Genomic DNA, 55,697 nt, shown 5'->3' on the forward strand with positions numbered 1-55,697 from the left:
CCGAGACAACCCTGCGACAGATCAACCGAGACAAAACAGTGCGTGACATGCACCCAATGTGGCATTGGGGCGTTTGGCCGAGCCGGGTCGCGGTGCGGAGGCGTTCCGGCGCGCGACTAGGGTCGGCGGGCCGCTCGACGCCGGTGCCGGTGTCGGCCACCCGGCGAATCCGGCCGCGAACGCCGGATGGGGCCCCGGTCACGACCTCGCCGCCTCTCAGCAACGTCGTCCCCGGCCAGTGCTAGCGTCGATACCGTGCCCGCAGATCCCGGCCCGGCCGCGTCCCCGCTCGGGCGCCGGCTCATGATCGTCGCCACGAGCGTCGTGAGCCTGGCGTTGTGCTGCGGGCTGGCCTGGTGGCAGTGGGACCGGTTCACGTCCGCCACCGGCACCTTCCAGAACCTCGGCTACGTGCTGCAATGGCCGCTTTTCGGGCTCTTCCCCGCGTTCATGTTCTGGCGCATCAAGAAGCTGCGCGAACGCGAAGAGCAAGCCGCCGGCCAGCCCGAACCGCCTGCTCCGGCCCCGGTCCGCGTGCCCGCGCCGCGACCGGCCGCGGCTCCCGTCGAAGAAGACGACGAACTCGCCGCCTACAACCGCTACCTGCGCGAGCTCAACGCCCGCGACCAGCAGTCCTGAACGCCCGCGGAAATGAGGACGCTCCCATGACGACCAGCACCGACGGTGCCGCCCCCGCTCGCCAGTCGAAGGTGTCCGGCTCGCTGACCCGGTTCCGGGCCAGCGCGTACGTGACCGGTGTCGGCCTGCTCGCGCTCTGCGCCACCATGATCATCGAGTACGGCTTCGGCAACGCCACGCCCGCGCAGGTGTACTCGCCGATCCACGGCGTGCTCTACATGATCTACCTGGTGCTCACCATCGACCTCGCGATCAAGGCCCGCTGGTCGATCAAGAGCACCGTCCTGGTGCTGCTGGCCGGGTGCGTCCCGTTCGTGTCGTTCGTCGTCGAGCGCCGGGTGACGCACCGGGTGCAGGCCGGGCGCGACGTCTTCTGAGCACCGAAAAAACCGCGGCGCCCGGAAATCCGGACGCCGCGGTTTTTTCGTGCCAGGGGATCAGGAGCCGAAGCCGACGCCGGTCAGGGACCGGACCTCCATCTCCGCGTGCTTGGCCGGATCGCTCTTCGAGCGGCCGACGAACGTGCCGATCGCGCCGCACAGGAACGACACCGGGATCGACACCAGGCCCGGGTTCTTCAGCGGGAACCAGTGGAAGTCGACGCTCGGGAAGATCGAGTCCGAGGCTCCCGACACCACCGGCGAGAACAGCACCAGCACGACGCAGGCGATGAGCCCGCCGTAGATGCTCCACAGCGTCCCGGTGGTGTTGAACCGTTTCCAGAACAGCGAGTACAGCAGGGTCGACAGGTTGGCCGACGCCGCCACCGCGAGCGCGAGCGCCACGAGGAACGCGATGTTCTGGCCGTTGGCGAGGATGCCGCCGAGGATGGCGAGCACGCCGATCACGACCGCGGTCAGCCGGGCGACCCGGACCTCGTCCTCCGGCTCCGCCTTGCCGCGCTTCATGACGTTCGCGTAGACGTCGTGCGCGAAGGAGGCGGACGCGGTCAGCGTCAGCCCGGCCACCACGGCGAGGATCGTCGCGAACGCGACCGCCGAGATGACGCCGAGCAGCACCGTCCCGCCCACGTGCAGGGCCAGCAGCGGCGCGGCCGAGTTCTCGCCGCCGGGCGCGGCCTTGATCTCGTCCGGGCCGACGATCGCCGCCGCGCCGAAGCCGATCACCAGCGTGCACAGGTAGAACACGAACATGCACGCGGTCGCCCACACCACCGAGCGGCGCGCCTCGCGGGCGTTCGGCACGGTGTAGAAGCGCATCAGCACGTGCGGCAGCGAGGCGACGCCGAGCACCAGCGCCAGCGACAGCGACACGAAGTCGAGCTTCGTGGTGCCGTCCTTGCCGTAGGAGCCGCCGGGGGAGAGCAGGTCCTTGCCCATCGGGCTGCGGTCGGCGGCCGCGCGCAGCAGGCTCGAGAAGTTGAAGCCGTACTTGCCCATCAGGAACACCGTGATCAGCGAGGCCGCGGTGAGCAGGATGGTGGCCTTGATGATCTGCACCCAGGTGGTGCCCTTCATGCCGCCGAGCAGCACGTAGGAGATCATCACCAGCCCGACCACGGTGATCACCACCGCCTGGCCCCACTTGGAGTGGACGTCCAGCAGCAGCGCGACCAGGCCGCCCGCGCCCGCCATCTGCGCGAGCATGTAGAAGAAGGAGATCACCAGCGTCGACGTGGCCGACGCGGCGCGCACCGGGCGCTGCTTCATCCGGAAGCTGAGCACGTCGCCCATGGTGAAGCGGCCGGTGTTGCGCAGCAGTTCCGCGAGCAGCAGCAGGTCGACGAGCCACGCGACGAGGAAGCCGATGGAGTAGAGGAAACCGTCGTAGCCGTTCATCGCGATCGCGCCCGCGATGCCGAGGAACGACGCCGCGGACAGGAAGTCGCCGGACAGCGCGACGCCGTTCTGCCTCCCGGTGAAAGCGCTGTCGGCGGTGTAGTAGCCCGACGTCGACGAGCGGCGGTTCCCCGCGCGGTACACCACGTAGAGGGTGATCGCGACGAACAGCGCGAACACCCCGGTGTTGATCAGCGGGTTGCTCTCCGAAGCTCCTTCGGCGAGCGAAACGGTGGTCACTGAGGCGTTCCTTCCGTGACAGGGGCGGCCTGCGCTCGGATCTCGGCGGCACGCGGGTCCATCTCGCGGTCGGCGAAGCGGACGTACAGCGCGGTGATGACCGCGGTGGTGAGGAACTGGCCGAGGCCGAGCAGCATGCCGACGTTGACCAGGCCGAAGACCGGCGTGCTCATGAACTCGCCCGCGTAGGCGGCGAGCACGACGTAGACCAGGTACCAGACGAAGAACCCGATGCTCATCGGGAACACGAACCGGCGGAAGCGGCTGCGCAGCGCGCGGAACTGGGGGCTGCGCTGGATCTGCTCGTAGTCCGGGCCGCGCTTGCGGCGCCTGCCGCGCGGTGCGGCGTCGCCTCCTTCGCGGTCGAACAGCGCGGGCATCTGACCGGTGTCCTCGGCCGCGGAGGCCGGTCCGGTGGTGCGCGCGACGTTGTGCATGGCTGCCTCCGGCAACTTGCGCGGTGGAAGGCGGCGGGCATCGTTCGAGAAAGCGCCCGGATCGCCCTTGCGGACTGGGAGGCGGCCATAGTAACGACGGCGCCGGAACGCGGAAAAAGCCGGTTCGCGAGGGCACCGGAAATTCCTTTTCGCCCGGGAAATAGCGCGGAACGGCGCGTCCGGGCAGATCACAGGCTGATCACTCGGAATAGTGAGCACCGATGTCACGGGGAGTCGCCGGTGCCGGTCCGGGTTGCGGCAGACGGCGGAGTGACGGGCCGGTCAAGATCCATTACGGTGACCGGTCGTAGCCGCCGGGCGGGGCGGCCGCTCCGTTTCGGCGGGCAGGTCGCCGGCCGGGCGGGGATTCCCAGGCAGGGAAGGGAGGCTGGCAAAAATCACCGGGTCGGGCGGCGCGTCGCTGCATCTCCACAACATCGGGTTCAACTTCCGGGTGCACCCACCCGATGGGGGCACGGAGCGTAGTCCCATCGAGGGTGTCGCTTACCCTGTGTGGGCTAATCGGGTGACGGCCGGACGCCGAGGCCGAGAGCGCCGGGTAACCGGAATTCCCGCGCCGGGCGGCCGGGTGCGAATCCGTGGCTCCGAGTTTCCGAGTTTTGACTATTTTCCCAGGTCAGCCCCCCGATGCGGAACGCAATAACGCAGGCGGCGATTGGTGTACGATTCTTTGGCCCCAGCCGCCCGCAGCGATCGATAGGCGCAGACAAGTTGATCTCGACCACCGCCGTGCAGTCCGCAAGTTGCGTCGTGCACGTGCATAGTCCCGGGAAGCCGATCGTCTCCCGGACCGGTGAAGGATCGACCCGGTCGTGCCCGCCCCCGGTCGGACGCGCGGGCAGGCGGACCGCGGGACTCCGCGCCGGGAGCGCGCTGCGCACCGGGAGCACGGAGGACCGAGGGGACCGCCGACGGGCCGCCACGACGCCGGACAGGGAGTCACTTTCGTGACCGTTGCAGGAGAAGGCCAAGTGCCTGTGGAAAAGCTGCTCGGCCGCCCGCCCAAGCGGCCGCGCTGGTCGTCGGGCTGGCGGGCGGCGTTGCGCTGGCGGGACTGGAGCCTGCCGGTCAAGCTGTCGGCGGTCACGATCGTCCCCATCGTGCTCGCGCTCGTCCTCGGCATCACCGCCATCGCGGGCCAGGTCTCGCGCTCGAGCGACTACCAGCGGATCGACCGGCTCGTCGCGCTGAGCACCCAGCTGCGCGCGCTCACCGACGGGCTGCAGCGCGAACGCACCCAGACCGCCGCCCAGCTGATCGCGGGCACCTCGGGCGTCACCCCGGAACTGAAGGCCGCCCGCGCGGCCACCGACGCCGCGGTCGCGCCGTTCACCGAGGCGGCCGCCCGGGTCGGGGCCGACGGTTCGAGCGTGTCCGGCGCGGTGAACTCGGCGAACGCGCAGGTCAACGAGATCGCGGTGATCCGCCAGCAGGTCGGGGCCGGCCTGCTGAACGCGGCCGAGGCGGTCGGCGACTACAACGCCGTCACCAGCGCGCTGATCGGAGCCGACACCGCGGTGTCGGCGGGCGCGAGCGCCGACGCGCTCGGCAGCACCCCGAGCGCGCTGCACGACCTCGAAGCGGCCAAGGAACAGGTGTCGGTCACCCAGTCCCTGGTGGGCTACGGCATCTCCGCGGGCACGCTGACCCCGCAGCAGCTGAGCGACGTGCGCGACGCGGAACTCCGGTTCGACGACCGCGTCGCCGACTTCAACGCCGCCGCCACCGCGCCGCAGCGTCTCGACTTCGAGAGCACGATCAAGCCGGACACCTCTTACGACCGCAAGCGGATGCTCGGCACCGTGCTCGGCGGGCAGGGCGTCTCGTCCGACGACGCGCTCAAGCGGATTTCGGCGCAGGAGTGGAACACCGCCTCGAACGCGGTGACCTCGCAGCTGTCCGAGGTCTCCGGCCGGATGAGCACCGACCTGACCGCCGCGTCGTCCCAGCTGGTCGAGGACGCGGGCAGCAGCGCCGGTCTGCTCGCCGTGCTGCTGTTCGCGGCGCTCGCCGCGGCCGCCGCGGTCGTGTTCGTCATCGCCCGCCAGCTGCTGCGCTCGCTGAAGGTTCTGCGACGGTCCGCATTGGACGTCGCGGAGAAGGACCTGCCGGAGGCGGTCCGCAACATCCAGGAGGGCCGCGCGCAGAGCGTCGAGGTCGAACCGGTGCCGGTCCAGGTGCAGGACGAGGTCGGCGAGGTCGCGCGGGCGTTCGAGAAGGTGCACAGCCAGGCGCTGAAGCTGGCGACCGAACAGGCCGCCATGCGCGCCGGCTACTCCAGCGTGTTCGTCAACCTCTCGCGGCGCAGCCAGAGCCTCGTGCAGCGGCAGCTGCAGCTGATCGAGCGGCTGGAGCGCGACGAGGAGGACGCCGACCAGCTCGCCACGCTGTTCCAGCTCGACCACCTCGCCACCCGGATGCGGCGCAACAACGAGAACCTGATGGTCCTCTCCGGCGCCGAGCCGGGCCGCCGTTCCGGCCAGCCGGTCGCCACGCACGACGTGCTGCGCGCCGCGGTGTCGGAAATCGAGCAGTACCAACGGGTTTCGGTGCAGCACCCGCCCGCGGTGAAGATCGTCGGGTTCGCCGCGAGCGACGTCCAGCGGCTCATCGCGGAGCTGCTGGACAACGCGACCGCGTTCTCCGCGCCGGAAACGCAGGTGACTGTCGCGACGCGGCTCGCCGAGGACGGTTCGCTCAACGTCGACATCCTCGACAAGGGCATCGGCATGAACGAGTACGAGGTGGTGGAGGCCAACGGCCGGCTCACCGACTCGGGCTCGGTCGACCTCGCGACCTCGCGCCGGATGGGCCTGTTCGTGGTCGGCCGCCTCGCCGGCCGCCACCGCATCGGCGTTTCGCTGCACGGCGGCAAGGACATCGTCGGCGTGCGGGCCACCGTGGTGGTGCCGCCGGAGCTGGTGATGACCGGACTGGCCACGGTGCCCGGCGACCGGGGCGAACCCGGCCAGCTGCCCGGTCCCAAGGCGAGCCTCGCCGCCCCGCCCGCCGCTCCCGGCGGACTGCCCCGGCGCCAGCGTCCGGCTTCCAACGGTTCGGCCGTGCCGGGTCTCGTTCCGCAGCAGGGCAGCAACTCCGAGGAAACGCAGCGCTGGCCCTCGGCGGGCGACCTCGCCGGGTTCTCCGGGGACAAGGTCGCGCGTCCGCCGTCCGACCTCGAGGTGTCCGGGACCGCGCTGTTCAGCCCGATCCCGCGCGACGACGACACGCCCGCCCCGCCGCCGCCCGCGCCGAAGCTGCCGCAGACCGTGGACGTCCCGCCGCCGCGTCCGGAGCCCGAACCGGAACCGGCCGCGGAAACCCGCGACGAGCGCGACGGCGAACTGCCCTCGGGCAAGGACCTGTTCTCCGCGGCCAACGCGACGACGCTGAGCGACTGGTGGAATCAGGCCGCGCAGCAGGTGCCGGAGGTCCCGCCGCCGTCCGCGGCGGAGACGACGATCGAGAACACGCCGATCTTCGACGAGATGCTGTCGGCCTGGTTCCGTTCGCCCGCGCAGCCGCCGCCCGCGGCCGCCTCCCCGGCGGCTTCGCCCGCGTCCGGCACAGCCGCCGAGGAGCCGGAGGCGGATTCCGACCAGCAGCAGCGCAATTGGGATTTCGCGAGCGACGAAAACTGGCGGACGGTGCAGGCACTGTCCCAAGTGGAGCCGACCGCGTTCACCAAGTCGGGCCTGCCCCGGCGCCGTCGCGGCGAACAGCTCATGCCGGGCAGCGCCACGCCGGAACCGGCGGCTCCCGCGGCCGAAACGCAGGGCAGCGACCTCCCGGTCCGCGACCCCGCGGACGTGCGGGGACGGCTGAACAGCTTCCAGCGCGGCGTCACGCGCGGCCGTCAGGAAGTCCGCGGGACCGCGCCGGAAACCACTGGCGCCACAGCGGATTCCCCGGCCGCGGACGCTTCGAGCGCCACGACGGCGCCCTCGCCCGAGCGGGCTCGTGCCCACGACGCGGCGGTCCGGCGGCGGCAGACGGTCGCGGGTGCGTTCGGCGTTCCCGCCGAGCAGAACCGGCCCGGCGGGATGCCGCAGCGCACCCCGGGTTCGACCGCCCCGTTCGGCGCGACGGACGCGCCCGCCGGCTTCGGCGCCCGGCCCGCGGACGCGGACTCGCCGGACGAGACGGCTCCCGTCCCGGCCGTGCCCCCGGCGTTCGACCCGGACGGCGGCTGGCCGCGCCAGGAGCCCGCCGCGCGCACGGAACTGCCCGCGCCGCAACCGGATCGGACCGTCCGGCCGGACAAGCCGGACAGCCTGCCGACCCGCCGCAAGGGCGCGAGCAGCCTCCCGCCCCCTCCGCCGACCGCCGACCCGAACCAGGTCCCGGCCGCCGTGGCCGGGCTCGAGGCCGCGGTCTCCGGCACCGGGCAGACTCCTGCTTCGCAGGCGGCGCAGGCTTCGGCCAACGGCCAGACCGCGGCGCCGGAGAAGACGGACAGCCCGGCTTCGGCGAACGGACAGGCTTCCGCGCCTGCCGAGTCCCCGAGCACGGAGCAGACCTCCTTGTGGGGCAAGCCCGCCGAGAACCCGGGCCAGGCTTCGCCGCTGACGACGTGGCGCGCCGCGCAGCCTCCGGCCGCCGCGCCGGGGCAGCAGGCGGAGAAGGCGGAACAGTCCGGCACGACGGCGGACCCGGCTCCGGCGGCTTCGGCTTCGGCGCAGGGACTGGCCGGGGGACTGGGCCAGACCCGGGTGCCCGGGCAGAACGTGCCGGGCCAGTCCTCGGCACCGGGCGAGTCCGCGACGCCGGGGCAGCAGACCGGGTTGTGGGGTCAGCCGCTGGTGCCGGGACAGGCTCCGTCGCGGCAGTCCTCCGCCGGGCAGGACGCCCCGCCGACCCCCGCCGAGCCCGCCGGTTCGGACGGTTCGGCCAGCCCCTCCACGACTCCTGCCGAAGGCGCCGCTGAGTGGAACTTCGGTTCCGACGAAGGGTGGCGGACGGTCCAGTCGGTGTCCCAGTCGACACCCGCTTCCTTCACTTCGGCAGGATTGCCTCGGCGCCGCCGAGGAGAACAGCTTCTTCCCGGCAGCGCACCGCCGCCCGCCGGGTCGGCGAGCCCCCGTCCGTCCCGCGATGCGCACGACGTGCGCGGTCGCCTGAGCAGTTTCCAGCAGGGGATCCAGCGCGGCAGGCACCGCACCGCGCAGGCCGCTGAGAAGAACCACGAAACATTGGAGGGTGAATGACCTCGCCGAATGCGGCCCAGCCGCAGCAGAACCAGTTCGGCTGGCTGGTGAACGACTTCGCCGACCGCGTCCCGGGCGTCGCGCACGCGGTCGTCGTGTCGGCCGACGGTCTCCTGCTGACGGCCTCCAACCGGCTGCCGCTCGACCGCGCCGACCAGCTCGCCGCCGTGGCGTCCGGGCTCGTCAGCCTCACCCAGGGGGCCGCCCGCTGTTTCGAGGCGGGCTCGGTGCGCGAGACCGTGGTCGAGATGGAGCTCGGCATCATGGTGCTGATGTCCATCAGCGACGGCTCCTGCCTGGCGATCCTCGCCGCGCCCAACTGCGACATCGGGCAGGTCGCCTACGAGATGACGATGCTCGTCGACCGCGTCGGCCAGATCCTGACCCCGGAGCTGCGCGCGCAGCTGCAGGGCGCCGGGGGCTCGCTGATCGGCGAACCGGTGGGATGATGGCGCGATGAGCCAGGGGTCCGGATTGTTCGGCGAAGAGCCCGGTACCGGCGGCGAGCCCCCGCGCGGGGACGAGCCCGCCGCCGGGGACGACGGCACGTTCGCCGACGTCCTCAACGGGTTCAGCCTTGATTCGGGCCGCTCGCGCAGAAAACGGAAGAAGAGCGGCAAAGAAAAGAAGGAATCCCAGTCCCCAGTGCCGCCCGCCGCGGGAGCGCACGCGGCAGCGGACCCGCCTGCGGCACCTGCGCCGCAGGCCGACCAAGGAGATGGTGTGACCTCTCTCGTCTCTCCACCGGGCAGTACGGACTCCGACGGCCCCAGACCAGGCGGGCTCTTCGACCCGGGACCGCCGAGCGGCGAGTTCTCGATGCCGTCGGCGATCGTCCGGCCCGAGCGCCACGATCGGGTGGACCCGGCCGAGGAGACGTCGATCGTGCGCCCGTACGCTCTCACCGGCGGGCGCACCCGGGCGAACTACGCGCTCGAACTGGAGACATTGATCTCCACCAAAGACCATGTCGCCGCGGGGGGCTTCCCCCAGGCGGCGGCGGAGCAGATCGAGAGCATCTCGATCATGGAAGCGTGCCGGACCCCGCGTTCGGTGGCGGAGATCGCCGCGGTGCTGTCGGTGCCGCTGGGGGTGGCGCGGGTGCTGATCAGCGACGCGGCCGACGCCGGTCTCGTCACCGTGCACCGGACGATCTCGGGCCAGGACGGCGCCGAAGCACACTTGATGTTGATGGAAAGGGTTTTGAGTGGACTCCGTCGGCTTTAAGGCACCGCGGGAAACCGCGCCCCCGACCATGACATCGGCGAAGATCGTGGTGGCGGGCGGCTTCGGAGCGGGCAAGACGACCTTCGTGGGCTCGGTGTCGGAAATCGTCCCGCTCACCACCGAGGCGATGATGACCGACGCCAGCCGCGGCATCGACAACCTCGACCAGACGCCGTACAAGACGACCACCACGGTCGCCATGGACTTCGGCCGCGTCTCGCTCGACGCGGACCTGATCCTCTACCTGTTCGGCACGCCCGGCCAGCAGCGGTTCTGGTTCATGTGGGACGACCTGGTGCGCGGCGCGATCGGTGCGGTCGTGCTCGCCGACACCCGCCGCCTCGCGGACTCGTTCGCGCCGATCGACTTCTTCGAGGACCGCGGCCTGCCGTACATCGTCGGCGTGAACACGTTCGACGGCGTGCTGGAACACGACATCAATGATGTGCGCGAGGCGCTGTCGATCGATGCGAGCATTCCGATCGTCCGGTGCGACGCCCGCGAGCGGGAATCGACCAAGCAGACGCTGATCACGCTGGTCGAGTACGCGATGCGGCAGTGGATCGCGTTGCGCGCGGCGAAAGCGCACCAGTAAGCGAAAACCGGGTCACGCTTGGGTGACCCGGTTTTTCTCTGCCTTGAGCGCTTGACGTCGAGCACCTGCAGTTCCGCGCGGCCGTCGCGCGGAAAGTTCTCAGTACTCGTCGTGGCGGCGCCACCAGCTGCTGGGGGCGTCGGTGCCGCGAGACTCTTCCTCCCACGCCTCCTGCCGTCCGAACGGGGTGACGTCGAGGTACCGCAGCGTGCTGATGAACTGGTCGCCGCCGCGGCCGTCGGTGAAGTAGGTGCGGTAGACGTCGTCGCCGTCGCGGAGGAACACGCTCACGCCGAAGCCGCCGTCGATGCCGCAGTCCGCCGGGAAATCCGTGCCCGCGGCGGAAACCCACGGGATCGTCCAGCCCATCCTGGCCCAGTACCGCTCGATCTCCGGCGGCGTCGCGGGCGCGGCGACCTTGAGCGTGACGTCGCGGGCGTGCAGATGCGCGAGGTTGCTCATGTTGTCCACGAGCAGGGAGCAGCCGGGGCAGCCCGCTTCGTCGCCGGGGTACAGCATGAAGTGGTAGACGATCAGCTGGCGGCGGCCGTCGAACAGGTCGAGCAGGCTTTGCGTGCCGTCCGGGCCGGTGAATTCGTACTGCTTCGCGAAGCGGACCATGGGCATCCGGCGGCGTTCGGCGGCCAGTCGGTCGCCTGCGCGGGTGTGTTCTTTTTCCTTGCGCAGCAAGGATTCACGGGCGCTGGCCCATTCCTCGGGCGAGACGACGCGGGGGAGTGCGGCGGTCATTTCAGGTCCTCCAGTATGCGGTCGAGATCTTCAAACCCGGACTGCCAGCCGTCGATATGACCGTCGCGCTCGGCAGTGTCCGGGAACGGAGCTTGGCGGAACGTCATCGAGGTTTTGCCTGCCAGCTCGGCGAAATCGATGGTCACGAGCGTTTCGCCGACTTCGTCCTCCGGGTGCTGCCAGCGGAACGTGAACACGAGCCGGGAGGGTGCCGAAACCTCGCGGTAGACGCCGGACACCCGGCGGTCGATGCCGTCATCAGTGCTGGTGATCCGGCTGTGCCAGGCGCCGCCGGGGCGCGGGTCCGTGCTGGTCTCGGACGCGACGAAGCCGTGCGGGCCGAACCAGCTCGCGAAGTGCGCCGGGTCGGTCCAGGTCTGGAACACCAGGTCCCTCGGTGCGTCGAAGACCCGCACGATGGTCAGCTCGTTCATTCCGCCCCCTCTTGCAGCTGCCGCAGGTGCTCGTCCAGGCGGTCGAATCCGGACTCCCAGAACCGCCGATACTCCGCGACCCAGCCGGCGACGTCGGCCAGCGGGCCCGCTTCCAGGCGGCACGGGCGCCACTGCTTGGTGCGGCCCCGGCTGATCAATCCGGCCTGCTCCAGCACTTTCAGGTGCTTCGAGACGGCCTGCAGGCTCACCTCGAACGGCTCGGCCAGCTCGTTGACGGTGGCCTCGCCACGGGTGAGCCGGGCGAGGATCGCGCGCCGGGTCGGGTCCGCCAGGGCGGCGAACGTGGTGCTCAGCTGATCTGTCGGCATCGGCGCTCAATCACTTGGTTAATTAACTACCTGGTTGAATATAGCCCGGATGTCAACCCTTGAGAGCCGGGTCACTTCGGGCTCGGGTTTCCAATAGTAGGAAGTCCTAGTAAATTGGGAGGATGAGCGGCAGCGACCTGTACCGTCCCGCGAACCCGGTCCGGTTCGTCACGGCATCCAGCTTGTTCGACGGCCACGACGCCTCGATCAACATCATGCGCCGGATCCTGCAGTCCCAGGGCGCGGAGGTGGTGCACCTCGGCCACAACCGGTCCGTCGACGAGGTGGCCACGGCCGCGATCGCCGAGGACGTCCAGGGCGTCGCCATCTCCGCCTACCAGGGCGGGCACGTCGAGTACTTCAGCTACCTCGTGGAGCTGCTGAACGAGCGCGGCGCGGGGCACATCAAGGTGTTCGGCGGCGGCGGTGGCGTCATCGTGCGCGAGGAGATCGACCTGCTGCATTCGCGCGGCGTGGCGCGGATCTTCTCGCCGGAAGACGGCTACGAGATGGGCCTGCCGGGCATGATCAACCTGATGATCAAGGAGTGCGACAGCGACCTGTCCGCGCAGCCGCCCGCCTCGGTCGACAAGCTGCTGTCCGGCGACGTTCAGGCGCTTGCCCGGGTGATCACCCAGCTGCAGCGCGAAAACCTGCCGGAGGAATGGCTCACGGCAATCAACGAGGCCGCCGGGAAGAAGCACGTGCCGGTTCTCGGCATCACCGGCACCGGCGGTTCCGGCAAGTCCTCGCTCACCGACGAGCTGATCCGCCGTTTCCGCCTCGACCAGGAAGACAAGCTGCGCATCGCGGTGCTCGCGGTCGACCCGTCGCGGCGCAAGGGCGGCGGGGCGCTGCTCGGCGACCGCATCCGGATGAACTGCCTCGACGGTTCGCCGGTGTACTTCCGTTCGCTCGCCACCCGCACCACCAGCGGCGAGATCCCGACCGGGCTGAGCGAGTCGATCCTCGCCTGCAAGGCGGCCGGATTCGACCTGGTGATCGTGGAGACGCCGGGCATCGGCCAGGGCGACGCGGGCATCGTCGACTACGTGGACGAGTCGCTGTATGTGATGACGCCGGAGTTCGGCGCCGCGTCGCAGCTCGAGAAGATCGACATGCTCGACTTCGCCGACGTGGTCGCGATCAACAAGTTCGAGCGCCGCGGCGCCGAGGACGCGCGTCGTGATGTCGCGCGTCAGCTGGTGCGCAACCGCGAGGCGTTCGGCTCCGCGCCCGAAGAGATGCCGGTGTACGGCACGAGCGCGGCGAAGTTCAACGACGACGGCGTGACCGCGTTGTACCAGCACCTGCGCGACATGCTCGCCGACCGCGGGCTGTCGGTGTCGGCCGGTACGCTGCCGGCGGTTTCGGGCAAGGTCTCGACGGACGCCAGCACGATCATCCCGGGCAACCGGGCGCGCTACCTCGCCGACATTTCCGAGACGGTGCGCGGGTACCACGAGCAGACCGAGAAGCAGGTCGCCGCGGTACGCAAGCGCGAGCACCTCGCCGCGGCCAAGGCCGCGCTGTCCGAAGTGGACGCGAACACCGACGCGCTGGACGGCCTGCTTGCCGCCGCGGAGTCCGATGTGGCCGGCGAGACCACCAAGCTGCTCGAGCGGTTCCAGGCGCTCGCCGCGGAATACCGGCAGGACGAGCTGGTCGTGAAGATCCGCGACAAGGAACTGCACACCCAGCTGTGGCGGGAAACCCTGTCCGGCAACCGGATCCCGCGCGTCGCGCTGCCGCGCTACACCGAGTCCGGCGAGCTGCTTTCCTTCCTGCGCCGGGAAAACCTGCCCGGCTACTTCCCGTACACCGCGGGCGTGTTCCCGTTCAAGCGCGAGGGCGAGGACCCGGCGCGGATGTTCGCCGGCGAGGGCGACGCGTTCCGCACCAACCGCCGGTTCAAGCTGCTGTCGGCCGATTCCGAGGCCAAGCGGCTGTCGACGGCGTTCGACTCGGTCACCCTCTACGGCCACGACCCGGACACCCGCCCGGACATCTACGGCAAGGTCGGCACCTCCGGCGTCTCCATCGCGACGCTGGACGACATGAAGGCGCTCTACGACGGGTTCGACCTGACCGCGCCGAACACCTCGGTGTCGATGACGATCAACGGCCCCGCGCCCACGATCCTCGCGTTCTTCCTCAACACCGCGATCGACCAGAAGTTCGCCGCGTTCCGCGAGGAGCACGGGCGCGAGCCGGCCGCGGACGAGGCGGTGCAGCTGCGCGAATGGGCGTTGCGGAACGTGCGCGGCACCGTGCAGGCGGACATCCTCAAGGAAGACCAGGGCCAGAACACCTGCATCTTCTCCACCGAGTTCAGCCTGCGGATGATGGCCGACATCCAGGAGTGGTTCATCCAGCACGGGGTGCGCAACTTCTACTCGGTGTCGATCTCCGGCTACCACATCGCCGAGGCCGGGGCGAACCCGATCTCGCAGCTGGCCTTCACGCTCGCCAACGGGTTCACCTACGTCGAGTCGTACCTGGCGCGCGGCATGGACATCGACGATTTCGCGCCGAACCTGTCGTTCTTCTTCTCCAACGGGATGGACGCGGAGTACTCGGTGCTCGGCCGGGTCGCACGGCGGATCTGGGCCGTGGCGATGCGCGAGCGGTACGGCGCGAACGACCGGTCGCAGAAGCTCAAGTACCACGTGCAGACGTCCGGCCGGTCGCTGCACGCGCAGGAGATGAGCTTCAACGACATCCGCACCACGCTGCAGGCGCTGTGCGCGCTGTACGACAACGCGAACTCCTTGCACACCAACGCGTTCGACGAGGCGATCACCACGCCTTCGGAGTCGTCGGTGCGGCGTGCGATGGCCATCCAGATGATCATCAACAAGGAGTGGGGCCTGTCGAAGAACGAGAACCCGCTGCAGGGTTCGTTCGTCATCGACGAGCTGACCGACCTGGTCGAGGAGGCCGTGCTCACCGAGTTCGACCGGATCTCCGAACGCGGCGGCGTGCTCGGCGCGATGGAGACCGGCTACCAGCGCGGCCGGATCCAGGACGAATCGCTGCTGTACGAACGCAAGAAGCACGACGGCTCGCTGCCGATCATCGGCGTCAACACGTTCCGCAACCCGAAGGCGGGGGAGGACGACGTCGAGGTGGAGCTGGCCCGCGCGACCGAGGACGAGAAGCAGTCCCAGCTGCGCAGGCTCGCCGAGTTCCAGCAGGGGCACCGCGAGCAGGCCCAGCAGGCGCTCAAGGCGCTGCGCGACGCGGCCACCCGCGGCGGCAACCTGTTCGACGTGCTGATGGATGCCGCGCGGGTGTGCTCGCTCGGTCAGATCACCGAGGCGTTCTTCGAGGTCGGCGGCCAGTACCGGCGCAACGTCTGACCCGTCACGCCCGGTCGGCCGCCAGCCGCCACATCGGGACGAGGACCCGGCCCTGCTCGTCGACGTCCAACGCGTCGAGCGCGGTCGGGTCCGGCTTTTCGTCCTCCGAAACGGCGGCGACCGCGGCGATGAGGCCCTCGCGGCTCATCGCGGTGGTGTAGACGGCTGGTTCGAGCGCGCTGATCGTCCAGCCGTCGCCGACCGTTTCGCGCAGATTCTGCTCGGTAATCCGGTACGGCACCGGGAAGTTCGCCGGCACTGAGTCGGAGAAGCAGAAGATGTTCAGCCGCGCGCCGGGCTTGGTCGCGCGCCCGAGCGCCGCCACGTACGCGTGCCGCTGGTCTTCGTCGAGACAGTGGTAAAGCGCACTGTCGAGGACCGCGTCGAAGCGGCCTTCGTACCCGTCGAGCCGGGTTGCGTCGGCCTGGTCGAAGGTGACCTCCAGGCCGCGCTTCGCGGCGGTTTCGCGGGCCCGTGCGAGCGCGGTCGGCGCGCCGTCGAGACCCGTGACGCGGTGTCCGCGAGACGCGAGGTACAGCGCGTTTTCGCCCAGGCCGCAACCGATGTCGAGCACTTCGCCGCGGAATCCGCCGTCCGCTTCGAGCGCGACCACCGCGGGCTGCGGGCCGGCGATGTCCCACGGGATCTTCTCCCCGATCGGGGTCTTGCCTTGGTACATCTCCTCGAAGTCGACGTCCGTCACGTCCATCCGGAGCCTCCCTATTCAACGGGTGATGATTTAACGCTAGCGGACCGGACCGGTGATCTGTCAACAGCCCGTGGGAATACCTGCCCGATCCGCGGAGTAGAAGGAGGCATGGATTTCGGGATCTCGACGTTCGTGACCGACGAAGGCATCCGGCCCGACGTGCTGGGCGAGGCGGCGGAGGAGCGCGGGTTCGCGTCGCTCTTCCTCGCGGAGCACTCGCACATCCCGGTGAGCCGCGAAACGCCGTACCCCAGCGGGGGCGAGCTGCCGCGCATCTACTACCGCACGCTCGACCCGTTCGTGGCGCTGACCGCGGCCGCGGTGAACACTTCGGAGCTGGTGCTGGGCACCGGCGTCGTGCTGCTGATCCAGCGCGACGTCATCCACACCGCGAAGGAGGTGGCGTCGCTCGACCTGGTGTCGCGCGGACGGTTCGCCTTCGGCGTCGGAGCCGGGTGGAACCGCGAGGAAATGGCCAACCACGGCACCGACCCGAAGACCCGGGGCGCGCTGCTGAACGAGCAGATCGCCGCGTTGAAGGCGATCTGGACCCAGGAGCAGGCGGAGTTCCACGGCAAGCACATCGACTTCGACCCGATCTTCGCGTGGCCGAAGCCGGTGCGGACGCCGCATCCGCCGATCCTGGTCGGCGGCGCGAGCGACGCGGCGCTGAAGCGGCTGATCGAGCACGGCGACGGCTGGATCCCGAACCCCGCGGTGTCGCCGGACGACGTGCGCCGCGTGCGGCAGCAGCTCACCGAAGCGGGCCGCGGGGACATGCCGTCGCAGCTCTTCGGCGGACCGGCCGACGCGGACGCGATCAAGCAGTACGCCGACGCCGGGCTGGACCACTACGGGATCATGCTGCCGACGCTGCCGGAGGCGGAAACGCTGGCGCTGCTGGACGAATACGCCCGACTCGCCGCTGCTTTCCGCGCCGAGTGACGTGCCGTGAAGGACTCCTCGATCGCCTCGAGGAGTCCTTCACGGACGTTCAGCGGGGGAGCCCGAGCACGCGTTCCGCGGCGGCGGAGAGCAGGACCTGCGTGGTGCCGCCCGCGATGGAGAGGCAACGGGTGAGCAGAAACTCTTGCGCCGCTGGGGTTTCCGCGACCAGCTCCGGCGCGAGTTCGAGGGCGAACTCGGCTGTTTCCTGCCGATGCCGCACCCCGAGCAGCTTCGCCACCGACGATTCCGCCCCCGGCCCGAGCCCGTCCAGCCGCCGCAGCGTCGCCCGCAAGTCGAGCACGGAGCATGCGCTGCCTTGTCCGATCAACGCGCCGAGCCGGTCGCGATCCACGTCCTCGGGCGCGGATTCCAGCAGTGCTTCCACGTTCTCACCCACTGCGGATCCGCGGCCCAGCGCGACGCGTTCGTTCGCCAGCGTCGTGCGCGCGAGCTTCCAGCCCGCGCCGGGTTCGCCGACGACATCGGCGTCCGGAACGAAGACGTCGTCCAGGAAAACCTCGTTGAACACGCTCCGCCCGGTGATCTCGCGCAGCGGCCGCGTGGTGATGCCGTCGGCGCGCATGTTGACGAGGAAGTACGTGATTCCCTTGTGCTTCGGCACATCCGGGTCGGTGCGAGCGAGGCAGATCGCCCAATCCGCTTCGTGAGCCAGCGACGTCCACACCTTCTGCCCGGTCAGCAGCCAGCCGCCGTCGGTCCGGCGCGCCACGGTGCGCAACGACGCGAGATCCGAGCCTGCGCCCGGTTCACTGAATAGCTGACACCAGGTCACTTCGCCGCGGAGCGTCGGCTTGGCGAAGCGTTCGCGCTGGTCGTCGGTGCCGTGCGCGAGAATCGTCGGCACTGCCCAGCCGCCGATCACCATGTCCGGCCGCCGGATGTCCGCCGCGGTCAAGGCGGCGTCGATCCGCAGCTGCGTCGCCGCGTCCGCACCCATGCCGTACGGCTGGGGCCAGTGCGGGGCCAGCAACCCCGAGTCCGCGAGCGCGGTGCGGCGGTTTTCTTCCGGCAGGGCAGCGATTTCCGCGACCAGCCGGGTCACCTCGGCATCCTCGCCGACGTTCACCCCGAGCGTCCGCCGCTTCCCGGCCAACGCCAGGTCCGCGGCCCGCTGGCGCCACTTCCGGGAACCGCCGAGCCACTGCCGCAACGCCAACGCGCGCCGCAGGTACAGGTGCGCCTCGTGCTCCCAGGTGAACCCGATCCCGCCGAGCACCTGGATGCAGTCCTTCGCGTTCTCGACGGCAGCGTCCAACGCCACCGCCGCAGCGCTCGCGACGGCCAGCGGGTCGCCGACCGACGAAGCCGCGTCCCATGCCAGCGCCTCGGCCGCTTCGGTGCGGCACAACATCTCCGCGCAGAGGTGTTTCACCGCCTGGAAAGCGCCGATCACCTGGCCGAACTGCTCCCGGACCTTGGCGTACTCGACGGCCGTCGTCAGGCACCAGCGCGCCACGCCCGCCGCTTCCGCGACCGCGAGCGTCGCCGCGAGATCGCGGACGTCCGGCAGGTCCAGCACCTCGCCCGGCACGTCGGCCCTTGCCCGCCCCAGCGACCGGGAAAAGTCGAAGGGCGCCAACGGTTCCACCGCTGTTCCGGGCGGACTCAAGACGTACCGATCACCGCGCGGCACGAGCAACCACGACTTAGCGTCCGCACCCGGTACGGTCGCCGACTCTTCCAACTGCACCGCGACCTGCGCGGTCCCCTCGGCGATCTCGGCGGCGAGTTCCTTCGAATGCTCCGCGAGCAGCAGCCCCGCCAGCGCGGTGCTCAGCAGCGGCCCCGGCACCAGCGCCTCCGCCGCGGCCGCGAGCCCGGCCGCGAGATCCGCGACTGTCCCGTCCGCACCGTTCACCGACGCTGGCAACGCAACGCCGGTAATGCCGAGCGCGGCGAACCCGTCCGGGAGACTGGCCCCCGTGGTTTCGGCCGCGCGCACAGCGGCGACCGGATCGTGTGCCGCCGCCCAATCCCGCACAGCGGCGGCGAGCGCGGTTTGTTCCTCGGTGAGCGCGACCGGCATCGGTCTCCTCCTCGCGGGGTACAGAGCTACTGGCGAGTGTAGAACGTGTTACAGTTTTTCCGCCAGGCGGTCGAGAGTTGAACCTTTCTCCAGGGCAGGTACGCTTAGCCGGAAACTGGAACGAGTTCCGCAAGACGGCTTGCGTGACGACAGAGGGGATTGCGATGCCGGGGAAGGCGAAGACGCCGGCGGCGAAAACGCGGGCGAACGGCCTCGGCGCGATGGGCGAGGAACTGGGCTCCGCGGCCCAGCGGGACCGCCGCCGCCGCATCATCGACGCGACGCTCTCGCTGGCCTCGAAGGGCGGCTACGACGCGGTGCAAATGCGCGCGGTCGCCGAGAAGGCGGACGTCGCGCTGGGCACGCTCTACCGGTACTTCCCGTCGAAGATTCACCTGCTCGTGTCAGGGTTGGCTCAGCAGTTCGAGGCCGCGCACGAGAAGATTCAACGAAGCGCGATCCCCGGCGAAACCCCCGCCGAACGCCTGATGTTCGTCCTGGGCCGCAACACCCGCCTGATGCAGCGCGATCCGCACCTCACCGAGGCGATGGTGCGCGCGTTCATGTTCGCCGACACCTCCGCGGCCGCCGAGGTCGAACTGGTCGGCAGGCTGATGGAAGACATGTTCGCGAGCGCGATGGGCATCGACGACCCCACCGAAGCGGACCGCGACATCTTCCACGTAGTCGCCGATGTGTGGATGGCGAACCTGGTCGCCTGGGTGACCCGCCGCGCCTCCGCCGCCGATGTGGCCAGCCGCCTGGAGCTCTCCGTCCACCTGCTGCTGGACAAATAGCCGCGGGCGTGAGGGCCACCCTGAGGGAATCTGATTCCGTGAGGGTTCCCCTCACGACCCTCGGCTAGCCCGCGACGCCCCGCGACGGCCGTGAGGGACCCCTTCACGGACTTGGATTCCCTCAAGGAGCCCTTCACGGCCCGCTCGCGCCGCCCGCGCCACGCCCGCTTGCCCCGCGCCCACTCGCTTCGCGCCCGCGCACCTCGCGCCTCGCGCCCGCTCGGGATGCCGCCCCAATGCGGCATTGGGTGCATCCCTCGCACCGAACGCCACATTGGGTGCGTCCCACGCACCGAACGCCACATTGGGTGCGTCCCACGCACCGAACGCCACATTGGGTGCATCCCACGCACCGAACGCCACATTGGGTGCATCCCACGCACCCAATGCCACTTTGGGTGCGTCACATGCACCCAATGCCACATTGGGGCGCAAGCCCCCACCTCAAGCAAACCGCCGCCGATGCACTCAACTGTCGGTGCACCCACACCACCCCCGCACCCCGATACGAAGCTCTCCTGCGGTCTGAGGGTGCTTGTCAAGGCATCTTTCCCGCCTTGACAAGCACCCTCAGACCGTCAGCACAATCAAGCTTCGGGGTGCCCCGCGCAACCACAAGCGATGTCGCCGCCAGGCGACGAGCAAAACTGTCAGACCCGAACGTTACGGTGCTGGAGTGGAGTTCGACCAGACCACCCAAGCCACCTACCTCCCCTCGGATCCCCCGCGAGAGGGAGTCCTGGCGCTGTGGGGCGACGAGATCGAGGGAGACACCCCGATCCAGCTAGTCCTGCCCGGCGGCGGAAAATTCTCCCGCACCGAGGTCATGGCGAGACTCGTCCCACTGGAGAAAGCGATCCCCCGCCTCCTCGTAGTACCGGACGAAACCAGCCCCGCGCTGTCAGCCTGGTCAGCAGTAGTCAACGCCGGAGTGAACCTGGTAGCGCGCGGCCGCCTGCGTCCAGCGTCCACCCCGAGCGGCCTGGGCACCTGGCGAGTAGGCCCCCTCGACGCATCCGACGAAGAACTCCTCCGCGGACTAGCCGCCGCATTGCCGCCCGAAGCACACGCCCTCCCCCTATCCGGCGTGAAACGAATCCGCCTGCACTCACCGGAATCCCTGGTCCGCGCGGTATGGGACGCGGCAGCGGACGTCCTCGTGCGGAGCCCGGCCGCAACGATCGGCTCCGGCGGCGCAGCATTCGCGGAATCACAGCCCACCCTGCTGGACCCAGACGGCGCGGCCTGGCTCACCGAACTGGAAGCCCGCAGCCCAGACGGCGCACAACTATTGCTGCGGATCGAAGCGACCGACGAGGAATTCGCCGGAGTCCTCGCCGTCCGCTCGACCCTGGAACCGAGCCTGGTCGTCGAAGCGGCCACCCTCTGGGACGCGCCCGAAGCGGTCCTGCACCGGCTGGGCGACCAGGTCGAAACGCAGCTCCTGCTGGGCCTGAGGCGAGGCGCCCGAGCCTGGCCGCCGCTGGGCCGGATCCTGTCCGAACCCGCACCCACCACGCTCCCGCTCACGGACGACGAGGTAGTCGACCTGCTCGGCACCGGCGCGCGTGACCTGGGCGGCGCGGGCATCGAAGTCCTGTGGCCCAAGGATCTTTTCGCCGGAGAAGTACGGGCGAAGGCGAGCGTCACGCAGGCTCCGGCGAGCGAATCCGGTCCCGCGTTCCCGCTCAACGGCCTGCTGGAGTTCCGCTGGCGGCTCAGTCTCGGCGGCAGCGAGCTCACCGACGAGGAGGTCGCGGCGCTCGCCGAAGCCAAACGTCCGCTGGTCCGGTTGCGCGGGCAGTGGGTGAAGCTCGATCCCGCCTTGCTGGCCCGGATGCGGGCCCGGCGCTCGAGGCTCACCGGTGCGGAAGCGTTGGCCGCCGCGCTCACTGGCGAGCTGGAGGTCGACGGCGAACGAGTCGAGTTCGCCCCGCAACCAGCACTGTCCGGGCTCGCCGAGCGGTTGCGGGAGAGGGAACCCGCGCCGGTCGAGGAACCAGCTGGGCTCACCGCCACCCTGCGGCCGTATCAACGGGCTGGGCTCGGCTGGCTCATCGCGATGACCGAACTCGGCCTCGGCGCCTGCCTCGCCGACGATATGGGGCTGGGCAAGACAATCCAGCTCATCGCCCTGCACCTGCACCGCCGCGCGCAGGCAGCGGGCCCCACGCTCGTGCTGTGCCCGACGTCGTTGCTGGGCAACTGGGAACGCGAGTTCGGCAAGTTCGCGCCGGACGTGCCGGTGCGCCGCTTCCACGGCGGCGGACGGCATCTCGACGACCTGGCCCCGGACGAGGTCGTGCTCGCCACGTACGGGGTGCTGCGCCGCGACCGGGAGCTGCTGTCCGAAGTGGACTGGGGCATGGTCGCCGCGGACGAGGCGCAACACGTCAAGAATCCGTTGTCCGCCACGGCGAAAGAACTGCGGCAGGTACCGGCGGCGGCCCGCGTCGCGCTCACCGGCACGCCGGTGGAGAACCGGCTCACCGAACTGTGGTCGCTGCTCGACTGGACCACGCCGGGGCTGCTCGGTCCGCTGGAGAAGTTCCGCCGCACCGTGGCGCGGCCGATCGAACGGGACCGGGACGAGACGGTCACCGGAAGGCTCGCCGCGACGGTCCGTCCGTTTCTGTTGCGCCGCCGCAAAACCGACCCGGACATCGCGCCGGAACTGCCGCGGAAAACCGAGACCGACCGGTACGTCCCGCTCACCGCCGAGCAGACCACGCTGTACGAGGCGGTGGTGCGGGAGAACCTCGCGCAGATCCGGGAAGCACAAGGGGTTCAGCGGCGCGGCCAGGTGCTGAAGCTGCTCACCGAACTCAAGCAGATCTGCAACCACCCGGCGCACTACCTCAAGGAAAGCAGCGGCGCGCTGAGCGGACGGTCGGGCAAGCTCGCCGCGTTCGAGGAACTGCTGGACGTCATCCTCGACGAGGGCGAGAGCGTGCTGGTGTTCAGCCAGTACGTGCGGCTGTGCCGGTTGCTGGAGCGGCGGCTCGCCGAACGCGGGCTGCCCACCGCGCTGCTGTCCGGCGAGGTCGGGCCGAAGCAGCGCGACGAGATGGTGGCCGCGTTCCAGTCCGGCGAGGTGCCGGTGTTCCTGTTGTCGCTCAAGGCGGGCGGCGTCGGGCTCAACCTCACCCAGGCCACGCACGTGATCCACTACGACCGCTGGTGGAACCCGGCGGTGGAGGACCAGGCCACCGACCGCGCGTACCGGATCGGGCAGGACCGGCCGGTGCAGGTGCACCGGCTGATCGCCGAGGGCACGCTGGAGGAACGCGTCGCCGCGGTGCTGGAAACCAAGCGCGGGCTGGCCGACGCGGTCGTCGGGGCGGGGGAGGACTGGATCACCGAACTGTCCGACGACCAGCTCGCCGACCTGGTCCGGCTCGGGAGCGGCTGATGCCGCCGCGGCGGACGTTCGGCCACCGGTGGTGGGGCCGGGCGTGGGTGGAGGCGCTGGAGCAGCGCGCCAAACTCGATCCGAACCGGCTGCCGCGCGGGCGGACGTACGCGCGTAAGGGCGTCGTGGACCAGCTGGCGATCAGCGCGGGCGAGATCACCGCGTGGGTGCGGGGAAGCCGCCCGGATCCGTACCGGGTCGCGATCCGGATGCGCGAGTTCAGCGCGTCGGAATGGGACAAGCTGCTCGACGTCGCCGGTCGCCGCCTCGGGCACGCCGCGGCCCTGCTCGACGGCGAACTGCCCGAGGAACTGGCCGTCCAGTCGCGGGAGGCCGGGGCCGACCTGCTGCCCGGACCAGGCGATCTGCGGCCGCGCTGTTCCTGTCCGGACAGCGCGAATCCGTGCAAACACGTGGCGGCGGTGTACTACCTGGTCGCCGACGAGGTGGACGCCGATCCGTTCGTGCTGTTCACCCTGCGCGGCCGGGGCCGGGACGAGGTTTTGGCTCAACTGCGCGAATTGCGGACCCCCAGTGCCGCTCGCCCGGCTCGCGCGCCGGAGGTCGGGCTGACGCCGAAAAAGGCGTACGCACGGCGGATCGCGCCGCTGCCGCCGTTGCCCGCGATTCCCGGCGAACCCGGTCCGCCCGCCGTGCTCGACCTCGACCCGCCCGCGCGCTCCGGCCTGACGTCCGCCGGCCTCGCCGCCCTGGCCGCCGACGCCGCGTCGCTCGCGCTAGACCTGCTGCATGCCCGGGATGCCTTGGCGGACTTGACTTTCGCCGAGGACCTGGCGCGTCGAGCCGCCCGGCCGGGCGCGGACGTGTTCGGGCTGGCCGCTGCCGCCGAGGTCGCGCCGTCGGAGCTGATCGTGTCGGCACAGGCATGGCGAGAAGCGGGCCGCAGCGGGCTCGCGGCACTGCGGGACGTGTGGAGCCCCGGCCCCGGACCGTTGGCGGCGGCTCGGGCGGAACTCGCGGAGTTGGCGGGGGAGGTGAAGGTGTGGCGCAACCGGGTGACGGCCGGGCCAGTGCAGCTGCGATACGGACGGGACAGCCGGTGGTACCGATTCGTGCGCGTCGCGGGGCAGTGGTGGCCGGACGGACCTCCGGCCGAGCAGCCGGTCGATCTCGCTTACCCCGCGGAGAGCTGAATCGCTTACGGAGAGTAAAACGAGACGGTACGTCTCGTTTCGTGCTAGCGTCGGCGGCATGACGAGAACATGGGTGATCACCGGGGCGAGCCGCGGCCTGGGGCAGGCGCTGGCTTTGGCCGCGGCGGAGGCGGGCGACCGAGTGCTGGCGACCGTCCGCACGCCGGGCAGCGCGCCGGAACACCGGAACGTCGTGGAGCACGTGCTCGACGTACGGGACCGGGCCGCCGCGCGGGAAACCGTGCAGCGGGCCGTGGCCGAGTTCGGCCGGCTGGACGTCGTGGTGAACAACGCCGGGTACGGACTGGTCGGCATGGCTGAGGAGGTAAGCGAGGAGGAAGCGCGGAACATTCTGGAGACGAACCTGCTGGGCGCGTTGTGGCTGACCCAAGCCGCGCTGCCGGTGTTGCGCGAGCAGAAATCGGGGCACGTCGTGCAGATCTCTTCGGTCGGCGGTGCCGGTTCGGTGCCGGGATTCGGGCTGTACAACGCGAGCAAATGGGGCCTGGAGGGGATGAGCGAGGCGATCGCGCAGGAGGTCGCGGAGTTCGGCGTGCGCGTGAGCATTGTCGAACCGGGCGGGATGGACACCGAATGGGCGACCGGCAGCATGCGGTTCACCGCCCCGAACCCGGCGTACGACGGGTTGCGCGAGCGGATGTTCGGCACGACGACCGTCCCGTGGGCGACCGCCGGCACCGGCGGCGGCACTCCGCCCGCCGAGATCGCCGCGGAGATCCTGCAGCACGTCAACGACCCCGCCGACCAGCGCCTGCGCGTCCTGACCGGTGCCGATGCCCCCGGAATGGTCGCGGCAGCACTGTCCGGACGGCTGACGGATTACCGTCAGGACAAGCGTTTCTCCGACGCGGAGATCTGAGATGGCACGCGCCAGCACCCGAGCCCGAGTGCACGCCGCGGTGCTCTCCCTCGCCGCCGAATCCGGTTTCGGCGGCCTGACCATGGAGGGCATCGCGGCCCGCGCCGGTGCCGGGAAGCAAACGCTGTACCGCACATGGTCCTCGCCCGCCGCGGTGCTGCTTGACGCGCTGCTGGAGCAAAGCCTCGACGCTTCCGGCGAAGTCGCCATCCCGAACACCGGCGATCTTCGAGCGGATCTGGAAACCCTGGTCCGCGGCATGATCGCCGAACTGACTGATCCGGCGACCGACCGCCTGCTCCGCGCGGTGACCGCCGAACTGCAAACCGATCCGGCCATCGGCGCCGAAGTCCTGGACCGCCTGCTGGGCCCGCAACTGCGCGCGATCGCCGACCGCCTGGCCCGCGCCGAAGTCGCATGCCCGGAAGACGGCGCGGAACTGCTGCTGGGCCCGGTTTTCCACCGCTGGCTCCTGCGCACCCGGCCGTTCACGGAGGACTGGCCCGCCGCCCACGTGGAAAGGGTGCTGCGCGCGGTGTCGCCGGGCGGCTAGTTTCGCGTCGGGCACTGCGTACTGCTGAGTGCTGACCGCGCGGTGCCACGGAACAAGGCTGATTCTCCGCAGCAGAACCAGCCCGGAGACGATTCGCGCGCCGCTTGGCGACCTCGCTGGCGCCCCTGCGCGGAGATTCAGCCGGGAGCTCGATCCGAACCGCGCGCAGGCCAGGTCAGCTACCGGCTGACTCGGTCCCCCGAAGCTCCACGCAACACCCGCCGTCGCGCGGCGCGACCCGGGCTGTCGTCACCCCGGGGACCTGGAGTCCTTCCACGACGCCGCTCAAGAACCGGTCCGTCATCCCGCACACCAGGTCCGGTGCGCGGCCGGCCAGCGGCTGGAACGGGCAGTTGCGCAGGCGCAGGCACACCGGCGTCTCGCGGTTCGGCTCGAAACCATGCCGGGCCAAAACCGTGCTCGTCAGGGTCAGTCCGCGTTCCGTGCCCAGCCGACCTGGGCGGGAGCGTTCGCGTTCGGCGGCTCCGGCGGCGGCGCCGTGCCGTCCGGCCTCGCGCAGGGCGGCGTCCCTGGCCGGTTCGCCGGGGGCCGCCGACGCGACCGCGTCCACCAGGATCGCGGCCAGGACGTCCGGCTGCCGGGGCGGGATGGAGATCGCGAAGTCGGTCGCGGCGGGTTCGTAGACCTTCGGGGCGCGGCCCACCTTGCGGACGCCGCCGACGGTCTCGTAGCGGGCGCGCAGGAGGCCGGCCGTCACGAGTTTGTCCAGGTGGAACGCGGCCAGCTTGCGCGAGATGCCGACCGCCGCGGCCGCCTCCTCGCGCGTCACCGGGCGGCCGGCGTCGCGGATGAAGGCGTACATCCCCCGGCGCAGGTCCTCGTCCAGCGCCGCTACCGCGCGGATGGTCGCCAGGTCACTCGTCACACACCCACGATAACGCCCAGCGAGGTTCCCGGAACCCTCCACCTGGCTTGTTCACCTGGTCACATTGACTCCGCCGGGCAATAAGACAAAGATTTATCGGCGAAACCCTGTCCTGTCGCCGCCTGAAGCCCGAGGATCGCCCATGCAGTCGTCCGGAACCGCCCTCCGCGTCGTCCACGAGCCCGTCCCCGGCTTCGACCTGGCCGCGGCCGAAAACGCGGCGGGGGACTTCCTGCGCGCGCTCGGCATCAGCCTCGACTCGGAGAGCCTGCGCGGCACCCCCGGCCGGATGGCCCGCGCGTACGCCGAGCTGTTCACGCCGCGCGCGTTCGACCTCACCACGTTCCCCAACGACGAGGGCTACGACGAACTGGTGCTGGCCCGCGACATCCCGGTCCGGTCGGTCTGCGAACACCACCTGCTGCCGTTCATCGGGGTCGCGCACGTCGGGTACCTGCCGGGCGAGCGGATCCTGGGACTGTCGAAGCTGGCGCGGGTCGTCGAGCATTTCGCGTGCCGGCCGCAGGTGCAGGAACGCCTGACGAAGCAGATCGCGGGCTGGCTCGGCGACCAGCTGTCCCCGAAGGGCGTCGGTGTGGTGATCGAGGCCGAACACACCTGCATGACCCTGCGCGGCGTGCAGGCGACCGGCTCGTCCACGGTGACGTCCACTTTGATGGGCACGCTGCGTGAGGACGCCCGGTCGCGTCAGGAGTTTTTCTCGTTGACCGGGGTCAACGCCTGAGCGTGGGTCCAGTCGAGGAAGTGTTCGACCCCGCGCACCACGTGGGCGCTGCGGATTGACGGGAACACGTCGAACGCGTGCTGTGCCCCCGCGAGTTCCGCGTACGCCACCGGATGGGCGGATTTAGCGCGCAGCCGGGCGACGAACTCCCGCGCCTCCGCGACCGGGACGAGTGAATCGTGCTTGCCGTGGATCACGAAGAACGGCGGTGCGTCCTCGGCGATCCGGTCCATCGGGGACGCGGCGAGGTAGTCGTCCAGCCGGTGCTCCGGCGCGAACACCCTGCGCGCCATCAGGCTTTCCAGGCGGTACCGGCTTTCCTCCTCGCCGGTCGACGCGGCGATGTCGTACACGCCGTAGTGCGGCACGCAGGCCTGCACGCTCGTGTCCGCCTCCTCGAACCCGGGCTGCAGCGCCGGGTCGTTCTGGGTCAGCGCGAGCAGTGCGGCCAGGTGCCCGCCCGCCGAACCGCCGGTCACCGCGACGAAGCGCGGGTCGCCGCCGTACTCGGCGATGTGTTCGCGGATCCAGGCGAGCGCTTGCTTGGCCGCCACGATGTGCGCCGGCCAGCGCGACGCGGGGGAGAGCGGGTAGTTGATCGCGACGCAGACCCAGCCGCGTCGGGCGAGGTGGCGCATCAGCGGCAGGCCCTGCTGTTCCTTGTTGCCGATCGTCCACGCGCCGCCGTGGATCTGCAGCAGCACCGGGGCGTCGCGGACGGTTTCGCGCGGACGGTAGACGTCCAGCAGGAACCGTTTGCCGCCGGGGGCGTACGCGACGTTCCGGTCGCGCACGACGTCCGGCTCGTGCATCCGGAACGGCATCAGCAAGCGTCCCCACGGCGTCGAGAAGTCCGAGGGGTTCTCCAGGCTGTCCCGGTAGTCCTCGCCGAGCGCTTCGACGAGCGCGGCCTCGACTTCGAGGCGCGCCTTCAGCGAGGTCCCGATGAGCGACGCGAAACCGGCCGCGGACAGCCCGGCCAGCGCCAGCCCGATCCGGTCGCTCGGGCGGCGGACCCCGTGGCGCGCGACGTGCTGCACGGTGTCGGCCGCGGTGAGCGCGAGCAGGTGCGGCGCGAGTTCGCCGGTGAGCCAGCCGGCGAAGAACACCGGGATCGAGGTCGGCCGCGGTTTCGGCGGCCGCAGGGCGAGTGCGGCGAGACCGAGCTGCGCCGCCCGGCGGGTCACGAAGTCCGGTTTCACCTGCCCGATGCTACCTCCGCCGAGCGCCGTCGCCAGGGTTCTGCCTTACGCTGGAAGACATGCAGCGACTGAGCGGGCTGGACGCGAGCTTCCTCTACCTGGAGACGCCCTCGCAGGTCCTGCACGTCTGCGGCCTGCTCACCCTCGACGGTTCGACCATGCCCGGCGGCTACGCGTTCCCCGAGTTCAAGCGCCGCCTCGCCGAACGCGTCGCGGTGATCCCGGCGTTCCGCCGCAAACTCCACAATCCGCTCTGGAACCTGAACCATCCGGTGTGGGTCGAGGACGAGGATTTCGACCTCGACAACCACGTGCACCGCATCGGCCTGCCCGCGCCGGGCGACGACCGCGAGCTCGCCGAGATGTGCGCGCACATCGCCGGGCAGCGGCTCGACCGCGCGCATCCGCTGTGGCAGTGCTACGTGATCGAGGGCCTGTCGGACGGGCGGCTGGCGGTGCTGCTGAAAATGCACCACGCGAGCGTCGACGGCGTCGGCGGGGCCAGCCTGATCGGCTACCTCGCCGGTCTCGAACCCGACGCGCCGCTGCCGGAGCTGCCCGACGACGAGCGCGAGAACGACGGTCTCCCCACCCGGTTGCGGCTGCTGCGCGAGAGCGCCGATTCGCTGCTGCACCGACCGTTCGAGATCGCCCGGCTGCTGCCCGAGCTGCTGGGCCTGGTGCCGAAGTGGGCGATGAAAACTGTGCGCGGCAAGGGAATGCCGGTGCCCTTCACCGCGCCGCGGACCTCGCTGAACGGCACCATCACCGGCCACCGTTCGGTCGCCTTCGCGCAGTTCGACCTCGACGCGGTGAAGCAGGTGAAGGACGCTTTCGGCGTCACCGTGAACGACGTGGTGCTGGCGCTGGTTTCCGGTGCCCTGCGGCAATTCCTGCTCGGCCGCGGCGAACTGCCGGGCGACCCGCTGGTGGCGACGGTTCCGGTGTCGGTGCACGAACGCACGGAACGCGATCGCGGCAGCAACCGGGTTTCGGCCTTTTTCGCTTCGCTGCCCACGCATTTGCCCGACCCGGCGGCGCGGGTGTTCTTCCTGGCCGAGGCGAACCGGCGGGCGAAGGACCACCATTACGACATCGACGCCGACATGCTCGCCGACTGGGCCCAGTTCTCCCCGGCGACGGTGTTCGGGCTGGGCGTGCGCGCGTATTCGGCGCTGCGGCTGGCCGAACGGCACCCGGTGGTGCACAACCTGATCATCTCGAATGTGCCCGGGCCGCCGATGCCGCTGTATTTGCTGGGCGCGCGGATCACCGGCCTGTATCCGCTGGGGCCGGTGTTCCACGGGGCGGGGCTCAACATCACGGTGCTGTCGAACGACGGCAAGGTGGGCGTCGGGTTGTTGGGGGCCAAGGAATTGGTGAAGGACCTGTGGCCGCTGGCGGACGCGTTGCCGGAGGCGATGGACGAGCTGAGCAAGGCCGCGCCGGTCTGATCGAGGACGCGCGGAATGCCGATGCTGTCCGCCGTCGCTCGAAGTCCACTGTGGACACCTGAGACCGCAGGGTCCTGACCGGAACCAGGTGGAAGTTCCGCGGGTAGGCGATGAGTGCACAGTGCACTGCGCCTAGCGGAAGCCGGTGCGCAGTGTCGTTCTCGTCGCCGCCGTGGCTGCCGACAATGAGGCACGAGGCAACCGCCCACGCCTTGGCCCGGAGCACGAAGCGGCACAGGCCCCTCCAGAAGGAAATCGGGACAGCATGAGGACCGACGGCACGAAATACAGCAACTTCAGCGGCTGGATCGACCGGCCGGACGACGTGCGGCCCGCGCTGGACGGTGATCTCACCTGCGACATCGCGGTCATCGGCGGTGGCATGGGCGGCATGGCGGCCGCGCTGCGCCTCGCGGAGCGCGACCAGGACGTGGTCCTGCTGGAGGCCGAGTTCTGCGGCTACGGCTCGGCCTCGCGCAACGGCGGTCAGATCGCCGGTGCTCCGGGCGGTGACCTGCGGATGCTCAGCGTCCAGTCCCCGAAGAAGATGCCGGTCATGGTCAAGCTGGCCGAGCACGCGGGCCACTACGTGGAAGACCTCATCAAGACGCACGCCATCGACTGCGACTACGTGCCGAACGGCCTGGTCTGGGGTGCGGTCTCGCCCCTCATGATGCTCCGGGTGCGCACTCAGGCGGCGGTCCTGCGCGCCTTCGGCGGGCAGGGGACCGTCGGCAGCCGGGAGGAACTCGGCCTCCCCGCCGGCTTCGTGGGCGGGATGCGGGAATCCATCGGCGGGATGCTGAACCCGGGCAAGCTCGCCCGCGGGGTCCGCCGCGCGCTGCTCGCCTCCTCGGCCAGGGTCTTCGAGCAGTCGCGGGTGAGCGACGTCCGGCGGACCGGCCGCGTCGTCGAGATCACCACACCGCACGGCACCGTGCGGGCCGACAAGGTGGTGCTCGCGACCAGCGTCTACGGCGGCGAGTGGGACATCACGCCCAAGAACCTCGCGACCCCGCTGTACGTCATCGAGGCCGAGTCGGAACCCATCGCGCCGGAGCGGCTCGCCGAGCTGGGCTGGACCAGCCGGTCCGGCATCATCACCCAGCACCAGCTGATGACCCACTACCGGCTCACCGAGCGCAACACCATTGTCTGCGGGGTGCGCCAAGCGCAGCGCGGCCCGACCTTTCCGCTCCCGAACCGGGTCCCGGACCCCATTGTCGTGCAGGACATGGGGAAGGATCTGGCGAATCGGTTCCCGTCGCTGTCCGACGTGGCCATCGAGCGGGCCTGGGGCGGGTGGATCGGCATCAGCCCGGACTGGCTGGCGGTCGCCGGGCAGGTGGGCGACAACGTCTTCTACTCGATGGCCTGCAACGGCCACGGCCTCTGTCAGGTGCCGTACGTGGCCCACCAGCTCGCCGACTACATCGTCGACGGCGAGATGCCGGACGACCTCGCCGGCATCTGGTCGGACGCCGCGAAGTATTCGCCGTCGATGTCGCTGCTGCTGCAGCCGTTCGTTCTCCGAGTCGTGTGGAGGCTGGACCGGTTCAACGACTTCTTCAACGGCAGCAAGACCCTGGCGCGACGGGTGCTCCGTCGTCGCAGGCGAGGGAACTCCTGAAGGTTCGGGCAGCGCCTGATCTGTGCCGGCCTGGTGCGAGATCGCCGCCCGCCCGGCAATCCCTCCTGGTAGCTGGCGACAGAGCCTAGGCCGAGTCCGCGATCTCCGCCGCCCGCTCCTGTCCGCCGATCGCCGCCTGCACCGAGGTGCACGCCGCCATCAGCGCCGCCACGAACTGGTCCGCCGCGAACACGCACGCGGTATGCCCCGCCGGGATCTCGTACGTCGCCGCCCCCGGGATCCGCCGCGCCAGGCTCCGCTGATGCGCGGGCGCGATGAACCCGTCGCGCGAGGTCACCACGACGGCCGTCGGCAGGGTCAGGGTGTGCAGCCACGGCGTCGAGTCGAAGCGGCCGATCTCGTCCAGCGCGACCGCGATCGCCCACGGGCTCGTCGAGCGGAATTCCTCCAGCGCCCACCGGTGGTCCTCCAGCCGGGCGAGGCGTTCACGGCGGGGTTCGCCGGGGACCAGGCCGATGCGGGCCTGGTCGCGCAGCAAATGCAGGGTGCGGCCGAACAGGTCGAGCGCCACGCGTTGCCGGACGCCGCGGCGGAAGTTGCTCGCCGTCGAGCACAGGACCAGGCCGGTGACGCGGTCGGGATAGCGGTGGGCGGTCAGCTGGCCCACCATGCCGCCCATCGAGTAGCCCGCGACCATGAACTCGTCGATGCCCAGCGCGTCCGCGACCGCGACCACGTCGTCCGCGCAGTCCTCGAGGCTGAAGTCGTGCGAGCGGATGCCCTGGCCGTGCCAGCGCTGATCGAATACCACCACCCGGTGGTTCGCCGACAGCCGTTTCAGCACGGGATACCAGGTGAGCAGCCCGGTGCAGGCGACCGAGTGCAGCAGGAGCACCGCAGGTGCGTGCCGGGGGCCGACGTCGACCACGACGGTTTGGCCGCGGCCGGGCAGGGACAGCGGCTTCGGGTCGGGGACGCCCGCGGTGGGCGGGATGGTCGCGAGTTTCCGCGTTGCTTGCCAGCCGACGTCGCCCAGCGCTGATTTGAGAACTTGTTCCGCACCCACGTCGGCGTGCCACCCCTCTCCGCTTCGCGGTCGATCCACCGCTCGGGCCCCGGTCCCGGGGGTTGCCGAGCCAGCCCATTCCGGCTAAAAATAGAACGTGTTCCACATAGGTGGAGGGAGACCGGAGTGGACTTCACCCCCGACGATACGCAGAGCGAGATCACCTCGCTCGCCGCGCAAGTGCTCGGGAAGGCCGACGAGCCCGCGGACCAGTGGCGAGCGCTGGCCGACGCGGGACTGCTCGCGCTGCCCCTGCCCGCCGACCTCGGGGGTGACGGGCTCGGCGTCGACCACGTGGCCCCCGTGCTCACCGAGGTGGGCCGGGCCGCGGCGGCGGTGCCCGCGTACGCCGTGCTGGCGCTCGGGATCCTGCCGGTCGAGGCGCTCGGCACCCCGGCGCAGCGCGCTGAGTTCCTGCCGCCCGCGGCGGCGGGGGAGACCATTCTCACTGCTGCCTTGCACGAGCCGTCCGCACCGCTGACCTCCATCCCCGGGACCAGCGGTGCGGCGGCGGACGGCGCGTGGGCGGTGACCGGCGTCAAGACGCACGTGCCGTACGCCGCGGAGGCGGAGCGGATTCTCACGCCGATCGCGTTGCCGGGAGGCACCGGCGTCGCGTTGGTGGATCCGCGCGCTGACGGGGTCGAAGTCCTGCCTGCGTACAACGCGACGGGCATGCCGGAGTACACCGTGCGGTTCGACGGCGCGCGGGTGAGCGAAGCGGATTTCTTGCGTGACCGCACGGCAGGGCATGCACTGCAGACGCTGCACCGCTACGCGTTAGCGGGAGCGCTCGCGCTCGGCGACGGACTGCTTGCCGGAGCCCTGGCGTTAACTGCCCAGCACGTCGGCGAGCGCACGCAATTCGGCCGTCCGCTGGCGACTTTCCAAGCGGTGGCACAGCAAATCGCGGACGTCTACGTCGCTTCCCGCACCGTGCATCTGGCCGCGGTGTCGGCGGTGTGGCGGCTGGCGTCCGGATTGGACGCGGACACCGAGCTGGACATCGCGGCGTACTGGCTGACCGAGGAAGCGCCGTCCGCGCTCGCGATCTGTCATCACTTGCACGGCGGCGTCGGCGTCGACCGCACTTATCCGCTGCATCGGTATTCGTCGGCGGTGAAGGACCTCGGCCGCGCGGTCGGGGGAGCGGCGCACCGGCTCGGCCGGCTGGGCGAACGAGTGGCGGGATGAGCATGCACATCGAACTGACGGCCGCGCAACAAGAACTGCGGGCGCAGCTGCGCGAGTACTTCGCGGGCCTGCTGACCGCCGACGAGCGCCGCGCGTTGCTGCGGGAGCGGCACGGGCAGGTGTACCGCGACGTCGTGCGCCGGATGGGCCGCGACGGGAAGCTCGGCGTCGGCTGGCCCAAGGAGTACGGCGGCGGCGGTTTCGGCGAGATCGAGCAGCACATCTTCGTCGACGAAGCCGCCCGCGCGGACGTCCAGTTGCCGTCGGTGACGTTGCAGACGGTCGGGCCGACGCTGCAGGCGTTTGGCACCGAGGAGCAGAAAGCCTTGTTCCTGCCGAAAATCCTGGCCGGGGAAGTGCATTTCGCCATCGGGTACACCGAACCGGAGGCTGGGACGGACCTCGCGTCGCTGCGCACGCGTGCGGTCCGCGACGGCGACGATTACGTGATCAACGGCCAGAAAATCTTCACCACCGGCGGCCACGACGCGGACTACGTGTGGCTCGCCGTGCGCACGGATCCGGACGCGCCGAAGCACAAGGGCATCTCGATCCTCATCGTGGACACCCGCGATCCCGGCTATTCGTGGACGCCGATCATCACCTGCGACGGCGCGCACCACGTCAACGCGACGTTCTACGAGGACGTCCGGGTGCCGGCGAACATGCTGGTGGGCGAGGAAAACCGCGGCTGGCGGCTGATCACGACGCAGCTCAACCACGAGCGCGTGATGCTCGGCCCGGCCGGGCGCATCGGCGGCCTGCACGACCGGGTGTGGGCGTGGGCGGCGGCGCGCCGGACCCCGGACGGCGCGGCGTTGCTCGACCTTCCGGACGTGCGCGCGGTGCTGGCTGAGACGTTCGCGGTCGCACGGGTCAACGAACTGCTGAACTGGCAGGTCGCGGCGGCAGCGGCGCACGGGTCGGTCGAGATCGCCGACGCTTCGGCGACGAAGGTGTTCGCCTCCGAGCGAATCCAGCGGATCGGGAGGCTGCTGGAGGAACTGGTCGGGCGGCACGGCGATCTCGCCGACCCGGATACCGCGGAACTCGCCGAATGGCTCGACGTGCTGGCGAAACGGAACCTGGTGCTGACGTTCGGCGGAGGCGTCAGCGAGATCCAGCGCGAACTGATCGCCTCCGCCGGACTGAAACTGCCGAGGGTGCCGCGATGACGATCGAGGAAGCCGCCGCGAAAATCGCCGCACAGGGCGAAAGCGCGCCGAGGTACGCGCGCGATCCGGTGAACCAGGCGACGGTGCACAACTGGGTCGAGGCGATCGGCGACGCCAACCCGGTCTACACCGACGCGGACTTCGCCGCAACGAGTGTCCACAAGGGACTCGTCGCGCCGCCGGCGATGGCGCAGGTGTGGACGATGCCGGGGCTGCACGGCGTGCGCGGGGACGACGACCCGCTCGGGTTGATCCTCAAGGTGCTCGACGACGCCGGGTACACGTCCATTGTGGCCACCAACTCCGAGCAGACCTACCACCGCTACCTGCGGCCCGGCGAGCACGTTTCGACCACGAACACGCTGGAGGACGTCACCGGCCCGAAGCGCACCGGGCTCGGCGAGGGCTGGTTCGTGACCACCCGGACGAACTGGTACGTCGACGGGGAACTGGTGGCGGACATGGTGTTCCGCGTGCTGAAGTTCCGCCCGCGCGAACCGGAACCGCCGCCGTCGCCGGTGCTGCGGCCGGTGATCAGCCACGACACGAAGTTCTTCTGGGACGGTCTCCGTGAAGGCGAACTGCGCATCCAGCGGTGGGGCGACGTCCTGCGGCATCCGCCCGGCCCGATGCCGCCGGACGGATCGCTCGACACGGTGCCGGACTACGTCGTCGCGAGCGGACGCGGAACCGTGTACAGCTTCGTCGTGCACCACCATCCGGCGGTGCCGGGCAAGCGGCTGCCGTTCGTGGTCGCGCTCGTCGAACTGGAGGAAGGCGTGCGGGTGATGGCCGAACTGCTGGACGCCGATCCGGACGAGGTCCGCATCGGACTCCCGGTCGTCGCCGCGTTCGTGCGCGTCGACGACGAATTGACCCTGCCCGCGTGGAAGGTGGCGCGATGACTGCCGCGGTCGGGACCGAACTGCCGCCGATGGTGCTCGACGCGACGCCGACGTTCGTCATCAGCACCGCGCTGGCGACCCGGGATTTCCAGGACGTGCACCACGATCGCGACGCCGCCGTCGCACGCGGATCGAAGGACATCTTCCTCAATATCCTGACCGACACCGGCTTGGTGCAGCGATACGTGAGCGAGTGGGCCGGTCCGCAGGCGCTCATCCGCTCGATCAAGATCCGGCTCGGCGTGCCCTGCTATGCCGGGGACACGCTCACTTTCTCCGGCCGGGTCACCGCCCGCGACGGCAACGAGGTCGAACTCGAAGTGTCCGCTGTGGACAGTCTAGGTGCGCACGTGACCGGCACGGTTTCGCTGACGCTGCCGGAGGAGGACGCATGACGTTCACCGGGACCACCGCCATCGCCGGGATCGGCGCGACGGAGTTCTCCAAGGACTCCGGACGCAGCGAACTGCGGCTGGCCGCCGAATGCGTCAGCCACGCGCTGGCGGACGCCGGGCTGAAACCGTCCGATGTGGACGGAATGGTGTCGTTCACGATGGACGGCAACGCGGAAATCGCGCTCGCCCGCGAACTGGGCATCCCGGAGCTGACGTTCTTCAGCCGCGTGCATTACGGCGGCGGCGCGGCGGCGGCGACCGTGCAGCAGGCGGCGATGGCGGTCGCCAGCGGGATCGCCGACGTCGTGGTGGCGTACCGGGCGTTCAACGAGCGCTCCGGAATGCGCTTCGGGCGCGTGTCGGCGGCCGCGGCCCAGCAGGTGAACACGTCCGGAGTGGACAACGCGTTCCACTATCCGATGGGCATCGCGACCCCGGCCGCGACGGTGGCCATGGTCGCCCAGCGGTATCTGCACGAATACGGGGCCACCAGCGAGGATTTCGGCAAGATCGCGGTCATCGACCGAGCGCACGCGGCGACGAATCCGAACGCCTGGTTCCACGGCAGGCCGATCACGCTGGAGGAGCACCAGGCGTCGCGCTGGGTCGCGGAACCGTTGCACCTGCTCGATTGCTGCCAGGAGAGCGACGGCGGTGTCGCGCTCGTGATCACCAGTCTCGAGCGGGCGCGGGACCTGCGGCAGGCGCCGGTGGTGGTCTCGGCGGCGGCGCAGGGTAGCGGGCCGGACCAGTACGTGATGACCAGCTACTACCGTGACGATCTCGCCGCGCTGCCGGAAATGGGCGTGGTCGGACGGCAGCTGTGGGCGCAATCCGGGATCGGACCGTCCGATGTGGACGTAGCGGTGCTGTACGACCATTTCACCCCGTACGTGTTGATGCAGCTTGAGGAACTGGGGTTCTGCGGTCGTGGCGAGGCGAAGGACTTCATCGCGGGCGACACGCTGACCCTCGACGGGAAACTGCCGCTCAACCCGCACGGCGGCCAGCTCGGCGAGGCGTACATCCACGGCATGAACGGCATCGCGGAGGCGGTCCGGCAGCTGCGCGGAACGGCGGCCAACCAGGTCTCCGGTGCCGGTACGGCGGTGGTCACGGCGGGGACTGGCGTCCCGACGAGCGGACTGGTGTTGACTCAGGCCTCATGACCTCGTGCGTGGCGATGCCGGTTAGAACCGGCATGAACACTCACGAGAGCGGGTCTGACCTGCGCTTGCCGGTGCGCGCATAACCCTTGTGGGTCAACGCGGATCACCTCATTGCTGGCTGGTGCCTCCTTCTCGCGCGTGTCACGGTAGTGAGGACCGTGTGACGCAGCGTGTCCGAAGTGTGAGGTGCCGAGGTGACTGTGCCGCTGGCGTGGCTGTTCACCGTGCTGTTCGCGTTGCTGGCACTGCCGTGCGTGCTGCGGCTGGTGAGACTCGATTACGTCAGCCTCGGCCACCGGGTGCGCAACGGGGACCTCGCCGAACTGCTGCTGGTGGTGGCGATGGTCGCGATGCTGTCGCCGGTCGGCGGCCCGATCCCGGCCGCGGGCTGGCAGGCGGTGCTGGTGCTGACCGCGGGCTGGTTCGCCGTCTCCGCCTGGCGAGGCCGGGCCGAGGGGCACGGCTGTGTGCACCACGCATTGTCGGCGGCGGCGATGCTGTACATGGTCACGGCGATGCCGCACGGCGGGATGGTGCACGGGCCGTGGCTCACGATGTCCACAATGGACACCCGACTGGCATGGCCGGTGGTCGCGCTGGTGGCTGCGGTCTACTTCGCGCTCGACGCGGCCCGTTCGGGCGTGGTGGCGCTGCGGTCGCGCGGCACGGCGGCGCCGGGGCACGCGTCGCGCACGCTGTGCCGGGCGGCGATGGGCGCGGGCATGGGCGTCATGCTGCTCGCTGGCGTGTGACTCAGCCCGGCCGTCGGGATTCAGCCCGGCCGTGATGACTCAGCCGAGCCGCTGGACTTCCCCGTCCGGCGGCAGGTCGGCCAGCGTCGGCAGCGCGTCGGCCGGATGCGCGGCGACCCATTCGCGAGCGGCGGCGACGTCGCGTCCCAGCGCGTCGATCAGTTCCTGCGCGGAGCCGTAAGCCTCCTGGTCCCGCAGGTGCTTGCCGAGCCAGACGGTGAGGCGTTCGCCGTACAGGTCGCCCTCGAAGTCGAGCAGGAAGGCCTCGACCAGGCGGTAGCCGTCGGCTCCGTAGTAGGTTGGGCGGCGGCCCACGGACACCGCGGCGGCCACGCGCGTGCCGTCCGCGCGTTCCGCCCAGCCGGCCCACACCCCGTCGCCGAGTTCGCCGCGCTGGTCGCGCAGCGCGATGTTCGCGGTGGGGAAGCCCAGCTCACGGCCGCGCTTGTCGCCCGGCTCGACTGGCCCGCGCACCACGAAGAAGGTGCCGTCTCGCTCGTCCGCCATGGGACAACCGTATAACGGTCCCGACGCTCAGCGGGACCGCAGCACTGTGTCGGCCAGCACAGGCGCGTCGTCGCGCTCCGGCGCGGTGGTCGTGACCAGCAGACGTCCGGTTTCGCGCCACACGCGCACGCGCAGGTTTTCGCCGGGGAAGACGACGCCGGCGAACTTCGTCCCGAATGCCGAGACGCGCTCGGGGTCGCCGTCGAGGAACGCGTCGACCACAGCCTTCGCGACCACGCCGTACGTGCACAGCCCGTGCAGGATCGGCCGGTCGAACCCGGCGGCCTTGGCGAACGCGGGGTCGGCATGCAGCGGGTTGCGGTCGCCGCACAGCCGGTACAACAGCGCCTGCTGCGGCAGCGTCGGCACGTCGAGCACGGCGTCCGGCTCGCGGTCGGGCCACTCGATCTTGTCCGACGGTCCGCGTTCGCCGCCGAAGCCGCCCTCGCCGCGGGCGAAGATGCTGGACCGGGCTGTCCACAGTGGAGCGCCGGACTCGTCGGCGACCTCGGTCTCCTGCACCAGCACCGCGGCCTTGCCCTTGTCGAAGACGTCGGCGATCCGGGTCCGCGCGACCGCCTTGCCCTCGACCGGGATCGGCCGGTGCAGTTCGATCTCCTGCTTGCCGTGCAGCACTTTCGCCAGGTCGACGTCGACGCCGGGGAACTTGAGCGCGGGCGGTTCGAAGGTGCGGAGATTCGCCGCGACGGTGGCGAAGGTCGGCAGCACGCGCAGGTCTCGCTCGTAGGTGTAGCGCAGTTCGCGCTCGTCCACCGGGTCCGCACCCGCGCCGACGGCCAGGTGGTACAGCAGCACGTCGGACGGCGTCCAGGCGAAATTGACCTCGCCGAGATCGGCTCCGATCGCGACCGCGGGGTCGATGGGCACGGGCTCTCCACTCACTCGTAGCTGACGGACACCTCGTCGGTCAACGGTACCGACTGGCAGGCCAGCACGATCCCGTCGGCGATGTCCTCGGCGTCCAGCACCTCGTTGTTCAGCATTTTCACCTCGCCGGAGACGATGCGGCACGCGCACGCGCTGCACTGCCCTTCGCGGCAGGAGTACGGCGCGTCGAGGCCCTCGGCGAGCAGGTGGTCGAGCAGCTTCCGCTGCCGCGGCCAGGACAGCTGCCGGGTCTCGCCGTCGAGGTCGACGGTGAGCGCGGTCGTCTCGCCGCCTTCGTCCGCTGTGTCGTCTACGGGTTCGGGCTCGTCCGCGAACGGATTCCCGGTGAGCGAGTGGAACTTCTCCACGTGCACACGTTCCCGCGGCGTGCCGAGTTCGCGCAACGCGTCCTGTGCGGCGGCCATGAACGGCGCTGGGCCGCAGAGGAACGCTTCGTGCCCCACGTAAGGCTTGGCAAGCGCTCGCAACGCGGTGACGGTCGGCAAGCCCTGCAAGCTTTCCAGCCAATGCACCACGGTGAGCCGCTCGCCGAACCGCTCGGCCAGTTCGCGCAGTTCGGCGGCGAAAATCACCGACTGCTCGTCGCGGTTCGCGTAGACCAGCACCACCTGTCCGGCGCCCTTTTCCAGCGCGGACTTGAGAATCGACATCACCGGCGTGATCCCGCTGCCCGCGGCGAACAACAGGAAATCGGAGTCCAAAGAGGACGGGCAGAACACGCCGGACGGCCGCAGCACGTCGATCGTCGCGCCCGCCCGCAGTTCGTCGCAAACCCAATTCGAGCCGTATCCGTCGGCAGTCCGCTTGACCGTGACCTGCACCCGGCCCTCGTGCGGCGCGCTCGAAAGCGAATAGCACCGCGCGACCGAACCCGTTTGGTCGCTGGGAATCCGCAGCGTGAGGAATTGCCCGGGGGAGTACGCGAACCGCTCCACATGCTCGTCTGGGACGGTGAACACAATGGACCGGGCGTCCGCGGTTTCCTCGATCACCTCGGCGACGGTGAGCGTGACGACCTCAGCCATTGCGCACCGGTCCGAAGTCGCCGTCGCGCACCGCGCTGTCGATGCTGTCCGCGAGTTTCTCGCAGGTGTCCAGCAACGCAGTGGTGCCGCCGGAAGCGGCATGCGCGGCGAACACCGGACAGCTGGTCGAGGCGTCGGTGGTCCACTGGATGCTGGTGTGCTTCAGGCTGTTTTTCTTGACCAGCACACAGGTCCCGCAGCTGCGGCACTCGTGCGGCCGCAGCCCGGAGGTGAGGAATTCGGTCGCTTCGGCCGTCACACCCCAGCCTCCTCCGCCTCGGCCTCCGCGCGCTGGCGCGCCAGGTTCTCCTGCACCTCGGCCGCCCACACCTCGTTCGCCTTCGTAGTGTCCACTTCGAACTCGAACCGGCGCGTCATGTCCTCGGTGACGTCCGCGGCGTCCACGTAGAACTGGTCGTACCAGCGGCGCAGCTGGTAGACCGGGCCGTCCTCCTCGCACAGCAGCGGATTGTCGATCTTGGTCTTGTTCTTCCAGATCTCCACGTCCTGCAGGAAGCCGACGCCGATGCCCTTCGCGAGCTTCTGCGCGATCTTGTCCGCGTGCTCGTCGGAAATGCCGGGCATCTTCTTGACCATGATGCCCCACTGCAGCACGAACGACGTCGGCGAAACCGGATAGTGGCAGTTGATCAGCACGTTCTCGATTTCGAAGCCCTGGAACGAGTTCACCAGCCAGTTGATCATGTAGGAGGGGCCGAAGTACGACGCCTCCGAGCGCAGCAGGTTTTCCTCGCCGCCGTAATTGGACGCCATGCCCATGTCCGGGCGGCCCTTGGTGTTGAGGTACTGGGTCGCGATGTGGCCCTCGAACACGTTCTTGAAATACGTGGGGAAGGCGTAGTGGATGTAGAAGAAGTGCGCCATGTCCACCACGTTGTCGATGATCTCGCGGCAGTTGGCGTTCTCGATCAGGATCGAGTCCCAGGTCCAGTTGCTCCACTCGTCGCTGAACGCGCCCTCGACGCGCGGGATCACGACGTTCTCCGGCGGCGGGTTGCCCTCCGGGTCGTGCCAGACGAACAGCTGCTTGTTCTCCTCCAGCACCTGCCACGCCCGGGTGCGCGCCCGCAGCGGGACCCGCTTGGCGTAGGGGATCGACTTGCACTTGCCGTTGCCGCCCCACCGCCAGTCGTGGAACGGGCAGGCGATCTCGTCGCCCTTCACCGAACCCTGGGTGAGGTCGCCGCCCATGTGCCGGCAGTACCCGTCGAGCACGTTCAGCTTGCCCGCGGTGTCCGCGAACACGACGAGCTTGGTGCCGAACGCTTGCACTGCGTGCGGCTTGCCGTCGCGGAAGCTGTCCGCGAGCCCGAGGCAGTGCCAGCCGCGGGCGTACCGCGCCGGGGGCGCCCCGGCGTCGATCGTGCGGATCTCGGATCCATCGGTCTTCGGCGTCACTGCCTGCCTCCCGTGCCGGTCTGATCTTCGTTCGCCAGCGCCTGTGCCGCAAGGTAGCCGAAAACCATCGCGGGGCCGATGGTCGCGCCCGGCCCGGCGTAGGTCCGGCCCATCACCGGCGCGCTGGTGTTGCCCGCCGCGTAGAGGCCGGGCACGACCGTGCCGTCCTCGCGCAGGACGCGGGCGTTCTCGTCAATCCGCAGCCCGCCCTTGGTGCCCAGGTCGCCGGGCACCACCCGGACCGCGTAGTACGGGGCCTTGGCGAGTTCGCCGAGGCTCGGGTTGGGGCGGTTGCGCGGGTCGCCGTAGTAGTGGTCGTAGGCGCTGAGCCCGCGCTGGAAGTCTTCGTCGACGCCCTTGCGCGCGAAGCCGTTGAACCGCGTGACGGTCTGCTCCAGCGCGTCGGCGGGCACGTCGATCTTCTCGGCGAGCCCGGCCAGCGTCGCGGACTTCGCCACGATCCCGGCCTTGTACCAGCGCCCGGGCAGCGGCTGCCGAGGGCCGAGGCCGGTGAACAGGTAGCGGTCGCGGTAGCGCTGGTCGAACACCAGCCACGCGGGGACGTGCTTGCCCGGGCCGTCGCCGTCGCCGTACATCGCGTGCACAGCCTCGACATACGGCGCGGATTCGTTCACGAACCGGGTACCGGCGGCGTCGACCATCAGGCAGCCGGGCCGCGAGCGCTCGGCGAGCGCGAACCACGGGCCGCCGGTGAGCGGGAACGACGGGCCCCACCAGGCGTCGTCCATCAGGTCGGTCGCCGCGCCGAGCTTGAGCCCGGCGTTGATGCCGTCGCCGGTGTTCGCCTCCGCGCCGACGGTCCATTCGGTGCCGATCGGCGCGCGCTGGTACTTGATGCGCATCTCTTCGTTGTGCTCGAAACCGCCGCAGGCCAGCACCACACCGCGCCGCGCGCGGAACAGCTTCTCCTCGCCGTCTCGCCGGGCCACGATGCCGGTGACGACGTCGTTCTCCACCTGCAGATCGACCAGCGGCGTGTCCAGCAGAACCTCGACGCCCGCGTCCCGCAGGCCTTTCCGCAGCCCGGCCGCAAGCGCTTGCCCCATGGACAGCGGCTGCTGTCCGCGGACGCGTCCGACCAGCCATTTCATCCCGAGCGACAGCATCCGGGCGAAGCCGCGCGGATGCCGGGCGATCAGGCTCAGCCAGCGGTAGTCCGACTGGGTGATCGGCACGCCGAGCGGCGGCGCGCTGTACGGCGGTTCGAGCTGTGCCAGGTCGCTGCCGAGCAGTTTGCCGTCGAGCGGCTTCGGCTCGACCGACCGGCCGCCGGGACGTCCGCCGGGCGCCTCCGGGTGGTAATCGCTGTACCCGGGCACCCACTTGAACTCCAGCGGAGTGTTCCGGGTGACGAACTCGAGCACCTCGGGGCCGTGGTCGAGGAAGGTCGTGCGCAGGTGCTCCGGAACGACGTCGCCGACGATCGACTCCAGGTACTGCCTCGCGCGTTCGGGTGGTTCTTCGATGCCCGCGGCCCGCAGCGCGTGGTTGCCGGGCAGCCAGACGCCCCCGCCGGAGCGGGCGGTCGAACCGCCGAAGCAGGCTGCCTTTTCCAGCACCACCACGGAAAGCCCGCGATGGGCGGCGGCGAGCGCGGCGGTCATCCCGGCGGCGCCGCTGCCGGCCACCACCACGTCGTACTCGTCCGACATGCCACCTCACATGCAACGTGTTATCGGCTAAAGCTGGCCTGCTCGGGGCCACTTCCGTCACCATAGACGAGAACGTGTTCCAGTTCTAGGGTGGCGGACTATGGACGAGCTCGGGGCGGACGTCGTGATCATCGGAGCCGGCGCGGCCGGTGTGTGCGCGGCCATCGAAGCGGCCGACGCGGGCGCCAGCGTGCTCCTCGTGGACCGGTTTTCCGGTGGCGGGGCCAGTCGCGTGAGCGGCGGCGTGGTCTACGCCGGGGGAGGGACGCCGCAGCAACGCGCCGCAGGCGTCGACGACAGCGTGGACGCGATGTACGCGTACTTGCGGATGGAAACCGGCGACGTCGTGTCGGAGCGGACGTTGCGGCGGTTCTGCGAGGAAAGCGTCGACATGGTCGCGTGGCTGGAGCGGCAGGGTGTGCCGTTCGAGGGCAGCATGTGCGACTACAAGACGTCGTATCCCAGCAACAAGCACTATCTGTACTACTCCGGCAGCGAACTGTCCGGCGGCTTCCGCGACGTGGCGAAACCCGCGCCGCGCGGACACCGGGTCAAGGGGCCGGGCACGTCCGGGAAGCTGCTGATGAAGCAGTTGCTGGCGGCGGCTCGCGAGCGCGGCGTGCGCGTGCTGCCGCAGACGCAGGCGATGAACCTGATCACCGACGACTCGGGCACGGTGACCGGGGTGCTCACCCACAGTTTGCGGGACGCGCCTTCGTGGGTGCGGGCGCGGCACGCGCGGCTCGCGGATTGGGCGGCGAAGCCCGGGATCTACGTGCCCGCGATGCGCCGGTCGCTGCATCAGCGGGTGGAACGGATTGAACGCAAGCACGCGCGTGAGCTGCGGATCAGCGCACGCCGAGGGGTAGTGCTGGCTGCGGGCGGCTTCATCGTGAACCGGGCGATGGTGCGCGAGCACGCGCCCGCGTACCGCGGCGGGCTCGATCTGGGAACTTCCGCCGACGACGGTTCCGGCATCCGGATGGGCGTGGAGGTCGGCGGGCGCACAGCGGAGCTGGACCGGGTGTCGGCGTGGCGGTTCCTGACGCCGCCGTCGGCGTTTCTCGGCGGACTCCTGGTGGGCGCGGACGGCCGCCGGATCATCGACGAATCCCGGTACGGCGCGGCGATCGGCGAGCGCATGATCGCCGAGCACGGCGGACGCGGCTGGCTGCTGGTCGACGAGCCGATCGTCGCCGAAGCCCGGCGCGACGGGCGGAAACAAGGCCAGTGGTTCGCGACGCTGCAGCTCCGGTATCTGCTCGGCAAGGGCCGGGTGACCGCCGGGACGATCGAGGAAGTGGCCGCGCGCGCCGGAATCGATCCGGACGGGCTGGCGGCGACGTACGCCGAGTACCAGCGCGGACCCGATCCGGCGGGCAAACCGGCGGACTTCGCGCGCCCGCTGGACACGCCGCCGTATTCGCTGATCGACGTGTCGGTGAAACCCAACCTCGGCTACCCGTGCCCGATGCTGACGCTGGGCGGCCTGGTGGTCGACGAGGACACCGGCGCGGTGGCCGGCGTCCGCGGTCTCTACGCTGCCGGACGCACCGCGGTGGGAATCTGTTCCAGGTCGTATGTGAGCGGCCTTTCGCTGGCTGACTGCGTGTTTTCCGGCCGCCGGGCAGGGTTGCACGGCGCGCGCGGGGCGGACCGCGTCGACAAAAACGAGAACGTGTTCTAGTCTTGAGCGTGTCGAGCGAGAGAGGACGGCCGATGAGCGAGCTGGCTGCCGTGATCGCGGGGGTGCGCGACCTGCTTCCCGTGCTGCGGGAACGCGCACAGGAGACCGAGGATGCCCGTCGGATCCCCGCCGAATCAGTGAAAGCGCTGCAGGAGACCGGATTTTTCCGCCTGCTGCAACCGAAACCGTACGGCGGCTTGGAAGCCGACCCGGTCACCTTCTACACCGCGGTCAAGCTCATCGCGAGCGCCTGCGGGTCCACCGGCTGGGTCGCGTCGATTCTCGGCGTGCACCCGTGGCACGTCGCGTTGTTCGACGCGCAAGCCCAGGCGGACGTGTGGGGCGAGGACCACGACGTGCGGATTTCTTCTTCGTACGCGCCGATGGGCAAGGCGACCGTCGTCGAGGGCGGCTACCGGCTGTCCGGGCGATGGAGCTTCTCGTCCGGAAGCGACCACTGCACGTGGGTGCTGCTGGGCGGGCCGGCGTTCGCCGACGGCAAGCCGGTGGACTTCTGCACCTATCTCGTGCCGATCTCGGACTACTCCATTGTGGACGTCTGGGACACGGTCGGGCTGCGCGGCACCGGGTCCAACGACATCGTCGTCGAGGACGTTTTCGTGCCGAAGCACCGCGCGCTGAGCTTCATGGCGACGTCGAAGTGCAAGACCCCGGGCCAGGAAGTCAATCCTGGCCCGCTGTACCGGCTGCCGTACGGTTCCGTGCACCCGAGCACCATCACCGCGCCGATCATCGGGATGGCGCAGGGCGCGTACGACGCGCACGTGGAGCACCAGGGCAAGCGGGTGCGGGCGGCGTACGCGGGCGAACAGTCCAAAGAGGACCCGTTCTCGAAGGTGCGGATCGCCGAAGCGGGCAGCGAGATCGACGCGGCCTGGCTGCAGCTGACGCACAACATCGACGAGCTGTACCAGCTGGCCTGCAAGGGCGAGAAGCTGCCGTTCAGCACGCGGTTGCGGGTGCGCCGGGACCAGGTGCGCGGCACCGAGCGGGCGATCTCCGCGATCGACCGGCTTTTCGAGAACTCCGGCGGCCGCGCGCTGCAGCGGGGCACGCCGATCCAGCGCTTCTGGCGCGACGCGCACGCGGGCCGGGTGCACGCGGCGAACGACGCGGAGCGCGCGTACGTCATGTTCGGCACCGGCGAGTTCGGCTTGCCCGTTGAGAATGCGATGGTCTGATGGCTCCCGAAGGTTCCTATGTAGACACTGCGGGCGGCATTCGCCTGCACTACCACGAGTCCGGCGCGGAAAACGCCGAGACGGTGCTGTTGCTGCACGGCGGCGGCCCCGGCGCTTCGGCGTGGAGCAACTTCGGCCGGAACCTGCCGGTGTTCGGGAAGTCCTACCGGACGTTGGCGATCGACCAGCCGGGGTTCGGCCGGTCGGACAAGCCGACTGACCACCCGCAGTACTTCCGGCACAGCTCGGACGCGGTCGTCGGCCTGATGGACCGGCTCGGCATCGAAAAGGCGCACCTCGTCGGCAATTCGCTCGGCGCGGGCGCGGCGGTCCGGCTCGCGCTGAATCATCCGGGACGCGCGGGACGGCTGGTGCTGATGGGCGCGGGCGGGTTGAGCGTCAACCTGTTCGCCCCGGACCCGACCGAAGGCGTGCGGCTGCTGTCGAAGTTCGCCGGGGACCCGACGCGGGAGCGGATGGAAGCGTTCCTCCGGATCATGGTGCACGACCAGGCTCTGGTCACCGAAGAGCTGATCGACGAACGCTTCGAGATCGCGCGTTCGCCGGAATCGCTCGCCGCGATGCGGGCGATGGGCAAGTCGTTCAGCCTGCCGGACTCCTTCGAGGAAGGCATGTTGTGGCGCGAGGCTTACCGCCTGCGCCAACGGGTTTTGCTCGTCTGGGGCCGGGAGGACCGGGTCAACCCGCTCGACGGCGCACTGCTGGCGTTGAAGACGATTCCGCGTGCGCAACTGCACGTGTTCGGCGGCTGCGGGCACTGGGCGCAGCTGGAGAAGTTCGACGAGTTCAACCGACTCGCCCTCGACTTCCTCGGGAGTTCGTGATGGCTATCCGTTCGCTGGGATATCTGCGCATCGAAGCCACGGACATGGACGCCTGGCGCGTCTACGGGCTGAAGGTGCTCGGCATGGTGGAGGGTTCGGGCACCGACCCGAACGCGCTCTACCTGCGCATGGACGATTTCCCGGCGCGATTGGTGATCGTGCCGGGAAAGAAGGACCGGCTGGCGCAGGCGGGCTGGGAAGCGGCCAACGCCGCGGAACTGGACGACGTCCGCGCCCGCCTCGACGCGGCTTCGGTGCCGTACAAGGAAGGCACGCCGGACGAGCTGGCGGACCGCCGGGTCGCGGAGATGATCAGCTTCACCGATCCGTCCGGCAACACGCTGGAGGTGTTCCACGGCGTCGCGCTGCAGCACCGGCGCGTGGTGAGCCCGTACGGGCACCGGTTCGTGACCGGCGAGCAGGGCCTCGGCCACGTGGTTTTGTCGACCCACGACGACGAGGCCGCGCTGCGGTTCTACCGCGACGTGCTGGGCTTCCGGCTCCGCGATTCGATGCGCCTCCCGCCGCAGATGGTCGGCCGCCCGGCCGACGGCGACCCGGCGTGGCTGCGGTTCTTCGGCTGCAATCCGCGGCACCACAGCCTGGCGTTCCTGCCGATGCCGACGCCGAGCGGGATCGTGCACCTGATGGTGGAGGTCGAGGAGACCGACGACGTCGGATTGTGCCTGGACCGCGCGAAGCGCAAGAACGTCCCGATGTCCGCGACGCTCGGCCGGCACGTGAACGACCTGATGCTGTCGTTCTACATGAAGACCCCCGGCGGCTTCGACGTCGAGTTCGGCTGCGAGGGCAGGCAGGTCGAGGACGAGGCGTGGATCGCTCGCGAGAGCACCGCGGTTTCGTTGTGGGGCCACGACTTCTCCGTGGGCGCGCAATGACAGCCGCGGTCTCCGACGCCGTGCCGGACCGGTTTCGCGAGGTGCTGGGCCACTTCTGCACCGGAGTGACCGTGGTGACCGGCTACGTCGAGGACTCCTCGGCCGTCGCGCCGACCGGACCGGTGGGTTTCGCCTGCCAGTCCTTCGCCGCGTTGTCGCTGGACCCGCCGCTGGTGCTGTTCTGCGTCGCCCGCACGTCGCGCACCTGGCCCGCGCTGGCCGCGGCGGGCACGTTCGCGGTGAACGTGCTCGCCGAGGACCAGCAGGCGGTCTGCGCCGAGTTCGGCCGCCGCGGGGGCGACAAGTTCTCCGGAGTGTCCTGGCGACCGGCTCCGTCGGGTGCGCCGTTGCTGGACGGAGCCCTGACCTGGGTGGACTGCGCGGTGCAGGCGGTCCATCCGGCCGGGGACCACTACGTCGTCGTCGGCCGCGTGACCGCGCTGGGCGAGACATCCGACGCCCGCCCGCTGCTGTTCCACCGCGGCCAGTACACGGTCACCGAGCCGGTGCCGGACGCGCTCACCGCGCTGATGCCCTGGCCCCGGCCGGACGACTGGCTCTGACTCCGCGCGGGTGTTCGCGCTACTTCCAGCGGAAGTGCACGAACACCCGCCCGAAGTTGTCTTTGTCCTTCTCGACGCGGTGGTAGAGCGCTTTCACGTCCTTGCGCTCCAGGAACCGCAGCACGTGCTTCTTCAGCTGCCCGGACCCCTTGCCCGGGATGATCTCCACGAGCGGCGCCTTCTTCGCGACCGCCTCGTCGATGACCGCGCGCAGCGCCCGGTCGATCTCCCCGCCGCGGTTGTAGATGTCGTGAAGATCGAGCTTGAGCTTCATGCCTCCTTCCTACCCCACGCCCTTATAGTCGACATCGACTACTCTTCTGCGTATAGTCGATCCTGACTAAAGGAGTTCGCGGGTGAAGCGACGCGTGGTGGGGAATCCGCTCGGGCTGGCCGTGCTGGCGGGCTTGCTCGAGGAGCCGATGCATCCGTACGAGATGGCTCGGCGGTTCGTGGAGTACGGCAAGGAGCGGGATTTCAAGTACACCCGCAGCTCGCTGTACATGGTGGTCGGGCAGCTGGAGAAGGCCGGGTTCATCGCGGCGCAGGAGACGCTGCGCGATTCGGCGCGTCCGGAGCGGACCGTCTACGCCATCACGCCCACCGGACGGCTCGAGCTGTTCGACTGGATGCGCGAGCTCGTCGCCGAACCGGCCACCGAGTATCCGCTGTTCGGGGCGGCGTTGTCGCTGTTCGTGGTGTTGCCGGCGGACGAGGTGCGGGAGCTGCTCCAGCAGCGGCTGGCCGCGCTCACCGCGATCGCCGACGACATCCGCGCGACGATCGGCGCCGCGCGGGAGCAGGGGCTCGCCTGGTGGTTCCTGGTCGAGGAGGACTACCGGCTGACGAAGGTCGAGGCGGAGCGCGGCTTCGTCGAACGGCTCGCCGAGTCGGTTGCCGGGGAGGACTACCGGCAGGCGTGGGAAACCTATTTCAAGGGGAGAACATGAACGTACTAGTGATCGGCGGCGGCATCGCCGGTGCGACTGCCGCGATGGCGTTGCAGCGAGCGGGAATCGAAGCCGTTGTCTACGAGGCTTACCCGAAGTCGGCGGACGGAGTCGGCAGCGCGCTGACGCTGTCTCCCAACGGCCGCAACGCTTTGCGGCAGATCGACGCCGACGACGCGGTGGCCGCGGTCGGCATCGAGGTGCCGGGAATGATAATGCAGAATCACCGAGGCCGGGTGGTCGGCAGATTCGACGGGCTGCCGGGTCTGCCGTCGAGCCTGCTGCTGCGCCGGGACCGGCTGTACCGCGCGCTGATGGACGAAGCGCTGGGCCGGGGGACCACGGTCGAATTCGGCAAGCGGCTGGAGTCCGTCGAGAACAAAGCAGACCAGGTGATCGCGCACTTCGCGGACGGTACTTCCGCGACCGGCGACGTGCTGATCGGTGCGGACGGCATCCGGTCGGCTGTCCGGTCCACTTTGGACCCGGCAGCACCTGCTCCGCGCTACACCGGACTGCTCGGTCTCGGCGGCTGGATCCGCAACCCCGGCCTGCCGGTCACCGGGAACTACCAGTATTTCGCCTTCGGCAAGCGGGCGTTCTTCGGCTATTTCATCGACGCGGACGAGATTCTCTGGTTCAGCAATGTCCCCGCCGTCGACCCGGCCGAGGCGAAGACCGCGTCGCCGGAGCACTGGCTCTCGGTGCTGCGCGAACGGCACGCGGACGACGTCCCGGCGCGCGACATCATCGCCCTGCTGAAGCCGGAAGACGTTGGCCAGCCTGGGGTCCTGGAGGACATCCCGACGGTGCGGACGTGGCACCGCGGCCGGGTCGTCCTGGTCGGCGACGCCGCGCATCCGACGTCGCCGAGTTCCGGGCAGGGAGCGTCGCAGGCGGTCGAGAGCTCGCTCGAACTGGCTCGTGCGCTGCGGGATTCTCCGGACGTGGCAACGGCTTTCGCCCAGTACGAGGCGGCCCGGCGGGAACGCGTCGAGCGGATCATCGCGCGGGCGGCGAAGATCAACAACGACAAGGCGGCGGGGCCGGTCGCGCGGATCATGCGTGACCTGCTGATGCCGTTGATGATGAAGACCGTGATGAGCCCGGAAAAGATGTTCGGCGGCGTGCACCGGCACCGGATCGAATTCGGGTCCACTCGCGCCGCTGTCTAGCGGAGGCACGCGAGCGCGGACCGGCGCACGAGGGCGGTGCGGCCGAGCAATCCCAGTACGGTCAACGCATCCGGCGGACCGCCGGCCCGGATCACGCGGAGCTGGGTCCGTTCGGAGGCCCGCAGCAGGTCGTCGGCGCGCCAATCGGGTCCGTTCGTGACGGCGTGGATCAGCGCGGCGGGATCCGGACGCTGACGGACGGGGCGGCCGTCCGTCAGCCCAGGGTCTGCCACCATCCGTCCACCGGCGGCGGGGCGGACGCGTCGATCCGCTGCCCGGGTTTCGGGATCGCGAGCGGCAGGTCGTTCGCCTTCGCCTCCCGCCACACCCGGTCCGCGGGATCCGACCAGGTGTGCATGGCCAGCGTGAACGTCGCCCAGTGCACCGGGACCAGCAGCCCGCCGCGCACGTCCAGATGGGCGGCGACGCCTTCCTCTGGCGTCATGTGGATGTCCGGCCAATGCGGGGCGTACGCGCCGACCTGGATCAGCGTCGCGTCGAACGGGCCGTGCTTCGCGCCGATCTCGGCGAAACCGGGGAAATATCCGGTGTCGCCGCTGTAGTAGACGCGATGCTCCGGACCGGCGATCACCCACGACGCCCACAGCGTGCTGTCGTTCGCGAGGCCGCGGCCGGAGAAGTGCTGCGCGGGCGTGGCGACGAACCGGATCCCGGCCACGTAAGCGTCCTCGTGCCAGTCGAGTTCGACGATCCGCGCGGCCGGGACGTGCCACCGTTCGAGATGCGCGCCGACGCCGAGCGGGACGAGAAACGGTGCGTCGGTCAGCGAAATCAAGGATTGGACGGTGGGCAGGTCCAGGTGGTCGTAATGGTCGTGGGAAATCACGATCGCGTCCAGCCTGCCCAGCTCCCGCAGCGAAACCGGGGGAGCGTGCAGCCGTCGCGGCCCGGCGAACGCGGCGGGCGAAACCCGGTCGCCCCACACCGGATCGCACAGCACGCGGGCACCGTCGATCTCCACCAGCGTGGACGCATGTCCGTACCAGGTGAGGAAAAGACCGTCCGCGGCGGAGGCGGCGGGCGAGGAGATCAGCGGGATCTCGCCGCCCGGCCGGCGGCGGGTGCGCTCCTCGCCGAACAGGAACTCGCGGACGAGCCCGCCGGGGGAGGAGGGCGTCGCGCGCGTGGCGGCGGCGTTGTGGAAGACGCCGTCGGCGTACTGCGGAGACTGGCGCATCCGCTCAGCACGAGCTCCGGCGGCCTTCGCGCCGAAGGCCGCCGGAGTCAATGCTTGGAAGGTCATGCCACCGAGTCTACGAAGCGTTCCTGAGAGGAGCCCCAGCTTCGTGCAGGTGACGCAGCGTCTGCCGGTAGGAGGACACCAGCCCGGTGCGCAGGTACGGGATGCCGATCTCGGCGCAGTACGCCTGCACCATCGGCTGGGCGCGGCGCAGGTGCACCGACGGCATGCTCGGGAACAGATGGTGCTCGATCTGGTGGTTGAGGCCGCCGAGCAGGACGTCGATCACCGGTCCGCCCGCGACGTTCCGGGAGGTGAGCACCTGCTTGCGCAGGAAGTCCAGGTCCGTCTTGCCGGTCAGCGTCGGCATGCCCTTGTGGTTCGGCGCGAAGATCGAACCCATGTAGACGCCCCACAGTCCCTGGTGGACCGCGAAGAAGAGCAGCGCCAGACCCGGCGGGAGGACGATGAACAGCGCGGCGAGGTAGACCGCGACGTGGGTGAACAGCAGCGCCGCTTCGAGCCCGCGGCGGCGCAGGCCGGGGCGCGCGACCGCGCGGATGCCGGACCAGTGCAGGTTGAGGCCTTCGAGGGTGAGCAGCGGGAAGAACAGCACCGCCTGGTGGCGGCCGATGAACCGGGGCACGCCGCGCGCCTCCCGGGCCTGGCGCTGGGACCACACGAGGACATCCGGGTCGACGTCCGGGTCCAGCTCCTCGTGGTTCGGGTTGGCGTGGTGGCGGGTGTGCTTGTCCATCCACCACCCGTAGCTCATCCCGATGCCGAGGTTCCCGGCGAGACGCCCGGCGATCTCCGCGGGACGGCGCGTCCGGAACACCTGCCGGTGCGCCAGATCGTGCGAAAGCAGGGCGATCTGCCCGAACATGAACGCCTGGAACGCGGCCACGGCGAGCTGCCACCACGAGTCGCCGAGCAGCGCGAACGCGACCCAGCCTCCCGCGAACAGCACGGTCAGGAGCGCGATTCGAGCGGTGTAGTAGCCGGGGCGGCGGTCGAGCAGACCGGCGTCGGTGATCCGGCGGCAGAGCCGGGCGAAGTCGCTTCCCGGCCGTGGGGGCGAGGGGAGGACGAGCTTTTCGGTGGTCACCCGGGCGAGTATTGCGGCGCGGCGCCCCGGCGGGAAACCAGCAGACCCGACGGCTCGTGCTGGGGTTGTCCCCACCCCGCTCCTGTGCATTCCCGGCGCGGTGCTGCTCAAGCGCTTGCCGAGGCGCCGGGCGACGGCTCCGGAACGGCCTCCGGGGGCAGCAGGGTTACTCCAGGTGCCAGGGAAATTTCCATCGTTCGGCGGTCTGCCCCTCCGCGAAGCGGCCGCTCCTCAGTGCGACCGCCGCCGGGTCACCTCCGCGATGCTCGCCCAGTCGAGGTCCGCGCCGCCCTGCTCGACCGCGGTGGCGAATACGTCCTGAAGGACCGGTCCGGCGGGCAGTTCGACGCCCAGTTCGCCTGCGGTGTCCAGCGCGAGCTTCAGGTCTTTCAGCCCGAGCGCGGCGGTGAACCCCGGCGGCGTGTAACTGCTGGTGGCGATGGCGTCGCCGTAGCCTCGGTACACCGCGCCGGGAAAGACGGAATCATTGATCATGTCGACGAACTGGCCGGCGTCCAGTCCGGCGTTCTCCAGCAAGGTGATCGACTCGGACAGCGCCTGCAACGCGTGAATGATCAGATAGTTCACCGAAATCTTCGCCGTCGGCGCGGCGTCCACGGCGTCGCCGAACTCCCAGACCCGCCGTCCGATCGCAGCCAGCATCGGCGCGGTTTCGGCCCGGACGTCCGCGGCGCCGGACACCAGCACGGTCAGGTTCCCGGCCACCACGGCTTCCGGACGGCCGACCACCGGTGCGCTGAGGTACCGCCCGCCCTGCGCGGCGAACTCGCGCGCCCCGCCCGGGCTGATCGTCGCGTGGTTGACGTGGACAAAGCCCTCCGGAGCGGAACGGAGCCGCTCGGCGGTGAACACCTGCCGCACCGCGGCTTCGTCGCTCAGCATGGAGAAGACTGTCCCGGTGGCGATCGCGTCCTCGGGAGTTTCGCCCACGGTCGCGCCTCGCGCGGCCAGCTCGTCCGCTTTGCCCGCGCTGCGGCTCCACACAGTGACGTCGTAGCCCGCGTCGAGCAGGCGTCCGGCGATGGCGGTGCCCATCCTCCCAAGCCCGATGAACCCTACCCGGCGTGATTGCTCGGCCATGATCATTCCTCCGGCCATTGTCAGCTCAGCGCTTCGGTCAGTTCTTCGTCGATCTTGTGCAGCAGTGCGCGGTTCGGACGCAGCGTTCCTTCGATGTCGCGCAGCTGTCCGTTGTCGTCCACGTCCGCGTCGGTGATGACGGCTTCGACGTGTGTGTCGAGCACTCGCATGTGCAGCCCGTGCAGGACGGTGACGAACTGCTCGGCGGCCTTCCCGCCGCCGCGGGTGCCGTAGGTGAGCAGGCTCGCGGGCCGATCGCGCCACTCCCGGTAGAGATAGTCCAGCGCGTTCTTGAGCACCCCCGGATAGCCCCAATTGTATTGCGGGAACACGAAAAAGAACCCGTGATAGCTCTGCACGAGCTCGCTCCAGGCCCGCGTGTGCTCGTGTGCGTACTGCTGCGCCGCGGCCTTGACGGGCTCGTCCAGGAACGGCAACGCGATCTCCGCGAGGTCGACCAGCCCGTAGCCGAGTTCGCTGTCCTCCTGCAGTCGGGCCCGCGTCCAGGCCGCGACATCCCCGCAAATCCGGGAAGGACGGGTGCTGCCCACGACGACAGCAATGCGTTTCGTGCCTGCCATCAGCGCGTTTCCCTCGGTTCGTCTCACGGACTGTTGGTGACACGAGCCAAAATAGTTGGTGTCACGAACTAAGTCAAGCTAACCTGGTCCCGTGACCGCTTCCCCGTCCGCAGACGTCCCGCCGCCGGAGCTGAACCTCACCGACGCTCTCGTCCAGCTGTCGTTCATCGTGCAAGCCGTGCTGGGCCGCCTGGCCGGGGACGAAGGCCTGTCTGTCACCCAGCTGCGCATGCTCGCCGTGCTGGACGACCGCGAGATCGGCATGCGGCAACTGGCCGGGATCCTCGAACTGGAGAAGTCCAGCGTCACCGGGCTGGTGGACCGGGCCGAACGCCGCGGCTTGGTCCAGCGCATCGCGGTCCCCGGCAACCGCCGAGCCGTCCACGTCACGGTCACCTCGGCGGGGCGAGCCGTGGTGCACCAGGTGCGCGAAGCGATCGACACCGAACTGGGCCAGCTGGCGGCAACCCTGAGCGACAGCCGCCAGGACACCTTCCGCCGCACCATTGAGTCGCTGATCCACCACTACGCGACCGAACACGCCATCCCGCTGTAGAACCGGGCTGCGGCTCGAGGGCTGCGAAACCGGTATGAAACTAACCTGCCGAGTGCCGCGCCGTCTGGCAGCGTGTGCGCATGCGCAGCTACTACCTCCCCCCGATCGTCCCCGTAGTCGCTCTCGTCCTCATGCCGTTCCTCCCCTTCGTCAACTCCTCCGGCCTGTGGCTGGGCTTGCCGAAGATGATGGTCTGGGGCGCGTTCTGGTGTCTCATGTTCA

53 protein-coding genes (1 of these 53 running past the window's edge) are annotated in these 55,697 nt (G+C 69.9%); 31 read left to right on the forward strand and 22 right to left on the reverse strand.

What is annotated here, in order from left to right; all coding sequences use genetic code 11:
* The first annotated feature begins 303 nt into the window (after positions 1-303).
* Complete coding sequence (locus EIZ45_RS36565) at positions 304-639, forward strand: hypothetical protein (RefSeq protein WP_205670246.1); 336 nt, start codon at positions 304-306, stop codon at positions 637-639.
* A 26-nt stretch (positions 640-665) separates the two neighbouring features.
* Positions 666-1,016, forward strand: coding sequence for a DUF3817 domain-containing protein (locus EIZ45_RS36570; protein WP_037809898.1), 351 nt, complete (start codon positions 666-668; stop codon positions 1,014-1,016).
* 60 nt (positions 1,017-1,076) lie between these two features.
* Here the strand turns inward: EIZ45_RS36570 and EIZ45_RS36575 are convergent, their stop codons facing one another.
* Positions 1,077-2,678, reverse strand: a complete 1,602-nt coding sequence (locus EIZ45_RS36575) for a cation acetate symporter (RefSeq protein WP_134668226.1) — start codon at positions 2,676-2,678, stop codon at positions 1,077-1,079.
* Positions 2,675-3,115, reverse strand: a complete 441-nt coding sequence (locus EIZ45_RS36580; protein WP_037809904.1) for a DUF485 domain-containing protein — start codon at positions 3,113-3,115, stop codon at positions 2,675-2,677. Before EIZ45_RS36580 ends, EIZ45_RS36575 begins: the two co-directional genes overlap by 4 nt.
* A gap of 968 nt (positions 3,116-4,083) precedes the next feature.
* Here EIZ45_RS36580 and EIZ45_RS36585 point away from each other — a divergent pair.
* The 4 genes from EIZ45_RS36585 to EIZ45_RS36600 are packed head-to-tail and all read left to right on the forward strand — an operon-like array spanning position 4,084 to position 10,165.
* The gene (locus EIZ45_RS36585) at positions 4,084-8,343 is read left to right on the forward strand and encodes a nitrate- and nitrite sensing domain-containing protein (protein WP_240690888.1); all 4,260 of its coding nucleotides are present in this window, start codon (positions 4,084-4,086) and stop codon (positions 8,341-8,343) included.
* Entirely contained in the window at positions 8,340-8,792 is a 453-nt protein-coding gene (locus EIZ45_RS36590) for a roadblock/LC7 domain-containing protein (protein WP_037809909.1), read from the forward strand. Before EIZ45_RS36585 ends, EIZ45_RS36590 begins: the two co-directional genes overlap by 4 nt.
* Positions 8,793-8,799: 7 nt before the next feature.
* The gene (locus tag EIZ45_RS46585; protein WP_199817431.1) at positions 8,800-9,570 is read left to right on the forward strand and encodes a DUF742 domain-containing protein; all 771 of its coding nucleotides are present in this window, start codon (positions 8,800-8,802) and stop codon (positions 9,568-9,570) included.
* Positions 9,551-10,165 (forward strand): ATP/GTP-binding protein, encoded by a 615-nt coding sequence (locus tag EIZ45_RS36600; protein ID WP_081654960.1) that lies wholly within the window; start codon positions 9,551-9,553, stop codon positions 10,163-10,165. The genes EIZ45_RS46585 and EIZ45_RS36600 overlap by 20 nt, the downstream gene beginning before the upstream one ends.
* A 99-nt stretch (positions 10,166-10,264) precedes the next feature.
* On the opposite strand, the gene EIZ45_RS36605 is transcribed toward EIZ45_RS36600, so the two are convergent.
* Genes EIZ45_RS36605 through EIZ45_RS36615 form a run of 3 tightly spaced genes read right to left on the reverse strand, consistent with a single transcriptional unit; the run spans position 10,265 to position 11,678 of the window.
* Complete coding sequence (locus EIZ45_RS36605; protein WP_043829161.1) at positions 10,265-10,915, reverse strand: DUF899 domain-containing protein; 651 nt, start codon at positions 10,913-10,915, stop codon at positions 10,265-10,267.
* Complete coding sequence (locus tag EIZ45_RS36610) at positions 10,912-11,349, reverse strand: SRPBCC domain-containing protein (protein WP_134668224.1); 438 nt, start codon at positions 11,347-11,349, stop codon at positions 10,912-10,914. The genes EIZ45_RS36605 and EIZ45_RS36610 overlap by 4 nt, the downstream gene beginning before the upstream one ends.
* Positions 11,346-11,678, reverse strand: a complete 333-nt coding sequence (locus EIZ45_RS36615; protein WP_043829165.1) for a helix-turn-helix transcriptional regulator — start codon at positions 11,676-11,678, stop codon at positions 11,346-11,348. The genes EIZ45_RS36610 and EIZ45_RS36615 overlap by 4 nt, the downstream gene beginning before the upstream one ends.
* A 122-nt stretch (positions 11,679-11,800) precedes the next feature.
* Here EIZ45_RS36615 and icmF point away from each other — a divergent pair, with 122 nt between their 5' ends.
* A complete protein-coding gene (gene icmF, locus EIZ45_RS36620; RefSeq protein WP_134668223.1) occupies positions 11,801-15,040 on the forward strand; it encodes a fused isobutyryl-CoA mutase/GTPase IcmF in 3,240 nt (1,079 codons plus the stop codon).
* Between the two features lie 4 nt (positions 15,041-15,044).
* Here the strand turns inward: icmF and EIZ45_RS36625 are convergent, their stop codons facing one another.
* Positions 15,045-15,749 (reverse strand): class I SAM-dependent methyltransferase, encoded by a 705-nt coding sequence (locus EIZ45_RS36625; RefSeq protein ID WP_134668222.1) that lies wholly within the window; start codon positions 15,747-15,749, stop codon positions 15,045-15,047.
* A 108-nt stretch (positions 15,750-15,857) separates the two neighbouring features.
* Between EIZ45_RS36625 and EIZ45_RS36630 the strand changes: the two genes are divergently transcribed.
* Positions 15,858-16,694, forward strand: coding sequence for an LLM class F420-dependent oxidoreductase (locus EIZ45_RS36630; protein ID WP_134668221.1), 837 nt, complete (start codon positions 15,858-15,860; stop codon positions 16,692-16,694).
* Positions 16,695-16,743: 49 nt separating this feature from the next.
* Here the strand turns inward: EIZ45_RS36630 and EIZ45_RS36635 are convergent, their stop codons facing one another.
* Positions 16,744-18,744 carry an acyl-CoA dehydrogenase gene (locus tag EIZ45_RS36635; RefSeq protein WP_134668220.1) on the reverse strand — a complete coding sequence of 667 codons (2,001 nt, stop codon included), beginning with the start codon at positions 18,742-18,744 and terminating at the stop codon, positions 16,744-16,746.
* A 164-nt stretch (positions 18,745-18,908) separates the two neighbouring features.
* Here EIZ45_RS36635 and kstR point away from each other — a divergent pair, with 164 nt between their 5' ends.
* The 5 genes from kstR to EIZ45_RS36665 all read left to right on the forward strand — a co-directional run bounded on the left by kstR (position 18,909) and on the right by EIZ45_RS36665 (position 25,540).
* The gene (gene kstR, locus EIZ45_RS36640) at positions 18,909-19,541 is read left to right on the forward strand and encodes a cholesterol catabolism transcriptional regulator KstR (protein ID WP_037809922.1); all 633 of its coding nucleotides are present in this window, start codon (positions 18,909-18,911) and stop codon (positions 19,539-19,541) included.
* Between the two features lie 676 nt (positions 19,542-20,217).
* Positions 20,218-22,953 (forward strand): DEAD/DEAH box helicase, encoded by a 2,736-nt coding sequence (locus EIZ45_RS36650; RefSeq protein WP_134668218.1) that lies wholly within the window; start codon positions 20,218-20,220, stop codon positions 22,951-22,953.
* Positions 22,953-24,107: an SWIM zinc finger family protein gene (locus EIZ45_RS36655; protein WP_134668217.1), complete on the forward strand. Its 1,155-nt coding sequence runs from the start codon at positions 22,953-22,955 to the stop codon at positions 24,105-24,107. Before EIZ45_RS36650 ends, EIZ45_RS36655 begins: the two co-directional genes overlap by 1 nt.
* Positions 24,108-24,165: 58 nt before the next feature.
* A complete protein-coding gene (locus tag EIZ45_RS36660) occupies positions 24,166-24,987 on the forward strand; it encodes an SDR family NAD(P)-dependent oxidoreductase (RefSeq protein ID WP_037809927.1) in 822 nt (273 codons plus the stop codon).
* Position 24,988: 1 nt separating this feature from the next.
* Positions 24,989-25,540, forward strand: a complete 552-nt coding sequence (locus tag EIZ45_RS36665) for a TetR/AcrR family transcriptional regulator (protein WP_134668216.1) — start codon at positions 24,989-24,991, stop codon at positions 25,538-25,540.
* Positions 25,541-25,715: 175 nt separating this feature from the next.
* Here EIZ45_RS36665 and EIZ45_RS36670 read toward each other — a convergent pair whose 3' ends face one another.
* Positions 25,716-26,426, reverse strand: a complete 711-nt coding sequence (locus EIZ45_RS36670; protein ID WP_134668215.1) for a metalloregulator ArsR/SmtB family transcription factor — start codon at positions 26,424-26,426, stop codon at positions 25,716-25,718.
* A 142-nt stretch (positions 26,427-26,568) separates the two neighbouring features.
* On the opposite strand from EIZ45_RS36670, the gene folE reads away from it, so the two are divergent.
* On the forward strand, positions 26,569-27,171 hold the full coding sequence (folE, locus tag EIZ45_RS36675; protein ID WP_037809932.1) for a GTP cyclohydrolase I FolE: 603 nt from the start codon (positions 26,569-26,571) through the stop codon (positions 27,169-27,171).
* On the opposite strand, the gene EIZ45_RS36680 is transcribed toward folE, so the two are convergent.
* Positions 27,135-28,373, reverse strand: a complete 1,239-nt coding sequence (locus EIZ45_RS36680; protein ID WP_134668214.1) for an alpha/beta hydrolase — start codon at positions 28,371-28,373, stop codon at positions 27,135-27,137. The genes folE and EIZ45_RS36680 overlap by 37 nt on opposite strands.
* A 59-nt stretch (positions 28,374-28,432) precedes the next feature.
* Here EIZ45_RS36680 and EIZ45_RS36685 point away from each other — a divergent pair, with 59 nt between their 5' ends.
* Complete coding sequence (locus EIZ45_RS36685; protein ID WP_134668213.1) at positions 28,433-29,827, forward strand: wax ester/triacylglycerol synthase family O-acyltransferase; 1,395 nt, start codon at positions 28,433-28,435, stop codon at positions 29,825-29,827.
* Positions 29,828-30,092: 265 nt separating this feature from the next.
* Positions 30,093-31,457 carry an FAD-binding oxidoreductase gene (locus tag EIZ45_RS36690; protein ID WP_134668212.1) on the forward strand — a complete coding sequence of 455 codons (1,365 nt, stop codon included), beginning with the start codon at positions 30,093-30,095 and terminating at the stop codon, positions 31,455-31,457.
* 85 nt (positions 31,458-31,542) lie between these two features.
* On the opposite strand, the gene EIZ45_RS36695 is transcribed toward EIZ45_RS36690, so the two are convergent.
* On the reverse strand, positions 31,543-32,484 hold the full coding sequence (locus EIZ45_RS36695) for an alpha/beta fold hydrolase (protein WP_051171806.1): 942 nt from the start codon (positions 32,482-32,484) through the stop codon (positions 31,543-31,545).
* A 126-nt stretch (positions 32,485-32,610) separates the two neighbouring features.
* Between EIZ45_RS36695 and EIZ45_RS36700 the strand changes: the two genes are divergently transcribed.
* From EIZ45_RS36700 to EIZ45_RS36725, 6 genes are all read left to right on the forward strand, one after another.
* Positions 32,611-33,678: an acyl-CoA dehydrogenase family protein gene (locus EIZ45_RS36700; protein ID WP_134668211.1), complete on the forward strand. Its 1,068-nt coding sequence runs from the start codon at positions 32,611-32,613 to the stop codon at positions 33,676-33,678.
* A 2-nt stretch (positions 33,679-33,680) separates the two neighbouring features.
* Entirely contained in the window at positions 33,681-34,853 is a 1,173-nt protein-coding gene (locus EIZ45_RS36705) for an acyl-CoA dehydrogenase family protein (protein ID WP_134668234.1), read from the forward strand.
* Positions 34,850-35,758, forward strand: coding sequence for a bifunctional MaoC family dehydratase N-terminal/OB-fold nucleic acid binding domain-containing protein (locus EIZ45_RS36710; RefSeq protein WP_134668210.1), 909 nt, complete (start codon positions 34,850-34,852; stop codon positions 35,756-35,758). The genes EIZ45_RS36705 and EIZ45_RS36710 overlap by 4 nt, the downstream gene beginning before the upstream one ends.
* Positions 35,755-36,153 (forward strand): MaoC family dehydratase, encoded by a 399-nt coding sequence (locus EIZ45_RS36715; protein WP_134668209.1) that lies wholly within the window; start codon positions 35,755-35,757, stop codon positions 36,151-36,153. Before EIZ45_RS36710 ends, EIZ45_RS36715 begins: the two co-directional genes overlap by 4 nt.
* The gene (locus EIZ45_RS36720) at positions 36,150-37,322 is read left to right on the forward strand and encodes a lipid-transfer protein (RefSeq protein WP_043829197.1); all 1,173 of its coding nucleotides are present in this window, start codon (positions 36,150-36,152) and stop codon (positions 37,320-37,322) included. The genes EIZ45_RS36715 and EIZ45_RS36720 overlap by 4 nt, the downstream gene beginning before the upstream one ends.
* 194 nt (positions 37,323-37,516) lie before the next feature.
* The gene (locus EIZ45_RS36725; RefSeq protein ID WP_167756668.1) at positions 37,517-38,074 is read left to right on the forward strand and encodes a DUF5134 domain-containing protein; all 558 of its coding nucleotides are present in this window, start codon (positions 37,517-37,519) and stop codon (positions 38,072-38,074) included.
* A gap of 39 nt (positions 38,075-38,113) precedes the next feature.
* On the opposite strand, the gene EIZ45_RS36730 is transcribed toward EIZ45_RS36725, so the two are convergent.
* The 6 genes from EIZ45_RS36730 to kstD are packed head-to-tail and all read right to left on the reverse strand — an operon-like array spanning position 38,114 to position 43,607.
* Entirely contained in the window at positions 38,114-38,581 is a 468-nt protein-coding gene (locus EIZ45_RS36730; RefSeq protein WP_134668208.1) for a riboflavin kinase, read from the reverse strand.
* A 27-nt stretch (positions 38,582-38,608) separates the two neighbouring features.
* A complete protein-coding gene (locus EIZ45_RS36735; protein ID WP_134668207.1) occupies positions 38,609-39,469 on the reverse strand; it encodes a MaoC/PaaZ C-terminal domain-containing protein in 861 nt (286 codons plus the stop codon).
* A gap of 11 nt (positions 39,470-39,480) precedes the next feature.
* Entirely contained in the window at positions 39,481-40,515 is a 1,035-nt protein-coding gene (locus tag EIZ45_RS36740; RefSeq protein WP_134668206.1) for a ferredoxin--NADP reductase, read from the reverse strand.
* Positions 40,508-40,774: a hypothetical protein gene (locus EIZ45_RS36745; RefSeq protein WP_037809957.1), complete on the reverse strand. Its 267-nt coding sequence runs from the start codon at positions 40,772-40,774 to the stop codon at positions 40,508-40,510. The genes EIZ45_RS36740 and EIZ45_RS36745 overlap by 8 nt, the downstream gene beginning before the upstream one ends.
* On the reverse strand, positions 40,771-41,934 hold the full coding sequence (locus EIZ45_RS36750) for a Rieske 2Fe-2S domain-containing protein (protein WP_134668205.1): 1,164 nt from the start codon (positions 41,932-41,934) through the stop codon (positions 40,771-40,773). Before EIZ45_RS36750 ends, EIZ45_RS36745 begins: the two co-directional genes overlap by 4 nt.
* Positions 41,931-43,607: a 3-oxosteroid 1-dehydrogenase gene (gene kstD, locus EIZ45_RS36755; protein ID WP_134668204.1), complete on the reverse strand. Its 1,677-nt coding sequence runs from the start codon at positions 43,605-43,607 to the stop codon at positions 41,931-41,933. The genes EIZ45_RS36750 and kstD overlap by 4 nt, the downstream gene beginning before the upstream one ends.
* Before the next feature lie 100 nt (positions 43,608-43,707).
* Between kstD and EIZ45_RS36760 the strand changes: the two genes are divergently transcribed.
* Genes EIZ45_RS36760 through hsaB form a run of 5 tightly spaced genes read left to right on the forward strand, consistent with a single transcriptional unit; the run spans position 43,708 to position 48,803 of the window.
* Positions 43,708-45,294 (forward strand): FAD-binding protein, encoded by a 1,587-nt coding sequence (locus EIZ45_RS36760; RefSeq protein ID WP_037809961.1) that lies wholly within the window; start codon positions 43,708-43,710, stop codon positions 45,292-45,294.
* A 32-nt stretch (positions 45,295-45,326) separates the two neighbouring features.
* Positions 45,327-46,496, forward strand: a complete 1,170-nt coding sequence (gene hsaA, locus EIZ45_RS36765; protein ID WP_043829213.1) for a 3-hydroxy-9,10-secoandrosta-1,3,5(10)-triene-9,17-dione monooxygenase oxygenase subunit — start codon at positions 45,327-45,329, stop codon at positions 46,494-46,496.
* On the forward strand, positions 46,496-47,341 hold the full coding sequence (gene hsaD / locus EIZ45_RS36770) for a 4,5:9,10-diseco-3-hydroxy-5,9,17-trioxoandrosta-1(10),2-diene-4-oate hydrolase (protein WP_205670243.1): 846 nt from the start codon (positions 46,496-46,498) through the stop codon (positions 47,339-47,341). The genes hsaA and hsaD overlap by 1 nt, the downstream gene beginning before the upstream one ends.
* Positions 47,341-48,240 (forward strand): iron-dependent extradiol dioxygenase HsaC, encoded by a 900-nt coding sequence (gene hsaC, locus EIZ45_RS36775; protein WP_134668202.1) that lies wholly within the window; start codon positions 47,341-47,343, stop codon positions 48,238-48,240. Before hsaD ends, hsaC begins: the two co-directional genes overlap by 1 nt.
* Positions 48,237-48,803 (forward strand): 3-hydroxy-9,10-secoandrosta-1,3,5(10)-triene-9,17-dione monooxygenase reductase subunit, encoded by a 567-nt coding sequence (gene hsaB / locus EIZ45_RS36780; RefSeq protein WP_037809967.1) that lies wholly within the window; start codon positions 48,237-48,239, stop codon positions 48,801-48,803. The genes hsaC and hsaB overlap by 4 nt, the downstream gene beginning before the upstream one ends.
* A gap of 19 nt (positions 48,804-48,822) precedes the next feature.
* Here the strand turns inward: hsaB and EIZ45_RS36785 are convergent, their stop codons facing one another.
* A complete protein-coding gene (locus tag EIZ45_RS36785; RefSeq protein WP_009075408.1) occupies positions 48,823-49,077 on the reverse strand; it encodes a Smr/MutS family protein in 255 nt (84 codons plus the stop codon).
* A gap of 82 nt (positions 49,078-49,159) precedes the next feature.
* Between EIZ45_RS36785 and EIZ45_RS36790 the strand changes: the two genes are divergently transcribed.
* Together EIZ45_RS36790 and EIZ45_RS36795 are read left to right on the forward strand one after the other, a co-directional pair.
* Complete coding sequence (locus EIZ45_RS36790; RefSeq protein ID WP_134668201.1) at positions 49,160-49,753, forward strand: PadR family transcriptional regulator; 594 nt, start codon at positions 49,160-49,162, stop codon at positions 49,751-49,753.
* Positions 49,750-50,928, forward strand: coding sequence for an NAD(P)/FAD-dependent oxidoreductase (locus tag EIZ45_RS36795; protein ID WP_205670242.1), 1,179 nt, complete (start codon positions 49,750-49,752; stop codon positions 50,926-50,928). The genes EIZ45_RS36790 and EIZ45_RS36795 overlap by 4 nt, the downstream gene beginning before the upstream one ends.
* Here the strand turns inward: EIZ45_RS36795 and EIZ45_RS36800 are convergent.
* The 5 genes from EIZ45_RS36800 to EIZ45_RS36820 all read right to left on the reverse strand — a co-directional run bounded on the left by EIZ45_RS36800 (position 50,925) and on the right by EIZ45_RS36820 (position 54,919).
* Positions 50,925-51,164 carry a hypothetical protein gene (locus EIZ45_RS36800; RefSeq protein WP_037809972.1) on the reverse strand — a complete coding sequence of 80 codons (240 nt, stop codon included), beginning with the start codon at positions 51,162-51,164 and terminating at the stop codon, positions 50,925-50,927. The genes EIZ45_RS36795 and EIZ45_RS36800 overlap by 4 nt on opposite strands.
* The gene (locus EIZ45_RS36805; protein WP_134668199.1) at positions 51,143-52,192 is read right to left on the reverse strand and encodes an MBL fold metallo-hydrolase; all 1,050 of its coding nucleotides are present in this window, start codon (positions 52,190-52,192) and stop codon (positions 51,143-51,145) included. The genes EIZ45_RS36800 and EIZ45_RS36805 overlap by 22 nt, the downstream gene beginning before the upstream one ends.
* A 10-nt stretch (positions 52,193-52,202) precedes the next feature.
* Positions 52,203-53,237, reverse strand: a complete 1,035-nt coding sequence (locus EIZ45_RS36810) for an acyl-CoA desaturase (RefSeq protein ID WP_134668198.1) — start codon at positions 53,235-53,237, stop codon at positions 52,203-52,205.
* Positions 53,238-53,468: 231 nt separating this feature from the next.
* A complete protein-coding gene (locus EIZ45_RS36815) occupies positions 53,469-54,338 on the reverse strand; it encodes an NAD(P)-dependent oxidoreductase (protein ID WP_134668197.1) in 870 nt (289 codons plus the stop codon).
* A gap of 20 nt (positions 54,339-54,358) precedes the next feature.
* Positions 54,359-54,919 (reverse strand): NADPH-dependent FMN reductase, encoded by a 561-nt coding sequence (locus EIZ45_RS36820; RefSeq protein WP_134668196.1) that lies wholly within the window; start codon positions 54,917-54,919, stop codon positions 54,359-54,361.
* 91 nt (positions 54,920-55,010) lie between these two features.
* Between EIZ45_RS36820 and EIZ45_RS36825 the strand changes: the two genes are divergently transcribed.
* Together EIZ45_RS36825 and EIZ45_RS36830 are read left to right on the forward strand one after the other, a co-directional pair.
* A complete protein-coding gene (locus EIZ45_RS36825; protein WP_134668195.1) occupies positions 55,011-55,475 on the forward strand; it encodes a MarR family winged helix-turn-helix transcriptional regulator in 465 nt (154 codons plus the stop codon).
* Positions 55,476-55,555: 80 nt separating this feature from the next.
* Positions 55,556-55,697, forward strand: partial view of a hypothetical protein gene (locus tag EIZ45_RS36830; protein WP_037713222.1) — the 5' portion only. 56 nt of this gene lie beyond the right edge of the window; the window shows 142 of its 198 coding nt (coding positions 1-142); the start codon lies at positions 55,556-55,558; its stop codon lies beyond the right edge, outside the window.

The organism is Amycolatopsis sp. CFH S0740, assembly GCF_004522315.1.
GTDB lineage: Bacteria > Actinomycetota > Actinomycetes > Mycobacteriales > Pseudonocardiaceae > Amycolatopsis > Amycolatopsis nivea.

Excerpts from the sequence above, each read along its gene's own strand:
- EIZ45_RS36625 (WP_134668222.1), bottom strand. The coding sequence starts at position 15,749 with ATGGACGTGACGGACGTCGACTTCGAGGAGATGTACCAAGGCAAGACC.
- EIZ45_RS36815 (WP_134668197.1), bottom strand. The coding sequence starts at position 54,338 with ATGGCCGAGCAATCACGCCGGGTAGGGTTCATCGGGCTTGGGAGGATG.
- EIZ45_RS36615 (WP_043829165.1), bottom strand. The coding sequence starts at position 11,678 with ATGCCGACAGATCAGCTGAGCACCACGTTCGCCGCCCTGGCGGACCCG.
- EIZ45_RS36630 (WP_134668221.1), top strand. The coding sequence starts at position 15,858 with ATGGATTTCGGGATCTCGACGTTCGTGACCGACGAAGGCATCCGGCCC.
- EIZ45_RS36805 (WP_134668199.1), bottom strand. The coding sequence starts at position 52,192 with ATGACCTTCCAAGCATTGACTCCGGCGGCCTTCGGCGCGAAGGCCGCC.
- EIZ45_RS36655 (WP_134668217.1), top strand. The coding sequence starts at position 22,953 with ATGCCGCCGCGGCGGACGTTCGGCCACCGGTGGTGGGGCCGGGCGTGG.
- EIZ45_RS36820 (WP_134668196.1), bottom strand. The coding sequence starts at position 54,919 with ATGGCAGGCACGAAACGCATTGCTGTCGTCGTGGGCAGCACCCGTCCT.
- hsaA (WP_043829213.1), top strand. The coding sequence starts at position 45,327 with ATGAGCGAGCTGGCTGCCGTGATCGCGGGGGTGCGCGACCTGCTTCCC.
- EIZ45_RS36590 (WP_037809909.1), top strand. The coding sequence starts at position 8,340 with ATGACCTCGCCGAATGCGGCCCAGCCGCAGCAGAACCAGTTCGGCTGG.
- EIZ45_RS36570 (WP_037809898.1), top strand. The coding sequence starts at position 666 with ATGACGACCAGCACCGACGGTGCCGCCCCCGCTCGCCAGTCGAAGGTG.
- EIZ45_RS36730 (WP_134668208.1), bottom strand. The coding sequence starts at position 38,581 with ATGGCGGACGAGCGAGACGGCACCTTCTTCGTGGTGCGCGGGCCAGTC.
- icmF (WP_134668223.1), top strand. The coding sequence starts at position 11,801 with ATGAGCGGCAGCGACCTGTACCGTCCCGCGAACCCGGTCCGGTTCGTC.
- EIZ45_RS36795 (WP_205670242.1), top strand. The coding sequence starts at position 49,750 with ATGAACGTACTAGTGATCGGCGGCGGCATCGCCGGTGCGACTGCCGCG.
- EIZ45_RS36635 (WP_134668220.1), bottom strand. The coding sequence starts at position 18,744 with ATGCCGGTCGCGCTCACCGAGGAACAAACCGCGCTCGCCGCCGCTGTG.
- EIZ45_RS36605 (WP_043829161.1), bottom strand. The coding sequence starts at position 10,915 with ATGACCGCCGCACTCCCCCGCGTCGTCTCGCCCGAGGAATGGGCCAGC.
- EIZ45_RS36720 (WP_043829197.1), top strand. The coding sequence starts at position 36,150 with ATGACGTTCACCGGGACCACCGCCATCGCCGGGATCGGCGCGACGGAG.
- hsaD (WP_205670243.1), top strand. The coding sequence starts at position 46,496 with ATGGCTCCCGAAGGTTCCTATGTAGACACTGCGGGCGGCATTCGCCTG.
- hsaC (WP_134668202.1), top strand. The coding sequence starts at position 47,341 with ATGGCTATCCGTTCGCTGGGATATCTGCGCATCGAAGCCACGGACATG.
- kstD (WP_134668204.1), bottom strand. The coding sequence starts at position 43,607 with ATGTCGGACGAGTACGACGTGGTGGTGGCCGGCAGCGGCGCCGCCGGG.
- EIZ45_RS36665 (WP_134668216.1), top strand. The coding sequence starts at position 24,989 with ATGGCACGCGCCAGCACCCGAGCCCGAGTGCACGCCGCGGTGCTCTCC.
- kstR (WP_037809922.1), top strand. The coding sequence starts at position 18,909 with ATGCCGGGGAAGGCGAAGACGCCGGCGGCGAAAACGCGGGCGAACGGC.
- EIZ45_RS36710 (WP_134668210.1), top strand. The coding sequence starts at position 34,850 with ATGACGATCGAGGAAGCCGCCGCGAAAATCGCCGCACAGGGCGAAAGC.
- EIZ45_RS36800 (WP_037809972.1), bottom strand. The coding sequence starts at position 51,164 with ATGGTGGCAGACCCTGGGCTGACGGACGGCCGCCCCGTCCGTCAGCGT.
- hsaB (WP_037809967.1), top strand. The coding sequence starts at position 48,237 with ATGACAGCCGCGGTCTCCGACGCCGTGCCGGACCGGTTTCGCGAGGTG.
- EIZ45_RS36610 (WP_134668224.1), bottom strand. The coding sequence starts at position 11,349 with ATGAACGAGCTGACCATCGTGCGGGTCTTCGACGCACCGAGGGACCTG.
- EIZ45_RS36565 (WP_205670246.1), top strand. The coding sequence starts at position 304 with ATGATCGTCGCCACGAGCGTCGTGAGCCTGGCGTTGTGCTGCGGGCTG.
- EIZ45_RS36685 (WP_134668213.1), top strand. The coding sequence starts at position 28,433 with ATGCAGCGACTGAGCGGGCTGGACGCGAGCTTCCTCTACCTGGAGACG.
- EIZ45_RS36580 (WP_037809904.1), bottom strand. The coding sequence starts at position 3,115 with ATGCACAACGTCGCGCGCACCACCGGACCGGCCTCCGCGGCCGAGGAC.
- EIZ45_RS46585 (WP_199817431.1), top strand. The coding sequence starts at position 8,800 with ATGAGCCAGGGGTCCGGATTGTTCGGCGAAGAGCCCGGTACCGGCGGC.
- EIZ45_RS36760 (WP_037809961.1), top strand. The coding sequence starts at position 43,708 with ATGGACGAGCTCGGGGCGGACGTCGTGATCATCGGAGCCGGCGCGGCC.
- folE (WP_037809932.1), top strand. The coding sequence starts at position 26,569 with ATGCAGTCGTCCGGAACCGCCCTCCGCGTCGTCCACGAGCCCGTCCCC.
- EIZ45_RS36660 (WP_037809927.1), top strand. The coding sequence starts at position 24,166 with ATGACGAGAACATGGGTGATCACCGGGGCGAGCCGCGGCCTGGGGCAG.
- EIZ45_RS36690 (WP_134668212.1), top strand. The coding sequence starts at position 30,093 with ATGAGGACCGACGGCACGAAATACAGCAACTTCAGCGGCTGGATCGAC.
- EIZ45_RS36705 (WP_134668234.1), top strand. The coding sequence starts at position 33,681 with ATGCACATCGAACTGACGGCCGCGCAACAAGAACTGCGGGCGCAGCTG.
- EIZ45_RS36740 (WP_134668206.1), bottom strand. The coding sequence starts at position 40,515 with ATGGCTGAGGTCGTCACGCTCACCGTCGCCGAGGTGATCGAGGAAACC.
- EIZ45_RS36715 (WP_134668209.1), top strand. The coding sequence starts at position 35,755 with ATGACTGCCGCGGTCGGGACCGAACTGCCGCCGATGGTGCTCGACGCG.
- EIZ45_RS36785 (WP_009075408.1), bottom strand. The coding sequence starts at position 49,077 with ATGAAGCTCAAGCTCGATCTTCACGACATCTACAACCGCGGCGGGGAG.